Raw genomic sequence first — 41,879 nt, forward strand, 5'->3', positions numbered from 1 at the left:
CCAACTTCTGCCGACGAATTTCTGACGCAGGACACTAGCTCGGCAGCGCTGCCAGCCGTCGCGGGATCCAGGATGCGACTTTCGCCGGAAGCGCAGGCGGTTTCCCGTCCCTATACTGCGATCCTCCGTGCACTGGGAGGGAACCGGAATGAAAAGACTGCTCGTGTCCGTGCTGACCGCGTTGTCGCTGGTCGCCGTCGCTGCACCGGCTTCGGCGGCGTCGGCGCCGCCGAAGGTCACCTCGGGGCCGTGCCAGTACACCTCGACTCCGGACGATCCCGCGGTGCGCCCGGTTTCTCTGCCGCGCGACCCGAAGCACACGCCGGACCACGGCAGTGTCGACGTTGCCGTGTTCTCCAACCAGGGCCTGCTCTCGCTGCGGCTCGACCGCGCGCAGGCACCGTGCACCGTGCAGAGCTTCCTGCACCTGGCCGCCCACGGCTTCTACAACCAGACGACCTGCCACCGGCTCACCGCGTACCCGACGCTGAAGGTCCTGCAGTGCGGCGACCCGTCCGGCACCGGCGAGGGCGGCCCGGGCTACAAGTTCCGCGACGAACTCCCGACGACGCTCCCGCCCGCCCCGTCCGACCCGACCGGCAAGCGCCGCACGTACGCGCGCGGCCTGCTGGCCATGGCGAACGCCGGCCCGGACACGAACGGATCGCAGTTCTTCGTGGTGTACGGGGATTCCAGCCTGCTGCCGAACTACACGGTCTTCGGCACGGTCGGCTCGGCCGGTTTGCGCACCCTGGACCGCGTCGCGGCGGGCGGCATCCAGCCGGACGCGGACACCCCGCCGGGGAAGACGCCGGTGGACGGGAAACCGGTGCGGAAGACGGACCTGGAGCTGGTTCTGCCGTTGTGCCTGTTCTGCGGCCGCTGACGCCGGGCCTGGCCGTCGCGGCGGTCGCCCGGCGGCCGCAACCCTGCGTCTGAACGCTCGACGCGGACCGCTGCCCGGCATTGCCCGCGGGCGATGCCGTAGACCGGGTCCATGCCGTCGAATACCGCTGGCTGGACGCTCTCTGTGCGGTGAAAGCGTTCGCCTATCGGCTTCTTGCGGCCAGGTTTCGGCCGTTCGGCGAGCCCCTCTCGAGCGGCTGCGTCGTCACGGATCCGCTCGGGCCGCCTAATTCGTGGGCGATCGCCTGCAACGCGCGACCGCGACCCTGACTGGCCCACGCCACCCACGTCGAACTGGACCACCCAGCTAGGCCAATCCCCATTAGCGTGGGCGGCATGACGAAGCGAATCGCGCTCGCCACCGGCGAGTTGTATCGAGCGATGTCCCAGCTGCAAGGCGAGGTGAAGAAGGCCAGCGCGAACGCGGGGCTCGACGTGAAGCTCATCGAGCTCGTCAAGATGCGCGCGTCACAGATCAACGGATGCGCCTACTGCCTCGACATGCACGCGGCGGAGGCAGTCGCGGCTGGGGAATCGCCGCGGCGGCTTTACGTGCTCGAGGGGTGGCGCGAGACCGACCTGTTCACCGAGCAGGAACGCGCCGCGCTCGCGTACACCGAGGCGATGACCCGGATCTCGGACCACAAGGACGTCCCCGAAGACGTCTACGCCGAGGCTGTCCGCGTCTTCACCGAGGACCAGCACCGCGCGCTCGCGTGGTGTGTCGTCGCTATCAACACTTGGAACCGGCTCATGGTCGCGAGCCATGCTGAGTTGCCGGAGCGTGCGGAGTGAGTGCCGAGGAGTTGCGGGCGCTGCATGTGCCCGGGAAGCCGTTGATTCTGCCGAACGCCTGGGACGCGGATACCGCGAAAGCGGTGGAAGCCGCGGGATTCCCGGTGGTGGCAACGAGTTCCGCGGCGGTCGCGGCGGCGCTCGGGCAGGCGGACCACGAAGGCGCGTCGGCGGACGAGATGCTCGCGGCGGCCAAGCGGATCGTGGATGCGGTGTCCGTGCCGGTGACGGTGGACGCCGAGGCCGGTTATGACTTGAGCCCGGCGGATCTCGCGGCCCGGTTGAAGGAAATCGGTGCGGTCGGCTGCAATATCGAGGACACCGACCACGGCAAGGGCGCGTTGCGACCGGCGGCCGAGCAAGCGGGACGGATTGCCGAGCTGCGTCGGACGGCTGGCGACGGGCTGGTGGTCAACGCGCGAGTGGATTCGTTCCTCGGTGCACCGGACGAGCAGGCGGTGCTCGACGATGCCGTGGCTCGCGGGCGCGCGTATCTCGAGGCGGGGGCCGACTGTGTGTACCCGATTCTCGTGCGTTCGCCGGAAGTGCTGGCCGAATTCGTCCGGCAGGTGGGCGGTCCGGTCAACGCTTCGGCGCTTCCCGGCGGTCCGGGGCTGGCCGGGCTTGCCGAACTGGGGGTAGCCCGGATTTCGCTGGGGGCCGGGTTGTGGCGGTATCTCCGCCGGGTGCTGGAAGGCACGCTCGACGGGATGGCGCAGGGGAAGCTGCCGTATTGAAAAAACCGCTGGGCGCCGCGGCGAAAGCGGCACCCAGCGGTTTCAGCGGGACGAAAACTCAGTGCTGCACGGCCTTTTCCGCGCCGGCACCGGTCAGTGCCCGTACTTCCATTTCGGCGAACTTCGCCTTGTCGTTTTCCTTCGACAGGATCGTGCCGAGCCAGCCGAGGATGAACGCGATCGGGATCGAGATCAGGCCCGGGTTGTCGAGCGGGAACCAGTGGAAGTCCACGCCCTGCAGCATCGACGCGCTCTTGCCCGTCTTCGGGTCGACCGGCTTCCCGGAAACGGCGGGCGAGAACACGATGAGCACGATCGTCACGATCAGCCCGCCGTAAATGCTCCACAGCGCGCCCTGGGTGTTGAACCGTTTCCAGAACAGCGAGTACAGAATCGTCGGCAGGTTCGCCGAAGCCGCCACCGCGAACGCCAGCGCCACCAGGAACGCGACGTTCTGCCCGTTCGCCAGAATGCCGCCGAGAATCGCGACGATGCCGATCACCACGGCGGTGATCCGCGCGACGCGGACTTCCGAGCCGGTGTTCGCCTTGCCCTTCTTCAGCACGTTCGCGTAGACGTCGTGCGCGAACGAGGCGGACGCGGTGATCGTCAATCCGGCGACCACGGCGAGGATCGTGGCGAACGCGATCGCCGAGATCAGCCCGAGCAGGATCGGGCCGCCGAGGTTCAGCGCCAGCAACGGAGCCGCGGAGTTGACGCCGCCCGGGGCCTTCTTGATCGCGTCCGGTCCGACCAGCGCGCCCGCGCCGTAGCCGAGCACCAGGGTGAACAGGTAGAACACGCCGATCAGCACGATCGCCCACACCACCGAACGACGCGCCTCGCGCGCGGTCGGCACCGTGTAGAAGCGCATCAGCACGTGCGGCAGGCCCGCGGTGCCCAGCACCAGCGCGATGCCGAGGGAGAAGAAGTCCAGCTTCGTCGTGCCGTTCTTGCCGTACTGCTTGCCCGGCCCGAGCAGCGCTTCGCCGGCCTCGCCCGCCTTGTCGACCGCGCCCTGCAGCAGCGAGGAGAAGTTGAAGCCGTACTTGCCGAGCACCCACAGCGTCATCGCCAGCGCGCCGACGATCAGCAGCGCCGCCTTGATGATCTGCACCCAGGTGGTGCCCTTCATGCCGCCGATCAGGACGTAGGCGATCATGATCACGCCGACCACCGCGATCACCAGCGCCTGCGCGGCCTTGCCGTCGATGCCCAGCAGCAGCGCGACCAGTCCGCCCGCGCCCGCCATCTGCGCCAGCAGGTAGAAGAACGACACCACGAGCGTCGAAATCGCCGCTGCCGCGCGCACCGGACGCTGTTTCATCCGGAACGCCAGCACGTCGCCCATGGTGAACTTGCCGGTGTTGCGCAGCAGTTCCGCCACCAGCAGCAGTGCGACCAGCCACGCCACCAGGAAGCCGATCGAGTACAGGAACCCGTCGTAGCCGTACACCGCGATGGCGCCGGCGATGCCGAGGAACGACGCCGCCGACAGGTAGTCGCCGGAGATCGCGATGCCGTTCTGCGGGCCGGTGAACGCACGGCCTGCCGCGTAGTAGTCCGACGCGGTCTTCGTGTTGCGGCTCGCGCGGAACACGATCACCAGGGTGATGACCACGAACAGCGCGAAGATCGTGATGTTGAGCGTTGGGTTGCTGCCCTCGACGCTCGCCGCGAGAGTCTTCACGCCTCCTCCTTCGCCGGGTTCTCGATGTCGTCCTTGATCCGCTCGGCGAGCGGGTCGAGGTTCTTGTTGGCGTAGCGCACGTACAGCCACGTGATGAGGAACGTGGACACGAACTGCAGGAGCCCGAAGAGGAGGCCGACGGTGAAGTTGCCCGTGATCTTCGTGCTCATGAAGCCGTGCGCGTAGTCGGCGAGCAGGACGTAGAGCAGGTACCAGGCGAGGAACAGTCCGGCCATCGGGAACACGAACCGGCGGAGCCTGCCGCGGAGTTGGCGGAACTCGGCGCTGTCGTGCACCTGCTCCCAGGTCGAGTCCGGCGGGGCGCCGGACGGGTCGCCTGCGCTCATGGGATCTCCCTTGTGCGACGCTGCGGATGTGGTCCGCGACACAGTAGGGAGGACTCCGGGCCAGGGAAACCGTCAGCGGCTCAAACGCCTCGCCGCACGACGAACGGTTGACGAACGGTCACCGGGCGCGGACGAAGGGCGCTCGTCGAGGTGCAGCCGCAGCATCGCGGCCCCGGCCCAGGACGGTGGGCGCCCGCGCAGTGACACCGTGATCATCACGCCGAACGCGAGCGGTACCGACCAGGGTGCCGGTTGCGAGACCAAGATCGCCACCCAACCTTGCATCGAGGGTCCGGCCAGCGCGAACAGGATCGACCCCGACGAAGCCGCCAGACCCGTCAGCACTCCGGCGATCGCGCCCGCGGCGGTGAGTCGCTGCCACCAGATGCCGAGCACGAGCAGCGGGCAGAACGTCGACGCGGCGACGGTGAACCCCCACGTCACCAGCACCCCGGCGTCGAGCCGCGCGGACGGCAGCGCGAGCAGCACCATCGCGATCGCGGCGAACACGACCGTCACGCGAAGACGGCGCAGACCGCCGGGCATCAGGTCGTAGGCGAGCGCGCCGGACATCACCAGCAGCAATCCCAGCGACGTCGCCAGAAACGCCGCGAACGCGCCCGCGGTGAGCAACGCGGTGAACAACTGCCCGGCCCAGCTGTGGTCGACCTGCGACGGAAGCGCGACGACCACCGTGTCGGTGTTGCCGGACAGATACAGCTGCGGCACGAGAACCCGGCCGAGGACGCCGTAAATGCCGGGGAAAAGGTAGAAAACTCCTAGCAGTGCCACGGTAATCGCAGCGGTGCGGCGTGCGGCGCGGCCGTCCGGGCTGGTGTGGAAGCGCATCAGGACGTGGGGGAGGCCCATCGTGCCGAGGACGGTCGCGATGAGGACCGCCCAGGTGCCGAGCAGCGGGTAGCCCTTGTCGATTTCCAGCAGCGGACGCTGCCAGTCCGGCCCGCCGAGCGCGACTTCTCCGCTGACGCCGGGGACCTGTGCACCGGCGGCGAAGGTGAGCTGTTCTCCCTTGCGCACCACCAGTTGTCCGGGCGGCAACGTACCGCGGTCCTCGATCGCGGTGGGTTCGCGGAAGGTGAGGGTGACGTCGTGGTCGAACTGCACCGGGGTGGCGTGCGAAAAGCGGGTGAACTCGACCGGCGTGAGGCTCGCGTCGCGGGTTTCGGCGCCGACCTGGAGCACCAGCCACAGCGCGGGGACGAGGAATAGCAGGAGTTTCAGGAAGAACTGGAACGCCTGGACGTACGTCGCCGCACGCATCCCGCCGAGCGCGAGCGTGACGCTGACCGCGGTGCCCGCGATGACGACGCCGACCCAGTACGGAGTCCCGCCGACCGCGGTGAGCACCAGCCCGGCGGTGCGGAATTGCGGGACTACGTAGATGGTTCCGATCACCAGCACGACCACCGCGGCCAGCCGGCGCAGCGCCGGAGAGGCGAGGCGCGCTTCGGCGAAGTCGGGGACGGTGAGTGCGCCGGATCTGCGCATCGGCGCGGCGACGAGGACCAGCATCGCCACGTATCCCGCGGTGAAGCCGACCGGGTACCAGAGCGCGCCGACGCCGTCCTTCACCATCAGCCCGGCGACGCCGAGGAATGAGGCCGCGGAGAGGTATTCGCCGGAGACCGCGGCGGAGTTGACGAAGGGCGAGATCCGCCGGGACGCCACCAGGAAGTCGGAGGTGGTGCGCATGGCGGCGACCCCGCGCACGCCGATGAGCAGCGTGACGAGGACGACCGGGGCTACCGCGAGCGCGATGTCCATCTATCCGCTCCCGCCCGCCTGGCCCGCCCCGGCTATGGCCCCAATGTGGCGTTGGGTGCGTGAGATGCACCGAATGCCACATTGAGGTTTTCTCCGTAGCGCGGTGCGCGGTGGCTTCGCGGCAGCGGTGCTTGTCAGGGTGCTGCGGGCGCCGGCCGACGAGGCGGACCCTCGCCACCGCGCGCCCGGCCGCTGCTGGAGGAGGGAAACTCCTCGCGAGCACGGTGCGTAAAGCTGCCTTCGGTCGACGGGCGCGGTTGGGCTTGCGCGGATGTCGTGAGGGGGACCCTGAGGGAATCTGATTCCCTCAGGGTGGCCCTCACGGACGTCAACCGGAGCGAGGGAGCAACGCGGCCCGGTCGACGCTGCACATCGCCGTATCGACACCGCACGCCCGCTACTGAGAAAACCCCATTGGGTGCGTGTGATGCACCGAATGCCGCATTGGGTGCGTGCGACGCACCCAATGCCACATTGGGGCGCGGCGGGCACTCGGCTCACTGATCGTCCTCGATCTTCTCCGCGCGGCGCAGCTGCCACCACGAGAGCCCGGCGAGCACCGGGTACGGCAGGACCGCGATCAGCAGCCAGGACAGCGGAATCCCCCACAACCGCACGCTGTCGAGCGACGGGGCGAGCGAGAACAGCACCGGCAAACCCAGCACCAGCACGAACATCCCCACCAGCGCGGGGATCCCGCGCCGCCGCTGGATCCGGTAGAGGACAGCCGCGCGTTCCGCTTCCGGCGCGCGCAGACGGGGCATCCGCCACCGGCCGCGTTCGAGCCGCCGCGACCGGGCGAGCCTCGTCTGCGGACTGGTGACGGCGACCCGCTTGGTGCGGCTCATCGGACGGCCCGCGCAATCCTCGTGCGCGGCGTCGCTTGCCGCTCACCAGGCACCGGTTGGCGAGCGGTTGCCGGGTGCAGCCGGGTTGTCGTGCGCGGCGTTGCCGGTTCTAACCGGCCTAGCCGCTCACGAGCCCCCAAGCACCACCGCCCCCTCACCGAGCACTCCCGAGTTGTCCGCGCTGCGCCGCCTCCAGCAGCCGGTCCCGGAGATCCCGCGCATGCCGTCGGCTCACCGGCACATCGCCAGCCTCCGTGTGCGCCAGCAATCCGCCCGTCGTGTCGCTTCGCAGTTCCAGCACCGCACTCACCGCGAGCAGGAATCCGCGGTGTACCCGGGTAAACCCAGTCCCTTCCCAATATTCTTCGAGCCGCGAGATCGGCATCCGCACCGGATGGACGCCGCCGCGGGTGTGGAGGCGGACGTAGTCGCCGTTGGCTTCGGCGAACAGCACGTCGTCGCGCCGGACGTACCGCGTGCGGCCTCCGGAATCGACCGGCAGCGCGGCCATCGCGTCCGGCGAGGACTGGCGACGGCCGCTCGGCACCAAGCGCGTCACCTTCGCCAGCGCGGCGGAAAGCCGTTCCGCGCGCACCGGTTTCAGCAGATAGTCGACCGCGCCGATGCCGTACGCGGTCACCGCGTGCCCGTCGTGCGCGGTGACGAACACGATCACCGGCGGTTCGGACAGTTTCGCCAGCAGCGACGCGAGCTCCAGCCCGTCCAAGCCGGGCATGGAAATGTCGAGGAAGACCGCGTCGAAATGGTCTGCCTGCAACAGTTTCAGCGCCTTCAACGCATCGCTCGCGCCGACGACCTCGCCGACCTCCGGCGCCTCGCGCAGCATCCGGCACAGTTCGTCCAACGCCGGCGCGAGATCGTCGACCGCCAGCACCCGCAGCCCGCTCACGGCAGCACCCCCGGCTGGAATCGCGGCACGCGCAGCACGACCCGGGTGCCTTCGCCGACCGCCGTTTCCACGGTCAGCCCGTACCAGGCCCCGTACACCGTGCGCAATCGTCTGTCCACATTGGCCAGTCCGAGCCCGGTGCCGTCGCCGCTGCCCGCGAGGATGGCCGCGGCGCGCTCGGGCTCCATGCCGACCCCGTCGTCCTCGACGCTGATCACGCAGTCGTTCCCTTCCGCCTGTCCGTGCACCTGGACGAGCCCGGTGCCCGACCGCGGCTCGATGCCGTGCCGGATCGCGTTCTCCACGAGGGGTTCGAGTACCAGGTACGGCACCGCCACCGCAAGCACCTCCGGCGCGACCCGCACCTGCACCTTGAGCCGTTCGCCCAGCACCGCGCGCTGCAGCGCGAGATACGTCTCCACCGCGCGGAACTCCTCGGCGACGACGGTGTACTCGCCGTGCCGCGACAGGCTGTAACGGGTGTAGTCGGCGAAATCGAGCATCAGGTCGCGGGCGCGGTCCGGTTCCGATCGGACGAACGAGGCGATCACGGTGAGCGCGTTGTACACGAAATGCGGCGACATCTCCGCGCGCAATGCCCGGAGTTCGGCTTGCGCGGCCTGGTCCGCCGAAGCTTCGAGCCGACCCCGCTCCAAAGACTGCACGACCAAGTCCGTCGCCTGCCGCGTCACCGCGCCGGGCACCTCGCCGACCAGCAGCAACGCGCCCGCCAGTTCGTCGTGGACGTGCAATGGGACCGCCGTCACGCCCCGCGAGGTGATCGGCTCCTCCTGGTGCAGCACGTCGTCCAGGATTTGGGACACCGCGTCGTCGGCTCCGGGGCGGCCGGACCACATCAACGTGCCGGAGAGATCGGAGAGCCCTAGTCCGGCGACGTCGAAAAGCCGTCGCAGACCGTGTACGGCGCGCCGGGCGCGGACTCCGGACAGGCCGTCTTTCAGGTCGTCGGCGACCTTCCGCGCCGCGCCGAGCACGCCGACGGCGTCCGGGCGGGAGCGCCACGGCAGCCGGGCACTCTCGGTCATCGACGGCCTCCCCTCGGGTACCTCGGGAAAAATGTGCAGTCTAGCGAAGCTTGTCCGTTGAGGGTGGTGGTGGGGAAGAAGGTTGGGGCTAGCCCGTAACAAGGCGAAGGGGACTTTCCGTGCGGAAAGTCCCCTTCGGTCGAGCCTGAGATCAGCAGCTCTGCTTGTAGAAGTACTGCGAATTCGCGTCCATATCGTCCTTGGTGATCGAGTGCAGCTGCGCGGTCAGGTTCCGCTCAGTCGGCTTGCCCTCGATCGCGGCCACCGCCTGGTCGACGCCCTTCGTGCCGATCTGCGCCGGGTCCTGGGCGATGAGCGCCTGGTACTCGCCCTTCTTCAGACCGTCCACTTCGGACGGGCTGGCGTCGAAGCCGACCAGGTTGACCTTGCCGATCTTGCCCGCGTTGCGCAGGCCGGTCGCCGCGCCCTCGCCGGTGTTGAGGTTGGTGGCGAAGATGCCGACGAGATCCGGGGTCGAGACCAGCGCCGCGGTGACCTTCGAGGCGGCCTGGTCCGGTTCGTTCTTGGTGAACTGGATGCCGGCCGACTTGAGGTTCGGGTGGTTCTTCAGCTCGTCCTCGAAGCCCTTCGCGCGGGCGGCGGTGGTGGACGTGCCCGCGATAGTGTCCAGGATCAGCACCGAACCCGGCTTGTCGCCGACCAGCTTCGCCATGGTCTGCGCGGCGAGCTTGCCGCCCTCGGCGTTGTCCGACGAAACCGACGACACCGCGACGCTCTTGTCCGCGAGCGAGGTGTCGACCTCGACGATCTTCGCGCCGCGGTTCTTCACCAGCTGGATCGGCGCGAGCATCGCCTGGTCGTCAGTCGGCGCGACGAGCAGCGCGGCGGGCGGGTTGGAGCCCATCGCGTTGACGATCGGAGTCTGCATGGCCGCGTCGAACTTCTGCGGCGCTTGGGTGGTCAGCTCGTAGCCGAGTTTCTTCGCTTCGGCCTGCGCACCGCACTGCATCGAGATGTAGAACGGTTCCGCCTGCACGCCCGGCACCAGCGCCAGCTTCTTGCTGTTCGCGGAGTTGCCGCCGGGCTTGTCCCCGGACCCGCTCTGCCCCACCTGCCCGGAGCCGCACGCGGCCACCAGCATCGCCGCGGACGCGAGAGTCCCCGCGGCGAGGACGGTCTTGCTGAATTTCATCGTAAGCACCTCTTTGTACTCGGGGACCGATTCAGCGGGAGTTGCGCTTGCGGCGGCGGCGCTGGTCGAACCACACCGCCGCGATCAGGACCGCGCCGATCGCGATGTACTGCCAGTAGTCCTGCACGTGCGTGATGTTCAAGCCCTTGTTCAGCACCGCCGGGATGAACACTCCGATCACCGTGCCGAGCATCGAGCCGACGCCGCCGAAGAGGCTGGTGCCGCCCATCACCGTCGCGGAGATGGCGTTCAGGTTGTCGTTGGTGTGCGCCGAGATCGTGGTCGAGTTCTGGTACGCCAGCGACATGAAACCCGCGATTCCGGCCAGGAAACCGGTCAGCAGGTACACCTTCAGCAGATGCGCGGTCACGCCGATGCCCGCCCGCCGCGCCGCCTCGGCGTTCGAACCGACCGCGAAGGTGTAGCGGCCGAACCGCGTGGTGTGCAGCAGCCACGCGCCGATCAGCGTGATCACCACGGCCACCAGCACGAGGTTCGGGATCCCGCCGAACGACGTGCCGTAACCGAGGGTCTGGTTCAGTTCGGTGGGCACGCCGCGCACGTCCGACCCGTTGTTGAGCAGGAGCGACACGCCGAGCGCGGCGCCCATGGTGCCGAGCGTGACGATCAGCGGCGGGATGCCCGCCACCGCGATGAGGAATCCGTTGATCAGGCCCCAGGCCGTGCCCGCGAGCACCGCCGCGACGAGCCCGACGGTGATGACGCCCCAGCCGGCGTGCGTGGCGTTGCCGCCGCTGAGCGCCTCGATGGTCTTGCCCGCGACCATCCCGGCGAAGATCAGCACCGACCCGACGGACAGGTCGATGCCGGAGGTGACGATCACGAACGTCATGCCGACCGAAAGCACCAGCAGCACGGACGTTTCGATCAGCAGCGTCTGGAAGGTGAACAGGCTCGCGAACTCCGCGGGCGCGATGGCGGTGAAGACCGCGATCAGCGCGATCAGCACCAGCGCGATCCAGAACGTGTTGGCCCCGACGAGCCGTTTTCCCAGCGGCGGCTTGACGAACTCGCCGTCCACCGTGGTCTGGATGTCCTTCGTGGGAGCGCTCATGCCGCGTCCTCCTGCACGAGAGCCCCGGTCATCGCCGCGACCAGGTCCTCGAGTTTCGTGTCCGCACCGGCGAACCGGGCGACGCGCCTGCCCTGCAGCAGCACCTCGATCCGGTCCGAGACCGACAGCACCTCGGGCATGTTGTGGCTGATCAGCACCACCGCGATGCCCTTGTCCCGGACTTTCCTGATCACGTCCAGCACGCGTTCGCGCTGCCGCACGCCCAGCGCAGCGGTCGGTTCGTCCATGAACACGACCTTCGACGCCCAGGCCACCGACCGGGCCACCGCGACGCTTTGCCGCTGCCCGCCGGACAACGAGCCGATCGACACCTCGGTGCTCTGCAGCTTGACGCCGAGCTTCTCGAACTCGACGACCGCCTGGCGGCGCATCTCCGCCTTGTCCAGCATGCCGAGCTTGCCGAGGATGCCCTTGCGCGGGATTTCCCGGCCCAGGAACAGGTTCGCCGCCGGGTCCAGTTCCGGCGCGACGGCGAGATCCTGGTACACCGTCTCGATCCCGGCCCGGCGCGCGGCCACCGGCGAGTCGAGATGGACCTCTTTCCCGTCGAGCAAGATCCGGCCCGACGTCGGCTGTTCGGCTCCGGACAGGCACTTCACGAGCGTGGACTTGCCCGCGCCGTTGTCGCCGATCAATGCGGTCACCTCACCCGCACGCGCCTGGAAAGACGCGCCGCGCAAAGCTTCCACCGATCCGTAGTGCTTGGTCAGGTCCACCGCGTCGAGCAGGATCTCGCTCATCGGCGCTAACTCCTTTCCGGGGCGGGCGGACGGCAGCGGATGACAGTGAGCGAGCCGGACAGCTCGGTCTGGCCCGCGGCGAACGGCACCGCGTAGGTGTCGCCCTTGGTCATCGGGAACTCGCCGCCGTGCTCGGTGCGCAGGGTGCCTTCGCCGTCGAGCGCGACGAGCACGCTGAACGACGGGTCGAGCGAGAACGCGTTGCCGGACAACTGAATGCGGTCGGCGCGGAAGAACTCCGCCGAGCCCTGCGCGAGCAAGTCCACTGTGGTCGCTTCGTCGCCGGAGGTGTGCTTCACGATCGTCTTGAGCCGGTCGTCGTCCCAGCCCGAGGTGTCGAGCGTTTCGATCGCGGTGTCGAAACCGATCCCGAGGTGGCCCTTTTCCGGCGAGGCAAGGAAATCACGCCACTCCAGGGTCAGTGAGAAGTCCGTCGGCTGCTGCAACTCGACCACGAAGACGCCTTCGCCGATCGCGTGCGGCAGCCCGGCCGGGATGTAGACCGTGTCGCCTGCTTGCACCGGGATGCTGTTGAGCGCGCCCAGCATGCTCGGCGCGTCCTGTTCGCGGGTCCATTCGGCGACGGTTTCCTTGCTCAGCGTCTCCCGGAAACCCGGGTAGACGCGCGGGTCGTCGCCGTAGGTGCCGACCACGATCCACGCCTCGGTCTTGCCGAAGTGCGAGTCGAAGTGCTTGCGGGCAAACGAATCCGACGGGTGGAAGTGCACCGGAAGCCGCTGTCCGGCGTCGAGCAGCTTGACCAGCAGGCCGGTCGAATCGCCGAGCTTGGCGACGTGCGCCGCGCCCAGCCACGCGTCCGGGTCGGCGCCGACCGCGTCGCGCAGCCAGATCCCGCTGGGCAGCTTGGTGAGACCGTTGGTCTCCTGGCCGAACATGGTGGTGACGGAACCGACCCAGTCCTCCGGCCCGAACTTCGAGTCGGTGCCGGTGGCGCCGCGCAGGGCGGCGATGGCGTCGCCGCCCCGGTAGAACTGCGGCGGCTGGTTGGCCGGGAGCGCGACCGGCTCGAGGTGCTGGGTCACAGGGCGGCCTCACCGGAACCGCGGGCGACTAGGTGCACGGGCAGAACTACCTTTCTCGGGGCGGACTGATCGCCCTGGATGCGGGCGAACAGCAGCTCGGCCGCTGCGTGCCCGAGGGCGCTGACGTCGTGGGCGATCACGGTGACCGGCGGGTCGAGCAGGTCCGCCAGTTCGAAATCGTCGAAGCTCACCAGCGCGGGCCGGTGCTCGGCGTGCGCGAGCGCGCGCAGCAGGTGCACCGCGACCCGGTTGTTGCCCGCGATCACGGCGGTGGCCGGGTTCGGCCCGCCGGCCAGCTTGCGCACCGCGGTGCCGACGGTTTCCGGCGTCGGCGTCTGCATCGCCACGAGGCTCTCGTCGTAGGAGATCCCGTTGCGCACACAGCCTTCCCGGAAGCCGCGCAGCCGCTCGGCGGCGGTGAAGATGTCCGGGCTGTCGCCGAGGAACGCGATGCGCCGGTGGCCGTGCCGCACGAGATGGCTGACCGCCTCGATGGTGCCGCCGAGGTTGTCCACGAGCACGGTGTCGGCCACGATGTCGCCGGCCGGGCGGTCGAGGAACACCACCGGCGTGCCCGCGCGCATTTCCGGCACGAGATAGCCGTGCTGCAGCCCGGCGGGCACGATCAGCAGCCCGTCCACGCGCCGCGCGCAGAACTCCAGCGACAGCTCGCGCTCGCGGTCGGAATTCTCGCCGGACGACCCGGTCAGCACGTGTCTGCCGAAGGACGTCGCGATCCGTTCCACCGCGCGGTTCAGCTCGGAGTAGAAGGGGTTGCCGACGTCCTCGACGACCAGGCCGATGGTGCCGGTGGTCGAGCCGCGGCGCAGGTTGCGGGCGCCGAGGTTCCGGCGGAACCCCAGCTGTTCGATCGCGGCCACCACGCGTTCGGCGGTGTCCGGATGCACCGCGGGCTCGTCGTTGACGACCCGCGACACCGTTTTGATGCTGACGCCGGCCAGCCGCGCCACATCGCTCATCGTGGCCCGCCTGCTGGCGGGGCGGGGAAGCCCGTCCGCGTCCCGGCCCGAGTGAGACAACGTTGTCATAATGCGGGGGATTGGACACCATCCGGCCGCTTCGTGTCAATGGCCGCCGACCGGCTGTGCCCTGGGCGACGAATCCGCTGGTGCGGATGGTGGACATCGTTGTCTCGAATCGGACAGGCTCTCACCGCGGTCTTGACGATCCGGTGAGCCATTGCCGAAGGTAGCCCGCATCGACGGTGCGCGACAAGGTTGTCATCGATGCCTCGAGGTCGGTGACGGCGGGTTCGCGCCGGACAACTGGAGAGGCGATGGCGATGGCGCGAGCGCGCTGGAGAGCCGGACTGATCTTCCTGACTTCCGCGGTCGTGGCGACTGGGGCCTCCTTGGCCCCCGCTGCCCCCGCAATGGCCGACACCGAGGCGAACGCCGCGAAGACCGCTGACCTGGCGAAGTGGGTGAACCCGTTCGTCGGCACCCGGCCCGGCGGCGCGGACCACGGGACCGGGGGCGGCGCGGGCAACACCTTCCCCGGCGCGGTCGCGCCGTTCGGCATGGTGCAGTGGAGCCCGGACACGAAGAAATCCCAGCCGGGCGGCTATTTCTACGACGACAACACGATCACCGGCTTCAGCCTCACGCACCTTTCCGGCGCGGGCTGCACCACGTATCAGGACCTGCCGTTCATGCCGTACGTCGGCGAGATCAGCACGTCGCCCGCGACCGATCCGGGCCACTACACCTCGACCTTCGACCACAAGAACGAGCACGCGACGGCCGGCGCGTACGACGTCGCCCTCGACAACGGGGCGAAGGTCGAACTGAGCGCGACCCAGCGCACCGGTTCCGGCCGCTTCACCTACCCGGCGGGCGCGGCGTCGACGTTGCTGGTCAACACTTCCGGCTCAGTCAACGGCACCGACGACGCGTCGATCAGCATCGGCAAGGACACCATCAGCGGCTGGGCGACCAGCGGCCGGTTCTGCGGCGCGAAGAACTCCTACCGGGTCTACTTCTCGGCGAAGTTCGACACCCCGTTCGAGGCGAGCGGGACGTGGAAGAACGGCGCGGTGACGCCGGGCAAGACCGCGGAGACCGGCGGCGCCAGGGCGAAGGTCGCCCAGCCCAACGGCATCGGTTCCTCGATGGCGCGCCCGGCGAAGGCCAAGCCACAGGACACCACGGTCAGCGGACCGGGCAGCGGCGGGTACGTGACCTTCCCGAACCTCAACGGCGCGCAGGTCAACGTCCAGGTCGGACTGTCCTTTGTGTCCGTAGACGGGGCGAAGGCGAACCTGAAGGCGGAGAACAACGGCAAGAAGTCGTTCGACCAGGTGGCCGCGTCCGCGCGGCAGGCGTGGAACGACCAGCTCGGCAAGATCCAGGTCAGCGGCGGCAGCGACGCCGACACCACGACGTTCTACACCTCGCTGTACCACTCGCTGATCCAGCCGAACGTGTTCTCCGATGTGGACGGTCGCTACCCGGGCTTCGACGGCCGGATCCACCAGGCCGACCGCGGCCACGCGATGTACACCAACATCTCCGGCTGGGACATCTACCGTTCCGAAGTCCCGCTGCTGGCCACGATCGCGCCGAAGCAGACCTCGGACCTCGTGCGCTCGATGATGGCCTTCGCCGAACAAGGCGGTTCGTGGGACCGCTGGACGGTGGCGAACGACTACACCGGCGTGATGAACGGGGATCCGTACCACATCATCGTTTCCAGCGCCTACGCGTTCGGCGCGCGCGACTTCGACGCGCAGAAAGCGTTGCTGCTCATGATCAAGGGCGCGACGCAGCCGACGCAGGGCTACACCGAACGGCCGGGTCTGCAGGACTACCAGCGGCTCGGCTACGTGCCCGGCGCGGCGGCGGACACCCTGGAGTACACGAGCGCGGACTTCGCCATCGCCCAGTTCGCGAAGCGGCTCGGCGACAGCGCCACGTACACCACGTTCATGAAGCGCGCGCAGTACTGGCAGAACCTCTACAACCCGGGCAGCGGACACTTGCAGCCGCGCAACGCGGACGGCTCGTTCTCGGGGAACTACGACCCGGCTAGTTCGCAGGGCTGGGTCGAAGGCAACGGCGCGCAGTACGACTGGATGGTTCCGTACGACCTCGCCGGTCTCGTGACGGCGTTCGGCGGCACCACCGCCACGCAGTCGCGTTTGGACACTTTCTTCACGAAGCTGAACGCCGGAACCCATGAGCCGTACGCGTTCCTGGGCAACGAGCCGAACTCGAACGCACCGTACGTGTACTCGTTCGCCGGTGCTCCGGCGAAGACGCAGAACATCGTGCGCCGGGCGATGGACGAGCTGTACAACCCGCGTCCGGAAGGCTTGATCGGCAACGACGACCTCGGGCAGATGTCGTCCTGGTACGTCTGGTCCGCGCTCGGCGTCTACCCGGAGATCCCGGGCCGCGCCGAAACCGTGCTGACCACGCCGCGTTTCGCGCACGCCGAGGTGACCACCGGAGCGGGCAAGAAGATCACCGTCAACGCTCCCGGCACCGGCGAGTACACCAGCGGCCTGAAGGTGAACGGCGGCACGGCTACCAAGGCGTGGCTGTCGGAGGGGCTGATCTCGCAGGGCGGCAAGCTGGACTTCACTCGCTCGACGACGGCGACCGCGTGGGGTTCCGCTCCGGCTGACGCACCGCCGTCGTTCCGCGAACAGGAAAAGCCGAGCCTGTCCTTTGTGGACCCGGCGCGCGCGGTGGTGCCCGCTGGCACGACCTCGACCGCTTCGGTGGGCGTGCAGGATCTGTCCGGCGCCGCGAGGACCTGGACCTACTCCGCGGGCAGCGCGGACGGCATCACGCTGACCCCCGCGACCGGTTCCGTCCAGGTTCCCGCAGCGGGCAAGGGCCACGCCGACGTGACGGTGAGCGTTCCGGCGGGCACCTCCGACGGTCCGCGCCGGATCCCGGTCACGTTCTCCTCGCCGGGTCTCGCGGACGTCCAGGCGGTGCTGACGGTCCTGGTGGCGAAGCCGAACAGCTGGCTGGCCACGGTGAACAACACCGGTCTGTCGCCGGACTCCAACTCGGCGGCCGGGAACTTCGACGGCGGCGGCTGGAGCTATTCCGCGGACGCACTGGCCAAGGCCGGCGCCAAGCCAGGCAGCACGGTCTCGAGCGACGGGCTGAACTTCACCTGGCCGTCGTTCCCGGTCGGCGACCCGGACAACGTCGTGGCCTCGGGGCAGACGATCAACCTGTCCGGTTCGGGACGGCTCGCGCTGCTCGGCTCCGCCAGCAACGGCAACGCCCAAGGCACGCTCACCGTCACCTACACCGACGGCAGCAAATCCACCGCCACCATCGGGTTCTCCGACTGGACGCTCGGCGGCGGCGGAGCGCAGCCGGCGTTCGGCAACCGGATCGTCCTGTCCACGCCGTACCGCAATTCCGCGGGCGGCGACCCGCAGCAGATCCGCACGATGGTGTTCGCCACCGCGCCGATCATGCTGGACGCGGGCAAAACCGTCGCGAGCGTGACGCTGCCGAGCGGCGTCAGCGGCGGCTCCCTGCACGTGTTCGCCATCGCCGCGGGCTGACCTTCCGTGAGGGGAACCCTGAGGGAATCAGATTCCCTCAGGGTTCCCCTCACGTACTTTTCCCAGAGGAGTCTCATGAGGAGCAGAGTTGTGNTCCCAGAGGAGTCTCATGAGGAGCAGAGTTGTGGCGGGTGCGATGGCGCTCGCTGTGGTCGCGGCCGCGCTGACGCCGGTCGCGGCACAGGCGCGTCCGGCCGACCCGCTGGACGCGGTGAACACGTTCATCGGCACCCAAGACGAGGGCAACACCTTCCCGGGCGCGTCCGCGCCGTTCGGCATGGTCCAGTCCAGCCCGATCACCACGCACTACGCCGGATACCTCTACACCGACACCGCGATCCGCGGCTTCGGGCACTTCTTCCTGTCCGGCGCGGGTTGCTGGGAACAGGGAGGCCTGGTGTCCATGCTGCCCACCACCGGCGACATCGGCCCGGGCGCGGCGTTCGACACCAGCAAGCCGGCGACCTTCGACCAAGCCAAGTACGCCGCGCCGTACACGCACGAAGGCGAAGTCGGCAAACCCGGCTATTACAAGGTGCATCTCACCGGCTACGGCGGCATCGACGTCGAAACCACCGCCAGTACCCGCAGCGGCGTCGAACGGTATTCCTTCGACAAATCCGGCCCGGCCAACGTTTTCGTGAATGTCGGGCAGGCGAACGCGAAGGAACCGGTCAGCGGCAGCAGCGTCCGGATCGTCGACGATCACACCATCGCGGGCACCGTCGAATCGCAAGCTTTCTGCGGAGGCAAGCCCTACACCACTTACTTCACCACGAAATTCGACCAGCCGTTCTCCTCGTACGGCACGTGGTCGCCGGACGGCGGTACGCCCGGCAGTCGCTCGGCACAAGGCGGCGCGGGCCTGCGCGGCGCGTGGCTGACCTTCCCCAAGGGCGGCCAAGTCACTGCCACCACGTCGATTTCCCAAGTGGACGCTCGCGGTGCGGACACGAACCTCGCCGCCTCGCGCGTCCGTCCGTTCGACGCCGTGAAGAAGGACGTCCAGCGAGACTGGCGACGTGAACTGTCCAGTGTGGACATCACCGGCGGCACCCCGGACGACCGCACGGTCTTCTACACCTCGCTCTACCACGCCTTCCTGCAACCGCTGACCGCGAACGACGCCGACGGCCGGTACTACGGCTTCGACAAGAAGATCCACCGCGCGATCGGCTGGACGTACTACGACTTCTTCTCCCTCTGGGACACCTACCGCTCGCAGAACCAGTTGCTGGCGCTGCTGAAACCGGACCGTGCCCGCGACATCGCGAAGAGCATCCTCGCCATCCACGACCAAGGCGGCTGGCTCCCGCGCTGGGCGTACGCGAGCCAGGAAACGAACACGATGACCGGCGACCCGGTCACGCCGTTCCTGGTCGACCTGTGGCGGTTCGGCGCGCTGAGCGGCGAAGAAATGCACGCCTACCAAGCACTGCTGCAGAATTCGACCGAGATCCCGCCCGCGTCGTCGCCGTTCCAAGGCCGTTCCGGCAACGCGAGCTACCAGGCCGACGGATTCGTCCAATACGACCCGAATTTCCCGAAAAAGGGCCAGGACACCGATCCGGCACACGGCGCGTCCGCGACGCTGGAATACGCCCTCGCCGACTGCTCCCTCTCGGTGATGGCCTCCGCGCTCGGCCGCAAGCAAGACGCGAAGCAACTCGCCGCCAAGGGCCGGACGTACGCGACGCTGTGGGATCCGTCGGTGACCGACCGCGGCTTCACCGGCTACTTCCGCCCGAAGGTCACCGGCGGCAGCTGGTACACCCCGGCTGACGGCCCGTACAGCCCGCAGGGCCAGGACGGCTTCCACGAGGGCACGGCCTGGCAGTACCAGTGGCTGGTGCAGCAGGACGTGCCCGGACTGGTCGCGAAGATGGGCGGCGCGGCCAACGCGGGCAAGCGGCTCGACGACTTCTTCGCCTACGACGACCTGGTGAAGGACCCGGCGAAGACCGCGCACGAGAAGTGGGTCGTCGGTCCGTACGACTACTACAAGCAGTTCCGCTACAACCCCAACAACGAGCCCGATCTGCACTCGCCGTGGATGTACACGCTCACCGGACAGCCGTGGAAGACCTCCGCGGTGGTGCGGGCCGCGCACACCTTGTTCACGAACGCTCCCAACGGAGTCACCGGCAACGACGACCTCGGCACCATGTCCGCCTGGTACGTCTTCAGCGCGCTCGGCCTCTACCCGGCCGTTCCGGGCACCGGCAACTTCGTGCTGAACGCGCCGCGGTTCGCCAAGTCTGTAGTGCACCTGCCGAACGGCCGCGACTTCACCATCAACGCGCGCGGCGCGAACGGGGCGCAATTGCAGTACGTCTCCGGGTTGCGCGTCAACGGCACGGCGTCGGACAAAACGTTCGTCAGCCTCGAACAACTGCGCCGCGGGTCCACTCTGGACTTCGCGCTGACCGCCGACGCGCCGAAGGCCACGTGGGGAACGTCACCCTCCTCCGCGCCGCCTTCTCCTTGTGCCGGTTAGTGTTCGCACGTGGACGGTAAGTGAAGGCCGCCTCCCGGATCCTGGGATCGGGAGGCGGCCTTTCCCGTTAACCGGGCATTTCCCGCCTGTTTCCGGCTCTCGTCCGGAATTGGTTCGGACCTTTGCCGCGATCGCTCGTGACCAGAGTCACGGGCCCCGGTGTTCCGGTGAGGCCGGTCACGCCTCACACTGGTCTCATACCCGTTCGACAGTGCTGTTGACGCCAGGCGGTTTCCGTCCGCCTTGGACAGTCCGTCGGACGTGTTTTTTGTGTGTGCAGTCAGCACGCACCGGGTGACGCACAGGAGGATGTCGTGTCCAGCAAGGCCGCTCTCGTGTTCCGCGTGGCCGCAGTCGCCGAGGCTCTGTCCTGGCTCGGCTTGCTGATCGGGATGTTTCTCAAGTACGTCGTCGACGCGTCTAACGAGGGCGGCGTGCCCGTCCTCGGCATGGTGCACGGCGTCGTCTTCGCCCTGTACGTGATCGTCTCCCTGTCCGTGGCCAAGCCGCTGGGCTGGCGCGGCAAGACCCTGGTGCTGGCGCTGCTCGCGAGCATTCCGCCGCTGTTCACCTGGCTGTTCGAGAAGTGGGCCCTGCGCAACGGCAAGCTGGACGGCCCGCAGCGGCTGACCCACGGCGGCGTCGGCCTCTTCGTCCGCGCGCAGGAGCCGGTCGGCGTCTGATCTTCCGCTTTTCCCGAAGGGCCCGTGCGAACCGCGCGGGCCCTTCGTGCGTCACGAGGTGAAGTCGCCCGCGGACTTGCGGACCTTGGTGAGCAGGTCGGTCAGCTGCTCCACCTGCCGCTCGGTGAGCCCGGTGAGCCCGAAGTCGATGCCGGTGACCGCGGCGGTGGCGGTTTCCCGCAGCGCGCGCCCCTCGTCGGTGATCTCGACGAGCGTGGTGCGCCGGTCGGTGGGATGCGGCACGCGCTTCACGAGCCCGTCGCGCTCGAGCCGGTCCACTATGTTGGTGACGCTGGTGGGATGCAGCTGGAGCCGTTCGCCCATCACCCGCATCGGCAGCCGCGCGTTGCGGGAGAAGGTGAGCAGCACCAGCGCCTCGTAGCGGGCGAAGGTGAGGCCGTGCGGCTTGAGAGCGCCGTCGACCGCCGACTGGATGATCTGCTGCACCCGCATCACACCGGTGACCGCGGCCATGGTTCCGGCCGGGCCGATCCGGTCTTCCCACAGCTGCGCGGCACGGGCGATCGGATCGAACGGCAGCGGACGGTTCATGGCAACCGAAGCTACCAGCGGGTACCCCGGTCGTGGGGGTCGCCCTGCGAGAACAGCGAAAGGAATCCGGCATGATCGTCGCGTTCAGCGTGAGCCCCTCGGCGGGGGAACCGGACGGCGGAGTGAGCGAGGCCGTCTCGCGCGCGGTGAAGGTGGTGCGCGAATCGGGCCTGCCGAACTCGACCAGCTCGATGTTCACGGAGCTCGAAGGAGACTGGGACTCCGTAATGGCGGTGGTGAAGAAGGCGGTGGAAGCCGCGGGGGAGGGCTCGGCGCGCGTCGGGCTGGTGCTGAAGGCCGACATCCGCCCCGGCTACGACTCCGGCCAGCTCACCGCGAAGGTCGAGCGCGTGGAAGCGCACCTGCGCGAGGACTGAGCTACGGAATCGGCGGCGTGAACGCGACGGTCCAGCGTCCCTTGGCGCTGGTCACCGCGAGCCGGTAGCTGAACTGCTCGCCCGCCCCGGTCTTCCCCTGCACGACGGCCGCGGTCGGCGAGCGCTCGTCCGGCGCGAGCCGCACGGAGATGTCGTGCGCGTTGCCGTCCTTGAGGACGCTGACGTAGTCCTTGGCGAGGTCGCCGCCGCCGGAGCCGGGGACGTCGAAGAGCCCGGCGAGCGCGTCCGCGTCCCGCCCGCTCAGCGCCGCGGTCAGCTCCGTGCGCAGTTCCGGCGGGGACGCCGCGCCGGGCGGGTCCTGGTGCGCGACGGTCGCCGTGATGCTGGCGATCCACGCCACCGCGACCACGACGGCCGCGACCACCGTCACGTTGCGCCGGCTGAGCATCCTGCGGCCTCCTCGTTGTCCTCGCGCAGAGCATGCCTCAGCGGAGTGCGCATGCCAAAAGCGAACCTCGGGGCTGCTGCTGAACTCTCGCGGCGAGGCGTGCCAGGATGGAGGGCGTGACACACCCACGCGGATCTGCAGCGAACTCAGCGGCCATGTCCGCCGCGTTGTCCGGCGCGGTCGACCTGTCCGCGCTCAAAGCCAGGGCGGAGGCGTCCCGGAACCAGCCGCCTTCGGGGGCGGGACAGCCGGGCGGCACGTCCGCGCCTCCGTCGGACACGGTGCTCGAGGTCACCGAGGCGACCTTCCAGTCCGTCGTCGAACTCTCCCTCAACCAGCTCGTGGTCGTCGACCTGTGGGCCGGGTTCTCCGAACAGTGCCAGCAGCTGACCGCGGTGCTGGAGCGGCTGGCCGGCGAGAGCGGCGGCGCCTGGGTGCTCGCGAAGGTCGACGTCGAAGCGAACCCGCGCATCGCGCAGGCGTTCGGCGCGCAGTCGGTCCCGACCGTGGTCGCGATCGCGGGCGGCCAGCCGGTGGACGCCTTCTCCGGCGCGCTGCCGGAGCCGGAGATCCGCAAGTGGCTGAACTCCCTGCTCGACGCGCTGCGCGACCGCCTGCCCGGCATCCGCGCCGCCGAAGAGGCCCGCGGTCCGGTCGAGGAGCCGGAAGACCCGCGCTTCACCGAGGCGGAGGAAGCCTTCGAGCAGGGCGACTACGCCGCCGCGCAGGCCGCGTACGAGCGCATCCTGGACGCCGAACCGGCCAACGAGCTGGCGAAGAACGCACTGGCCCAGGTCAAGTTCACCGCCCGCGCCGAGGCCGCCGACCCGAGCGCCCGCGAGAAGGCCGAAGCCGACCCGAAGGACATCGACGCCCAGCTCGCGGCCGCCGACCTGGACATCGCGGAACAGGACGTGGAAGGCGCGTTCCGCCGCCTGGTCGACGTCGTCCGCCGCACCGCCGGGGACGACCGCAACCGCGTCCGCGAACACCTGGTCGCCCTGTTCGAACTCTTCGACCCGGCCGACGAGCGCGTCGCGAAGGCCCGCCGCGACCTGGCGAGCGCCCTGTTCTGAGCTGACGAAAAGGGCCGCACCGGAGCGTTCCGGTGCGGCCCTTTTTCTGTCTGGCTCAGGGGTACTGCTTCGAGCAGGAAGACGACCCCTCGAGATAGCCCCGCCGCAGCGCCTCGACCCGGTCGAACCCGCTGTCCGGCCGCTCCCCGTTCACGTTCGCCGACACCAGCCCGTCCGGCCGGAGCAGATCCGCGATCGCCTCGTCCAGGTCGCCGGACGACAGCTTCAGCCGCACCTCGCCGGTCGGGTGGTTCGAGAACGCCGCCCAGGCCCCCACGAGGCAAGCCGTGCGCAACCCGGCGTTAGGCGTGTCGATCGACGCCCCCACGCCCTTCTGGACCCCGATGGCGTACCGCGACGCCAGTTCGGCGAAGGCGGCGAAGTCGCCCAGCCCGCCCCCGGGCCGGCCGGCCATCTCGGCTTCCTGGTCCACCGGCTCGGCCAGCTTCTCCAGCGCCCGCTGGTCGAAAACCACCGTGTTGTCGTTGGGGCAATAAGACGCGGGCGGCGTGCTCGGCCCGCCGGGACAGCTGCCCGACCCGGCCCGGAACTGCGGCCCCTGCACGCCCGCTTCCCGGAACGCCTCGTCGAGGCTGCCCTTCAGCTTCGCCACCCGCTGCTCGTCGAACGGGGCGTCGCCCTTGCCCTTGTCGCCCGAGTCGAACGGCCGCTCGGTCAACCGCTTCTGCACGTTCTGCGCGTTCATCGCCGCGCATTCCTTCGGCCCCTTCTCGAACCCGGCCTGGAACGCGTACGTCCGGTCGAAGGCCGTGCCGTGCGCCTGCCGGTCCGTCGCGCTGGTCCCGGCCTGGTCGCGGATGAAGAACATCGCCGCCATGATCTGGTCGAGCCCCTCGGCGGTCGACACCCGGTAGAACTTGCTCTTGTCCTCGGCGACCCACCGGAAGTACCCGCCGGCGAAGCAGTCCGCCTGCTGTTCCTTCACCACCGTCGGCGTCGACTTCGAAATCCCCGCGGTCGCCCCGAGCCGGTACTGGATCGCGTGGCCGAACTCGTGCGCCAGCACGGTCACCACCGACATCGGCCCGAACCGCTTGCGCAGCATCGGCAGCAGCACGCCGCGGTCCCACGCCACCGAATCGTCGCCCGCGCAGTAGAACGCGTTCACCAGCTGCTTGACGCTGCCGCACGCGGTGTCCTCGGTATCGTGCTTCGAGTCGTAGGACAGCAGCGATTTGACCGGCTCGAACCGCTTGCCGCCGAACTCCGCGGGCAGCGCCTCGGTCCAGTACGCCTGCACGTCCGCGATCGCGGCGGTGGCGAGCTGGTCGTCCTCGCCGCCGCTGGCGTTGCGCACCCGCAGGTCCGGCCGCGGCGCGTCGGTCCGCAGCCCGCTCTCGAAGTGCGTGACCGGCAGGCCGGCGACGTTCCCGGCTCCCGGCGTCGCCGCCGGAGTCTTGTCCCCGCACGCGGCTGTCCCCAGCACGGTCGCCGCGACCAGCGCGACCAGCGCGTACCGGCGTCCCCCTCGGCTCATGTTCCCTCGTTCCCCATCCGCGTCCGACAACGAACCGGGACATTACTGACCCGGATGGCGGAACGTGGCGGCAATCCCCGAAGTGGGGTGCGAGCGCGGGCGAAGCGGGCCGGATATCGTCGCTGACCATGCGTGCAGTCCGCCGGTTCACCGTCCGTGCCAGCCTGCCCGAGCCGCTCGCCGGGCTCGGGGCACTCGCGACCAACCTTCGCTGGACCTGGCATCCGCCGACGCGCGACCTGTTCGCCTCGATGGACGCCGACCTGTTCAACAAGATCCGCGACCCGCTGCGCATGCTCACCGCGCTGCCGCCGGAGCGGCTCGAGGAACTGGCCAAGGACGAGGACTTCCTGGACCGCACCCGCGAGGCCGCGGCCGGGCTGGAGCGCTACCTCACCGAACCGCGCTGGTACCAGCGGCGCACCGACGACGGCCTTCCCCAGGCGGTCGCGTACTTCTCGATGGAATTCGGGGTCACCGAGGCGCTGCCGAACTACTCCGGCGGCCTCGGCGTGCTCGCCGGCGACCACCTCAAGGCGGCCTCGGACCTCGGCGTCCCGATGGTCGGCGTCGGCCTGCTGTACCGGTCCGGCTACTTCCGCCAGGGCCTGTCGCTGGACGGCTGGCAGGTCGAGCACTACCCGGTGATCGACCCGAACGCCTTCCCGCTGGAGCTGGTCACCGAGGACGGCCGCCCGGTGCTGGTCGAGGTCGCCATGCCCGGCGGACGCGACCTGCGCGCGCAGATGTGGCGGGCGCGCGTCGGCCGGATCCCGCTGCTGCTGCTCGACACCGACATCGAGGCCAACGACGAGGACCTCCGCTCGGTCACCGACCGGCTCTACGGCGGCGACGCCGACCACCGGATCCGGCAGGAGATCCTGGCCGGCATCGGCGGGTTCCGCGCGGTGCGGAAGTTCTGCGAGCTGACCGGGCATCCGCAGCCGAAGGTGTTCCACACCAACGAGGGCCACGCCGGATTCCTCGGGCTGGAGCGCGCCCGCGAGATCATCCAGTCCGACGGTCTCGCCTTCGACGAGGCGCTGCCCGCGGTCCGCGCCGGCACCGTGTTCACCACGCACACGCCGGTCAGCGCGGGCATCGACCGCTTCCCGGTCGACCTCGTGCAGCGGTATTTCTCCGACGGCAGGCTCGTCCCGGACGTCGACGTCCGCCGCGTGCTGCAACTCGGCGCGGAGGACAACCCAGGCCTGTTCAACATGGCGCACATGGGACTGCGGCTGGCGCAACGGGCGAACGGCGTCTCCAAGCTGCACGGCCGCGTCACGCGCCGGATGTTTTCCCGGCTGTGGCCCGGTTTCGACGACGCCGAGGTGCCGATCGCGTCCATCACCAACGGCGTGCACGGGCCGACCTGGGTGGCGCGCGAGCTGAGCGCGCTGCTCGGCGGCAACCACGAGGAGTTCGGCCACGAGGGCCGCACGCCGGACAGTTCGCTGCGCGACGGCGTCAGCGACCAGCAGCTGTGGGAACTGCGCCGGGAACTGCGGGGGAAGCTGGTCGGCGAGGTCCGGCGGCGGGTGCGGGCGGCGTGGATGCAGCGCGGCGCGTCAGCGCTGGAACTGGGCTGGACCGACCGCGTTTTCGACCCGGACGTGCTGACCGTCGGCTTCGCCCGCCGCGTGCCGACGTACAAACGGCTCACGCTGATGCTGCGCGACCCGGACCGGCTGCGCGCGCTGCTGCTGGACGAGAAGCGGCCGATCCAGATCGTGATCGGCGGCAAATCGCATCCCGCCGACGAGAACGGCAAACAGCTGATCCAGCAGATCGTGCGGTTCGTCGACGATCCCGCGGTGCGCCACCGCATCGTCTTCCTGCCGGACTACGACATGTCGATGGCCCGCTACCTCTACCGCGGCTGCGACGTGTGGCTGAACAACCCGGTGCGGACGCTGGAGGCGTGCGGCACGTCGGGGATGAAGTCGGCGCTCAACGGCGGCCTGAACCTGTCCATCAAGGACGGTTGGTGGGACGAGTGCTACGACGGCTCGAACGGCTGGGCCATCCCCACCGCGGACGGCGTCACCGACCCGCTCCGCCGCGACGACCTCGAAGCCGCGGCACTGTACGACCTGCTCGGCCAGCAGATCGCGCCGCTCTACTACGACACCGGCGAGGACGGCGTGCCGACCGGCTGGCTCGCGATGGTCTGGCACACGCTCGAAACGCTGGGCCCGCGCGTGCAGGCGTCGCGAATGGTGCGCGAGTACGTGGATTCCGGTTATCTGCCCGCATCGAGGATGGTCGCCGCCGCCACCGACAACGGCCACCAGGGCGCGCTTTCGCTGGCGGACTACCGCACCAAACTGGAAGTCGCGTGGCCGCGCGTGCGGATCTTCGACGCCGAACTCCAGTACGACCACACTGAACGCCTCGTGGTGGGCACCGAGGTCACCATCCGCGCCCGGATCGACCTGGCGGGCCTCGAACCGTCCGAAGTGGACATCCAAGCCGTAGTGGGCCAGGTCGGCGACGGGGACGAACTCGCGGACGCGGTGCAGGTCCCGATGACACCGGACGGAATCGGCGCGTTCGCCGCGACCCTGCGCCTGCCCCGAGCGGGTTCGGTCGGCTACACGGTGCGGGTGCTGCCGAAGCATCCGCTGCTGGCCAGCCCGGCGGAACTGGCGCGCGTCGTGCTCGCCTGAGCCCGCTCGCGCCCCAATGCCACATTGGGTGCATCTGACGCACCCAATGTGGCGTTCGGTGCGTGGGACGCACCCAATGCCACATTGGGGCGCTCGCGACCCAGCTCAATCGACCGCCGGGGTTCCGCCTTCCCGCACCGGCAACCCAGCCGCCGCCCAAGCCCGGAACCCGCCCACCAGATCCGTAGCCCGCACCAACCCCAGCCGCTGCAGATCCGCCGCGGCCAGGCTCGACGCGTACCCCTCGTTGCACACCACCACCGCGACCGTCTCCGCCGAAACCCCCGGCAGCCGCCACTCGCTTTCCGGGGCCAGCCGCCACTCCAGGTGGATCCGCTCGACCACCACCGACCCGGGGATCTCGCCCTCGGCGACCCGGTTGGCGTACGGCCGGATGTCGACGATCAGCGCGCCGTCGGCCTGCAGTTCGGCGGCGCGCGCCGGGTCCGCCCGGTCCAGCGTGGACCGGGCGGCGGCGAGGAAACCATCAAGTGCGCTCATGACCGCACAATGGCAGGAAGCGGCGGGATCTCGTTCGGCACGTCGGCGAGGCTCGTGTACTCGCGCGTCGACACCAGCGGCGGCGAGTAGGCGTGCACGCTGGCCGCCGGTTCGCTGCCGACGCCCAGCACCTGGTGCGCGCGTCCGGCGCCGAAGCCGATGCCCTGGCCCGCGAGGTGCGTGCGGCGGCGCACCGGGCCGCCGGGGTAGCGGTACTCCTCGCCGAGTTCGCCCTGCAGCACGGTGAACGAACCCGACGCGCCGCCGTGGTCGTGCGGCTTCGTGGCCTGGCCGGGCAGCCACGACAGCAGCCACAGTTCGACGCCGTCGGTCAGCGCGAGGCGCGCCCACCAGCGCCGGTCCTCGTCGAAGCGCAGGACGTCGCACAGGCTGGTGGTCAGTTCGGTGGTGACCGTGCGGGTCAGATCGACCAGTTCGCGCGGCGTCCACAGCAGCCGCGACGGGTGCAGCAGTTCGGGCAGCAGCGGATCGGTCAGCTGGGGGTGGATTTCGATTTCCGGACGGACGATGGACGTGGTCAACGCGGGTGCTCCTGAAATGAGTCGGTGCCGGGACGCGAGGCAGCGCGGCACGCCGACGGAAGATCAGCGTGCGTGCCGCGCCCGGCTACATCCGCTGGAAGCCACCAGGAGCAGGTCGATCGCGCGACGGCGCCACAACACGGGGCGCGCGGACCTGGACATGCCGGGGATGCTGCCACAGCCACGCGATCACGGCCGCTCGTCCCAGCGGCTGGACGCCCGGCGCGCCGTTAGCCCCGGGCGGGTGCGAGTCCGTGCCCGGGCGACCGCCACAATGGGCTCGTGAGCGAGCCGATCCTGCCCAGCGATCCTGACGACCTCGTCGTGCGGATGTCCGGTGTCGGCGTCCGCCGTACCGGAAACGACCTCCTCGCGGCCCTCGACTGGGCGGTCGAGCTGGACGAGCGATGGGTGGTGCTCGGGCCGAACGGGGCCGGCAAGACCACCCTGCTGCGCCTGGCCGCCGCCGAACTGCACCCCACCTCCGGCACCGTCGACCTGCTCGGCGACCGGATCGGCAAGGTGAACATCTTCGACCTGCGCCCGCGCATCGGCTTCACCTCCGCCGCGATCGCCCAGCGCGTGCCCGGCGACGAGCGCGTCGCCGACGTCGTGGTCAGCGCCGGGTACGCGGTGATGGGCCGCTGGCGCGAGCAGTACGACCGGATGGACCTCGACCGGGCGACCGAACTGCTCGGCACGCTCGGCATCGCGCACCTGGCCGAGCGCACGTTCGGCACGCTGAGCGAGGGCGAGCGCAAGCGCGTGCTGATCGCCCGCTCGCTGATGACCGACCCGGAGCTGCTGCTGCTCGACGAGCCCGCCGCGGGCCTCGACCTCGGCGGCCGCGAGGACCTCGTGGCCCGGCTGTCGGTGCTCGCGATGGACCCGGACGCGCCGGCGATGGTGCTGGTCACCCACCACGTCGAGGAGATCCCGCCGGGCTTCACCCACGCGCTGCTGCTGCGCGAGGGCCGCGCGGTGGTGTCCGGGCTGGTGGACGACGTGATCACCAGCGAGAACCTGTCCAAGACGTTCGACCAGGACCTGGTGCTGCAGCGTTCGGGCGAGCGGTTCTTCGCCCGCCGCAGGTAGGTCGGCTAGGTTGGCCTTACCGGCCGGTAGCCTGCTGGCGCTGCGTCAACGCCGTTAACGAGGAGGAGTTCGCGTGGGAGAGTTCGTAACCCTGGAGGTCGAGGGCGGGGTCGGCACGATCCGGCTGGACCGGCCGCCGGTCAACGCGCTGAACAACCAGGTGCAGGCCGAGCTCGCCGAGGCCGCGCGCGAGGCGTCCGACCGCGACGACGTGCGCGCGGTGATCCTCTACGGCGGCGAGAAGACCTTCGCCGGCGGCGCGGACATCAAGGAGATGGCGTCCCGCACGTACCCGGAGATCGCGAAGTTCGGCGCCGAGCTGACTGCGTCGCTCGCCCGGGTCGCGAACATCCCGAAGCCGGTCGTCTGCGCGATCACCGGCTACGCCCTCGGCGGCGGCCTCGAACTGGCGCTGACCGCGGACTGGCGGATCGCCGGCGACAACGTGAAGGTCGGCCAGCCGGAGATCCAGCTCGGCATCATCCCCGGCGCGGGCGGCACGCAGCGGCTGACCCGGCTGATCGGCCCGAGCAAGGCCAAGGACCTGATCTTCACCGGCCGGTTCGTGAAGGCCGAAGAGGCGCTCAAGCTCGGCATCGTCGACGAGGTCGTGGCCCCGGACGACGTGTACGCGGCGGCGCGCAAGTGGGCCTCGCAGTTCGCGAACGGCCCGGCGGTGGCGCTGCGCGCGGCCAAGACCGCGATCGACTCCGGCCTCGACGTCGACCTGGCGACCGGCCTCAAGATCGAAACGCAGCTGTTCACCGCGCTGTGGGCGACCGAGGACCAGCGCAACGGCATGCAGTCGTTCATCGACAACGGCCCCGGCAAGGCCAGTTTCGAGGGGAAGTGACTTCCGTGTCCGACCCGGCGCCGAACCCGCACGCCACCGAAGACGAGGTCAAGGCGGCCTACGCCGACCCGAAGCTCGCGAACGTCCTCTACCACGACTGGGAAGCCGGGACGTACGACGAGAAGTGGTCGATTTCCTACGACGAGCGCTGCATCTCCTACGCCACCGACGTGTTCAACGCGGTGGCGGGCGACGACGGCCAGCCGTACCAGCACGCGATGGAACTGGGCAGCGGCACCGGCTTCTTCCTGCTGAACCTGATGCAGGGCGGCGTCGCGAAGAAGGGTTCGGTCACCGACCTGTCGCCGGGCATGGTGCAGGTCGCGCTGCGCAACGCCGAGGGCCTCGGCGTTGACGTCGACGGCCGGGTCGCCGACGCGGAGCGGATCCCGTACGACGACAACACGTTCGACCTCGTGGTCGGGCACGCGGTGCTGCACCACATCCCGGACGTGCGCCAGGCGTTCGGCGAGGTGCTGCGCGTGCTCAAGCCGGGCGGGCGGTTCGTGTTCGCCGGCGAGCCGACGAAAATCGGCGACCGCTACGCGCGCCGCCTCGGCCAGCTCACCTGGTACCTGACCACGAACATCACCAAGCTGCCCGCGCTGAGCGGCTGGCGGCGTCCGCAGTCCGAATTGGACGAATCCTCGCGCGCGGCGGCGCTGGAGGCCGTGGTCGACATCCACACCTTCGACCCGTCGGAGCTGGAAGCGATGGCGCGCGGCGCCGGCGCCCAGGACGTCCGCGCGGTCACCGAGGAGTTCTCGGCGGCGCTGGCCGGATGGCCGATCCGCACCTTCGAGGCCGCGGTGCCGCAGGAGAAGCTCACCGTGCGCTGGCGGCTGTTCGCCTACCACCTGTGGCTGCGGCTGTCCGCTTTGGACAAGAAGCTGCTGTCGAAGGTGCTGCCGCGCGAGCTGTTCTACAACGTGATGATCACCGGGACCAAGCGGCCGTCCTGAATTGCCCTACGGTTTCACGCTCGACGACGTCGCCTTCCTGCGCTCCGGCGCGGGACGGGCGGCGCTCGCCGAGTGCTCCGCTTTGGACGGTTCGCGGATCGCGGACGTCACGACCGCTCGTCGCCTGGTCGGGGAGCACGCTTCCCCGGTGCTGGAAACCGTTGCGCTGCGGCGTAAATCGGTTCTGAAACTGGCTTCGTCCGAAGATTGGCTGTTCACTGGCGACGCCTTGCAGCAGGCGAGCGCTTCGCCAGTGGCCCGGCATCGCGCTTCCCGGCTCGCGGGGTTGCCGGTGCACGACGTCACCTGCTCGGTCGGCGCGGACCTGGTTGAACTGTCTCGCGTCGCCTCGGTGGCGGTCGGGTCCGATGTGGACCCCGTACGGCTGGAAATGGCTCAGCACAACGCTTCCGCTGCCGGAGTCTCCCCGCTCATCGCCCGGGCCGACGCCTTGCGGCCGATTTCCCGGGCCACCGCAGTGGTCGCCGATCCCGCCCGCCGCGACTCCGCGGGTCGCCGGGTGTGGCGTCCGGCCGACTTCCTGCCGCCGCTCGACGAACTCGTGGCCGCGTATCCCGGCCGGATCCTGTCGGTGAAATGCGCGCCCGGCATGGATTTCTCCATCGCGCCGTGGGCGGACGAGGTCGAACTCGTGTCGCTCGACGGCCAAGTCCGCGAAGCCTGCCTGTGGCGAGGGCTCTCGTCCGGGGTCACCCGCCGCGCGACAGTGTTGCGTTCGGACGGTACACAGTGGACTCTCACTGACGCGGAGCCGGACGACATCCCCGTGCGGGCGGCGGGGGAGTGGCTCGTCGATCCGGACGGCGCGGTCGTCCGAGCCGGGCTCGTGCGGCATTACGCGGCGCGGCACGGCTTGTGGCAGCTGGACGAACGCATCGCCTACCTCACCGGCGACACGCCGCCGCCCGGAGTGCGTGCCTTCCGGGTGCTCGAACAGTTGCCGTACCGGGAAAAGACGCTCGGGCAGGCGTTGAAGAAGCTCGACGTCGGACGGCTGGAGATCCTCGTCCGCGGCCTCGACGTAGACCCGGACGCCTTGCGTCGCAAGCTGAAACCGCGCGGTCGCGAAGAGTCCACTGTGGTGCTGACGCGGATCGGCCGGTCGCCGGTGGCGTTCGTGTGCCGTGCCGAGCGCATCCCGATGGAGGGTTCCCAAGCCGGGGAACGCGGCGTAAGTTCTGCGGGTTGACGCATCATCACTGGAGGGTCGCTGTGTCTCGTTTTCCCGCTCTCGTCAAATTGGCCGCCGCCGCGGCCATCGGAGCCACCGTCGCAGGCGGCGCGACCGCGCTGGCCGGGTCCGACGCCGTCACTGCCGCGCACGGCCGCGAACCGGCCAACATCGGCCAGGTGAAGAACGACGTCAAGGCGTACTACGGCGACTGGCTCGACGCGTCCGGCAAGCACCACTACTCCGAAACCAGCCGGTTCGTCACCGACACCAAGCGCGTGGTCGCCGACGCGAAGCGGTACCTGCAGCAGAAGCTCGGGAAGGTGAAGAACCCGGCGATCGTGCTCGACGTGGACGACACGTCCGAGGTCACCTACGGCTGGGAAGCCGACAACGACTTCGGCTTCGACCCGGTGAAGCAGCAGAAAGCCATCGACGACGGCACGTTCGAGGCCAACAAGCCGGTCCTGGAGCTGGCGAAGTGGGCCGCCGACCGCGGGGTGCGGATCTACTTCCTGACCGGCCGCAACGACAAGCAGGGCCCGCAGTCGCTCAAGAACCTCGCCAACGAGGGCTACCCGACCCCGGCCGGCGCGTACTTCAAGCCGAAGACCACCCCGCCGGACTACCTGCCGTGCGGGCTGACCTGCACCACCGTCCAGTACAAGTCGGGCACCCGCGCACACATCCAGTCGACTGGCGCGCATATCGTGCTCAACCTCGGCGACCAGTTCAGCGACCTCGAAGGCGGCTACGCGGACCGCCCGGTGAAGCTGCCGAACCCGATGTACTACCTGCCCTGAGTTCCTTGCCGGAAGCAGCCCGGGTCCCGCGCCGGGCCCGGGCTGCTCCGTTTCTCCTCAGCCGGAGTACCCGGCGAAGATCTTCGAGAATTCGTACGGCTGCTGGGAAATGTTCGTGCACCGGTACAGCGGCCCGCTGCACGCGTTCGCGTCCCGGCCGAGTTCCCAGAACGACAGCATTCCCAGGTGGACACTCTGCGCGAAGCTGACCACGGCGCTGGCGTCCTTTGGGTAGAAGATCTCGTTCTGCGAATCGTTGACGCCGAGCATCGGCGTGAGCCCGACCTTCTGCCAAGCGTCCGCATCGGACAGTCCGAGCGCCGATTTCAGTTGCGCCTGCGTGGATCGCGCGGCCTGGATCGCCTTGGCGCCCTGGTCGCCGGAGCCCTGGTAGTAGTCCATCGCCATGACGTTCACCAGGTCGAGGTTGACGCCCGCGTCCCGCGCCGAGGTCACGACGTTCAGCCCGTCCGAGGTGAGCCCGGTCGGCAGCACCGGCAGCGTCAGGGAAATCTTGAGCCCGGGATTGTCGTCCTGCACCTTTTTCAGTGCCTGCGAACGAAGTTTGATCGAGCCCGGATCGGCGACCGCCGCGCCCTCGATGTCCACGTCGATGTACTTGAGGTCGTAGGCTTTGATCACCGCCTCGTACTCGCCGACCAGCGAATTGACGTCCCCGCACGCCTGCGCGAGCTCGACGCCGGACGCACCGCCGAACGAGACCTTGACGTCTCCGCCAGCCGCGCGGATCTTCGCGATTTCGTCGGACTGCCAGCCCTGGCGCGGGTCGTAAGCGGCGAACCAGCTGGCCTTGCAAGCGGCTCCGGTGACGAAGCCGAGGGTGAAACTCTTGATGCCGCTCTGCTGGGACATCGAAGACAGCACAGGCGACGGCCACGCGCCCATGTCCACATAGGGCGCGAGCGCGATCGACGAGCCGCTCGCCGCGGCCGCGGTGCTCGGCGGCGCCGCGAGTCCGGCTACGGCCAGCAACCCGCCGAGCGCGGCCGCCAGTTTCCGGGGGGAGGGGAGACGCATAGGTGGAACCTCCACGGTGAGGACCGAGGGGCGGTAAACCCCTGTCCAAATGGTATAGACCAATAACCTTGTGGAGGCCATACGCCATTAGTAGGCCGATCCGTCCCGCTGACCGGGATTCAGCGTCGCGCGGCGAGCCGGTACCGCAGGTCGACCGCCAGCGCCGGATCCCCGTCGTGCACCCGGTCCCACCGGACCGGTTTCCCGCCCGGATTGTCGAACAGCCGCACCCCGGAGCCCAGCATCACCGGCATGAGATGCACCTGGAACTCGTCGAGAATCCCCAGCTCAACGCATTGCCGCGCGATGTCCTGGCTGTGCAGCTCAAGATCCTTCCCGCCGGCCGCCGCGAGCCCGATCTCGACCGCCTCCCGGACGTCGCAGCCGAGAAACGTGACCCCGTCCTCGGCCGGAGCGTCCTCCGGATGATGGGTGAGCACGAAAACGGGCCCGCTCCACGCTCCGCCATACGGCTGCCTGGCGACCTCCCCGGGCACGCGGGCGACGAGCGCGTCAAACCCGCGCCGCCCGCCCAGAATCGCCCCGATCCGCGCGATGGATTCCTCGTGCACCCCCGGCGTGACACGCACGCCCGACATCCAGTCCATCGCATGCCCGTCCGCGGCGACGAACCCGTCCAGCGACATCGCGACGTGCCACAACACCTTGCCCATGGGTCCTCCTCGTGTGCTCAATAACGAGGTAGACCGGCGGGGCAGCGAAAACTCATCGGTCTCCTGGCGTCAGGTTCTCCGAACAGATGCTCAGCAGCTCAGCCAGCCGATGCCGCTCGTCCTCCGGCATCCCGGCGAGCATCCGCTCCTCGACCTGGTCGACCACCCGGTGCGCCTCGTTCAGCCGATCTTCGCCGGACGCCGTGAGCCGCACCGGCCGCGCCCGCCCGGTCGACGCTTCCGCGGCAACCGCGACCAGCCCGGCCGTCTTCAGTCCGGCCAGGACGTCCCGCAACGACTGCCGCGTCACGAAACAATGCCGCGCGAGTTCAGCCGACGACGCTCCCGGGTTCTCCGCCAGTGCCGCCAGCACCGCGTACTGCGCCATCGACAGCCCGATCGGCCGCAAGAGCTCGTCGGACGCCTGCCGGAACGCCTGCTGCACTCGCTTTACGAGGTAGCCCGGCCGCCGCGTCGTCTCTTGACCCATGACAGGAACCTTACACATAATGGCCCTTGTCAGGAACCTGTCACAGGGAGAGTCCGATGCCGCTCACCACCATCAGCACCGACGCCGACGTCGCCACCCTGGTGAACGTCTTCACCGTCGCCCCGGAGAAGCAGCGAGCCCTCGTCGAGGTCCTGACGACGGCGACGGAGGAGGTCATCCGCCACCGGCCCGGTTTCGTGTCCGCGAACATCCACGCGAGCACCGACGGCACCCGCGTGGTGAACTACGCCCAGTGGGCGAGCGCCGAGGATTTCCAGGCCATGCTCGCCGCCCCGGAATGCCGCGACCACCTGTCCGCGGCCCTGGCCCTGGCCGAGAGCGATCCGCACCTGTGCACCGTGGAATCCGTGCACCACGCCTGATTCATGCTGGGTCAACGGGTGACCCCGGCGTCTGCCGATGCGGACGCGCGAGCCCTGCCGACCTCGCCCCGGCATGACGGCGCTGCCTCACGCCACCCCTCAGCAACCCAGCTGCGGCCGACCCCCCGGTCTGGCAGGGTTGCCCGTAGCCAGACCGGGGGAGCCGTCACCTCTTCCGAGCCACCAGCACGGTGTCCCGAACCACCATCTCCGCCCCGACCGCAGGCCTTTCACGATTGTCCGCGGCCACCGACGCCCACGACTGATCCAACGTCTCCGCCACTTCCTCCGCCGTGAACATCATGTCCGGCATGTGCGGCCGCCCAGCGTGATGATCCGCGGGGTCGTGCCCCACCACCAGCAGCGTGCCGCCCGGAGCCACCGCGTCCGCGAGCCGCGCGAACGCGGCGGTACGGGCCGTCGACGGAATGTGCAGGAAATGCGACGTCACCAGGTCGTACTTCGACTCGGGCACCCACTCGCCCAAGTCCGCCGCAACCCACGTGATCCGGTCCGCCACCCCGAGTTTCGCCGCTTGCACGCGTCCACGTTCGATGGCTGTCGTGGAGAAGTCGACCGCCGTCACGCGCCAGCCCTGCTGCGCGAGCCACAGCGCGTCGCCACCCTCACCGCAACCAGCGTCCAGCGCGTGCCCCGGTTCGAGACCGCGAGCCTCGGTCACGAGCTGATCGTTCGGCCGTCCGCTCCACATTCCGTCCTGTGAGCGATACCGCTCCTCCCAAGAAGCCCGGTCGAACGGCGGTGCCTCCGCGTGGTGCGCGTCGGCTCGCGCGACCTCTCGCTCATCGGCTTGGCGCTCGTCGGCTCGCGCGCCCTCCCGGTCCTCGGCGAGGCGCTCGTTAGCCCGCGCAACCTCCCGCTCCATCTCATGCGAGAACGGCATTTCCCGCAGCCGCACGGCTTCCGCGGCCTCCTCCTCGACCAGTTCGCCATTGATCGCCGCCCCGGCCATCAGCCCCGCCGCCGCTGACACGACGACCTGCGCCCGCATGTCCGTGACATTCCCCGCCACCCACAAACCGGGCACCGACGTCCGCCCGGCCGCGTCCGCGGGAACCCGCGTGCCGATCACGAAACCGTTGAACTCCACCGGTTCCGGCTCGATCCCGAGCGGCGCGAGAAAGTCCGCCCGCGTCCTGGCCGGCGCCGCGACCGCCAACGCCTCGCGCGCCACGACCTCGCCCGATTCGAGCCGCACCCCGGTCAGCTGGTCGCCTTCGGCCTCGACCGCGGCGACCGCCCCGTCCACGATCCGGATCCCGCGAGCCAGCAGCGGGGCCTCGTCGAAATCCCCGTGCGTGTGCCGGAAAACGACCACGTCATCGGTCAGCTGCCGCCACATCAACGCCTGGTGCACGGTCATCGGACCGGTCGACAGCACGCCGACCGCCCGGTCGCGGACCTCCCAGCCGTGGCAGTACGGGCAATGCAGCACGTCGCGCCCCCACCGCGCCGCCAGCCCGGCGACGTCGGGAAGCTCGTCGACGAGACCGGTCGCGACCAGCACCCGCCGCGCGCGCCTGCGCCGCCCGTCGGCCAGCGAGATCTCGAACCCGTTGTCCCCCTTGGTAACCGAGGTCACCGTCGCTGCGACGACCTCGCCGCCGTACCCGGCCAGCTCCGCGCGCCCGAGCGAGAGCAACTCGGCGGGCGGTGTGCTCTCGCGGCCAAGATAGTTGTGCACGTGTCCCGCTGGCGCGTTGCGCGGTTCGCCGGAATCCACGACCAGCACCGACCGCCGCGACCGAGCGAGCGCCACCGCTCCGCTGAGCCCGGCCGCACCGCCGCCGACCACCACCACGTCGTACTTTTCGTCCACTGGATCCTCCTGTCAGTCCCCGTGCCACGGACTATCCGGAGAACGCGCCGACTTGACAAAGTTCTTTGCCGAAGTGGCAAATTGAACGGCATGAGCGAAGACGACCAGGACCTGGGCGACGTCCTGCACGCGGTCGGCCCGAGGCTGCGCGCCCTGCGCAAACAACGCAACGCGACGCTGACCGGCCTCTCGGAAACGACCGGCATCTCGGTGAGCACCCTGTCCCGCCTCGAGGCCGGCCAGCGCAAACCGACCCTGGAGCTGCTGCTGGCCCTGGCCCGCGCGTACCAGGTCCCGCTGGACGAACTGGTCGGCGCACCCCCGACCGGCGACCCGCGCCTGCACCCGAAACCCTTCGTCCGGCACGGCAGGACCTACCTGCCGCTCACCCGTCGCCCAGGCGGCCTGCGCGCCTACAAGATGATCCTCCCGCCAGAACGTTCGCCCGAACCCCCGGACCAGCGGGTCCACGAGGGATACGAGTGGATGTACGTCCTGTCCGGACAGCTGCGCCTGATGCTCGGCGAACACGACGTGATCCTCCGACCAGGCGAGGTCGCCGAGTTCGACACCCACGTCCCGCACTGGTTCGGCAACGCGGGGGAGGAGGTCTGCGAGGTGCTGGCCCTGTTCGGCCCGCAAGGAGAACGCTTCCACGTCCGCGCCCGCCCAGCCTCTTGACGCATACCCATATCGGCATATGATTGCCGCATGGCACGGGCAGCAACCACCGCGGACGTCTTCAACGCCGTCGCCGAACCACGGCGCCGGGAAATCCTGGACGTCCTAGCCGAGGGCGAACGCCCAGTGAACGACCTGGTCCGCGTGCTGGGCTTAGGCCAACCGCAAGTGTCGAAGCACCTGCGAGTTCTGCGCGAGGTAGGCGCGGTCGAGGTACGAGACGAGGGCAGGCAACGCCTCTACAGCCTGAACGGCCGCGCCCTCAAACCGATCCACGACTGGGTACGCCGCTACGAACGCTCCTGGGAGGAACGGTTCGCCTCGCTGGACGCCGTGCTGGAAGAAATGGACACGACCGAGGAGGAAACCCCATGACCGACACGACGACCGGCACCGCGAAGGTGACGCTGCCCGCTGACGACCAGATCCTGATCACCCGCGACTTCGCCGCCCCGCGACAGCACGTCTACCGCGCCTGGACCACGCCGGAGCTGGTGAAACGCTGGTGGGCAGGCAAAGGAGGCACCGTGACGTCCGTAGACATCGACCTGCGCATCGGCGGCCAATGGTGCTACGTGATGCTGGCGAACGGCAATTTCGAGGTCGCTTTTCACGGCGAGTACCGAGAGATAACGCCCAACGAACGCCTGGTCCACACCGAGGTCTACGAAACCCCCGGTGCCGAGGATGTGGAAGCTCCCGTGGTCACCGTGACGTTCGCCGAATCGGGCGGCCGCACCACAGTGACCATGCTGACCGAAACGCACACCAAGGAACTCCGCGACGCCATCCTGGAATCCGGTATGGAGGGCGGAATGCAGACGTCGATGGACGCACTGGAAGAAGTCGCGGTTTCGCTGAATTGAGCCGGCGGGTTTTTCTCGTTGACTCTCCTCCCTGGAGCCTGGCCCGGCTGAGCGCACGCACAACCTGAACCCGTGCTCAGCCAGCCATGCTCAGCGTCGTCGCTCTTCCGTGTCAGCACGACGGTCGCGCTACGCCTGGCTGAGCTCCCCAGCGATCGGCCTCGGCGGCGTTCATGCACGCACCGCTGGGCCCTCCGCCTACTCCCTTCCGTCCCACCCTTCACCTGCTCCCTTCCGCCCCAACTGTGCGGCCGCTGCTTGTCTTCGCACCTCCTTTTCCCGCGCTGCTTGTCGCAGGTTTCGTTGTCTGGCTGCGGTTTGTTGCCGGTTCGGCTGTCCGCGCGCTGCTCGCCGTGGCGCGGGTCGTCGAGCATTTCGCGTGCCGCGCGCACGCTGGTTTCGCCGTCTGGCTGCCGCTTACTACCGGTGCGACTGTCCGCACGTCTACTACCGGTGCGACTGTCCACACGTCGCTTGCCGCTGGCCCTCCTGCCCGGCTGCCGCCCATTATCGGCCTTGCTGCCCAGCTGCCGCCCATTGTCAGTCAAGCTGCCCGGCCGCTGTCCATCGCTGGCCTAGCTGCCCGTGCGCCGCTCACCGCCGACCCTGCTGCCCGTGCGCCGCTCGCTGCTGCCCTCCCGTCGTCTGCCCTCGATCTTGCAGCCTGCGCACCGTCCGTCGCTGGCTTGACTGTCCGCTCGCCGCTTGTCGCCGATCCACCTCCCTGCACACTGCTCGTCGCCCGCCTTGCAATCCGCCCGCCGCTCGCCGCCGCCCCATCCGCCCGCTCGCGGCCCGACCGGCACCGCCTCAGCACTGTCGATCACCGCCACGGCAGGCCGCGGTGCAGTAACCGCAACACGGTCACGATCCTTGAACGCCACACTCAAACCGGCACACAGACGCGCACGAATGGCAAGAAATCCGTTGATGGGTAAAGAAGAACCTTCGAAGGTTGATGCCACCACTCTACCAGCCCCGGCATCACCCAACCGTGCGAACTTCCCGCGCACAGTCAGCACGCCCACGACGACGGATGCCACCGCCAGCACCCCAAACCCCCATGGTGGCAACAAACTCTTGCCATCAGGATGAGTGCTGACCACCAACCACATGGACGCAGCGGCCGCAACGGCGACCCGAGAAGCAGGCCACGCAGCAGCACTTCCCAGAACCAACGGCCACGTGAAGTACCAGGGAAGCGCCACCGGAGCCAGCACAACAGTCGCAAACAGCGACACAGCAGCTCCGCGCACCGCACCCGCGCCGCCCGCTCGCGAACGCCACCACAACCAGGCGACCACAACCACGAGCACAACACAGCCCGAAACCCGGCTCACCGCAACAACTTCCGCCGGCTCGCCTGCGAGTAAGCCCACGATCTTCCCGACCGAAGTCGACGCCGACAACCACGGTTCGAGCTCCGAATTTCCGCTCAGCGCACGAATCCACCCGAGGCTGACCCCGGCGAAGACACTGCAGAGACCCATCGTAACGACCACAATGGACACCGCGGCGATGAGTGTGAACCCATAGCCACGAAAGGAAAACCGTCCACCCGATCGACGCCGCACCCACTCCCACCAGAGAAACGGCAACACCACCGCAGCCGGAACTTTCACCGCCGCAGCAAGTGCTACCAAGACGAACCCGAACCCTGGTACAGTGGTGATCACCAACGCCGCACCCGCACTCAAGAGCCCGATCATCAGCAAATCGTTGTGCCCGCCTGAAACCACGCACAGCACCGTCAACGGGTTCGCAGCCGCCATCCAAAGTGCGCATTCCGGCCGCGCGCCCAGCCGTCGGCACAAGATCGGCACAGCGACGCACATCAGCGCCAAACCCGCCGTCATGGCAAGGCGGGTCAGCAGCGCCCCGAGAATCACGTTGTCACCAGTTATCGAGAGGACGCTTTTCACGATTAAGATATGCAACGGCCCATAAGGCGACGGAATACGCAGCCAGCCGCCAGCCGCATTGTCAGTGATCGGACCCGGAAAGTCCGCCGCAACGCGGGTGTAGGGATCGAACCCGGACTGTGCCACCACCCCCTGTGCGAGGTACGTGTACAGGTCCGTGCTGAACAACGGCGGCGCGCAAAGCAGCGGTGCACACCACATCCAGGTGGCCCGCACGATCTTCCGCGCGTCCGCCTGTCCCGCACGCGCGGAGTGTCCTAATCGGACCCAAGCTGATACCAGGAGGAAAATACCGAGATAGACAACAGCAGTCGCCAGCAGGCGGCCATGGCCGAAGCGCGCGGCGCTCAACACGGTCCTGGACAGCACGGGATCATGCCGCACCGTCGCGCCCGCGCCGAACGCGCCGAGCGAAACCAGTACCGATCCAGCGAGCCCGACGGCAGACGCTCCGCACCCGGGAAACCGCGCAGCCAAGGCGCGTTTCCCGGAGTGCGCCGAGACGGAAGCGCCTCTTCCGGCGAACGCTGGTGTGGAGACGCGTTTACCGACGAGACCGGCGGCAGACGTGCTCGCTCGGGAAGACCTAGTGTCCTGCGTCGTAAATTCGTCGCTAGTTAGA

Annotated in this window: 40 protein-coding genes; 19 read left to right on the forward strand and 21 right to left on the reverse strand. The window is 69.1% G+C overall.

The features are described 5' to 3' along the window. The first annotated feature begins 148 nt into the window (after positions 1-148). The 4 genes from EIZ45_RS43850 (at position 149) to EIZ45_RS43860 (ending at position 2,438) form a co-directional block, all read left to right on the forward strand. Positions 149-886, forward strand: a complete 738-nt coding sequence (locus EIZ45_RS43850) for a peptidylprolyl isomerase (RefSeq protein ID WP_134669960.1) — start codon at positions 149-151, stop codon at positions 884-886. A gap of 80 nt (positions 887-966) precedes the next feature. Beyond that, positions 967-1,176 (forward strand): DUF6886 family protein, encoded by a 210-nt coding sequence (locus EIZ45_RS47785; protein ID WP_370318248.1) that lies wholly within the window; start codon positions 967-969, stop codon positions 1,174-1,176. A gap of 66 nt (positions 1,177-1,242) precedes the next feature. Next, positions 1,243-1,701 carry a carboxymuconolactone decarboxylase family protein gene (locus EIZ45_RS43855; RefSeq protein WP_037812138.1) on the forward strand — a complete coding sequence of 153 codons (459 nt, stop codon included), beginning with the start codon at positions 1,243-1,245 and terminating at the stop codon, positions 1,699-1,701. Then, positions 1,698-2,438 (forward strand): isocitrate lyase/phosphoenolpyruvate mutase family protein, encoded by a 741-nt coding sequence (locus tag EIZ45_RS43860; RefSeq protein WP_134669958.1) that lies wholly within the window; start codon positions 1,698-1,700, stop codon positions 2,436-2,438. Before EIZ45_RS43855 ends, EIZ45_RS43860 begins: the two co-directional genes overlap by 4 nt. Before the next feature lie 58 nt (positions 2,439-2,496). Here EIZ45_RS43860 and EIZ45_RS43865 read toward each other — a convergent pair whose 3' ends face one another. From EIZ45_RS43865 to EIZ45_RS43915, 11 genes are all read right to left on the reverse strand, one after another. Further along, a complete protein-coding gene (locus tag EIZ45_RS43865; protein WP_134669956.1) occupies positions 2,497-4,128 on the reverse strand; it encodes a cation acetate symporter in 1,632 nt (543 codons plus the stop codon). Continuing rightward, a complete protein-coding gene (locus EIZ45_RS43870; RefSeq protein WP_037811903.1) occupies positions 4,125-4,475 on the reverse strand; it encodes a DUF485 domain-containing protein in 351 nt (116 codons plus the stop codon). Before EIZ45_RS43870 ends, EIZ45_RS43865 begins: the two co-directional genes overlap by 4 nt. 72 nt (positions 4,476-4,547) lie before the next feature. Beyond that, positions 4,548-6,260, reverse strand: coding sequence for a cation acetate symporter (locus EIZ45_RS43875; RefSeq protein WP_134669954.1), 1,713 nt, complete (start codon positions 6,258-6,260; stop codon positions 4,548-4,550). A 497-nt stretch (positions 6,261-6,757) separates the two neighbouring features. Continuing rightward, entirely contained in the window at positions 6,758-7,108 is a 351-nt protein-coding gene (locus EIZ45_RS43880) for a membrane protein (protein WP_043839204.1), read from the reverse strand. 154 nt (positions 7,109-7,262) lie between these two features. Beyond that, positions 7,263-8,018, reverse strand: coding sequence for a LytTR family DNA-binding domain-containing protein (locus tag EIZ45_RS43885; RefSeq protein WP_134669952.1), 756 nt, complete (start codon positions 8,016-8,018; stop codon positions 7,263-7,265). After that, entirely contained in the window at positions 8,015-9,064 is a 1,050-nt protein-coding gene (locus tag EIZ45_RS43890; RefSeq protein ID WP_037811896.1) for a sensor histidine kinase, read from the reverse strand. Before EIZ45_RS43890 ends, EIZ45_RS43885 begins: the two co-directional genes overlap by 4 nt. Positions 9,065-9,215: 151 nt before the next feature. Next, entirely contained in the window at positions 9,216-10,217 is a 1,002-nt protein-coding gene (locus EIZ45_RS43895; RefSeq protein WP_134669949.1) for an ABC transporter substrate-binding protein, read from the reverse strand. Between the two features lie 31 nt (positions 10,218-10,248). Then, on the reverse strand, positions 10,249-11,292 hold the full coding sequence (locus EIZ45_RS43900; RefSeq protein ID WP_134669947.1) for an ABC transporter permease: 1,044 nt from the start codon (positions 11,290-11,292) through the stop codon (positions 10,249-10,251). Beyond that, positions 11,289-12,053, reverse strand: coding sequence for an ATP-binding cassette domain-containing protein (locus EIZ45_RS43905; protein ID WP_134669944.1), 765 nt, complete (start codon positions 12,051-12,053; stop codon positions 11,289-11,291). Before EIZ45_RS43905 ends, EIZ45_RS43900 begins: the two co-directional genes overlap by 4 nt. 5 nt (positions 12,054-12,058) lie before the next feature. After that, a complete protein-coding gene (locus tag EIZ45_RS43910) occupies positions 12,059-13,096 on the reverse strand; it encodes a class I mannose-6-phosphate isomerase (protein WP_134669942.1) in 1,038 nt (345 codons plus the stop codon). Beyond that, positions 13,093-14,076, reverse strand: a complete 984-nt coding sequence (locus EIZ45_RS43915; RefSeq protein ID WP_134669939.1) for a LacI family DNA-binding transcriptional regulator — start codon at positions 14,074-14,076, stop codon at positions 13,093-13,095. The genes EIZ45_RS43910 and EIZ45_RS43915 overlap by 4 nt, the downstream gene beginning before the upstream one ends. A gap of 413 nt (positions 14,077-14,489) precedes the next feature. Here EIZ45_RS43915 and EIZ45_RS43920 point away from each other — a divergent pair, with 413 nt between their 5' ends. The 3 genes from EIZ45_RS43920 to EIZ45_RS43930 all read left to right on the forward strand — a co-directional run bounded on the left by EIZ45_RS43920 (position 14,490) and on the right by EIZ45_RS43930 (position 20,831). Continuing rightward, on the forward strand, positions 14,490-17,651 hold the full coding sequence (locus EIZ45_RS43920) for a GH92 family glycosyl hydrolase (RefSeq protein WP_134669962.1): 3,162 nt from the start codon (positions 14,490-14,492) through the stop codon (positions 17,649-17,651). 109 nt (positions 17,652-17,760) lie between these two features. Beyond that, positions 17,761-20,148, forward strand: a complete 2,388-nt coding sequence (locus EIZ45_RS43925; protein ID WP_134669936.1) for a GH92 family glycosyl hydrolase — start codon at positions 17,761-17,763, stop codon at positions 20,146-20,148. 314 nt (positions 20,149-20,462) lie between these two features. Next, the gene (locus tag EIZ45_RS43930; RefSeq protein WP_037811885.1) at positions 20,463-20,831 is read left to right on the forward strand and encodes a DUF3817 domain-containing protein; all 369 of its coding nucleotides are present in this window, start codon (positions 20,463-20,465) and stop codon (positions 20,829-20,831) included. A 51-nt stretch (positions 20,832-20,882) separates the two neighbouring features. Here EIZ45_RS43930 and EIZ45_RS43935 read toward each other — a convergent pair whose 3' ends face one another. Beyond that, entirely contained in the window at positions 20,883-21,383 is a 501-nt protein-coding gene (locus EIZ45_RS43935; protein WP_037811883.1) for a MarR family winged helix-turn-helix transcriptional regulator, read from the reverse strand. Positions 21,384-21,454: 71 nt separating this feature from the next. On the opposite strand from EIZ45_RS43935, the gene EIZ45_RS43940 reads away from it, so the two are divergent. Further along, the gene (locus EIZ45_RS43940) at positions 21,455-21,760 is read left to right on the forward strand and encodes a thiamine-binding protein (RefSeq protein WP_134669934.1); all 306 of its coding nucleotides are present in this window, start codon (positions 21,455-21,457) and stop codon (positions 21,758-21,760) included. A 1-nt stretch (position 21,761) separates the two neighbouring features. Here EIZ45_RS43940 and EIZ45_RS43945 read toward each other — a convergent pair whose 3' ends face one another. Then, entirely contained in the window at positions 21,762-22,169 is a 408-nt protein-coding gene (locus tag EIZ45_RS43945) for a hypothetical protein (protein WP_205670316.1), read from the reverse strand. A 155-nt stretch (positions 22,170-22,324) separates the two neighbouring features. Between EIZ45_RS43945 and EIZ45_RS43950 the strand changes: the two genes are divergently transcribed. Next, positions 22,325-23,245, forward strand: a complete 921-nt coding sequence (locus EIZ45_RS43950; RefSeq protein WP_199817577.1) for a tetratricopeptide repeat protein — start codon at positions 22,325-22,327, stop codon at positions 23,243-23,245. A gap of 55 nt (positions 23,246-23,300) precedes the next feature. Here EIZ45_RS43950 and EIZ45_RS43955 read toward each other — a convergent pair whose 3' ends face one another. Then, positions 23,301-24,743, reverse strand: a complete 1,443-nt coding sequence (locus tag EIZ45_RS43955) for a neutral zinc metallopeptidase (protein WP_037811879.1) — start codon at positions 24,741-24,743, stop codon at positions 23,301-23,303. Positions 24,744-24,871: 128 nt separating this feature from the next. On the opposite strand from EIZ45_RS43955, the gene glgP reads away from it, so the two are divergent. Further along, on the forward strand, positions 24,872-27,415 hold the full coding sequence (gene glgP / locus EIZ45_RS43960; protein ID WP_043839182.1) for an alpha-glucan family phosphorylase: 2,544 nt from the start codon (positions 24,872-24,874) through the stop codon (positions 27,413-27,415). Positions 27,416-27,520: 105 nt separating this feature from the next. Here the strand turns inward: glgP and EIZ45_RS43965 are convergent, their stop codons facing one another. Together EIZ45_RS43965 and EIZ45_RS43970 are read right to left on the reverse strand one after the other, a co-directional pair. Beyond that, entirely contained in the window at positions 27,521-27,916 is a 396-nt protein-coding gene (locus EIZ45_RS43965; RefSeq protein ID WP_134669929.1) for a rhodanese-like domain-containing protein, read from the reverse strand. Further along, entirely contained in the window at positions 27,913-28,458 is a 546-nt protein-coding gene (locus EIZ45_RS43970) for a cysteine dioxygenase family protein (RefSeq protein ID WP_134669926.1), read from the reverse strand. The genes EIZ45_RS43965 and EIZ45_RS43970 overlap by 4 nt, the downstream gene beginning before the upstream one ends. Before the next feature lie 282 nt (positions 28,459-28,740). Here EIZ45_RS43970 and EIZ45_RS43975 point away from each other — a divergent pair, with 282 nt between their 5' ends. From EIZ45_RS43975 to EIZ45_RS43995, 5 genes are all read left to right on the forward strand, one after another. Then, on the forward strand, positions 28,741-29,553 hold the full coding sequence (locus EIZ45_RS43975; protein WP_134669924.1) for an ABC transporter ATP-binding protein: 813 nt from the start codon (positions 28,741-28,743) through the stop codon (positions 29,551-29,553). Positions 29,554-29,626: 73 nt separating this feature from the next. Further along, complete coding sequence (locus EIZ45_RS43980; RefSeq protein ID WP_101435362.1) at positions 29,627-30,406, forward strand: enoyl-CoA hydratase/isomerase family protein; 780 nt, start codon at positions 29,627-29,629, stop codon at positions 30,404-30,406. Then, a complete protein-coding gene (locus tag EIZ45_RS43985; protein WP_134669922.1) occupies positions 30,403-31,368 on the forward strand; it encodes a class I SAM-dependent methyltransferase in 966 nt (321 codons plus the stop codon). Before EIZ45_RS43980 ends, EIZ45_RS43985 begins: the two co-directional genes overlap by 4 nt. A gap of 1 nt (position 31,369) precedes the next feature. Further along, positions 31,370-32,578 carry a class I SAM-dependent methyltransferase gene (locus EIZ45_RS43990; protein ID WP_134669920.1) on the forward strand — a complete coding sequence of 403 codons (1,209 nt, stop codon included), beginning with the start codon at positions 31,370-31,372 and terminating at the stop codon, positions 32,576-32,578. A gap of 23 nt (positions 32,579-32,601) precedes the next feature. Then, positions 32,602-33,363, forward strand: coding sequence for an HAD family acid phosphatase (locus tag EIZ45_RS43995; RefSeq protein ID WP_043839175.1), 762 nt, complete (start codon positions 32,602-32,604; stop codon positions 33,361-33,363). A gap of 57 nt (positions 33,364-33,420) precedes the next feature. Here EIZ45_RS43995 and EIZ45_RS44000 read toward each other — a convergent pair whose 3' ends face one another. From EIZ45_RS44000 to EIZ45_RS44010, 3 genes are all read right to left on the reverse strand, one after another. After that, complete coding sequence (locus EIZ45_RS44000) at positions 33,421-34,401, reverse strand: chitinase (protein ID WP_205670315.1); 981 nt, start codon at positions 34,399-34,401, stop codon at positions 33,421-33,423. Between the two features lie 119 nt (positions 34,402-34,520). Then, positions 34,521-35,075 (reverse strand): dihydrofolate reductase family protein, encoded by a 555-nt coding sequence (locus EIZ45_RS44005; RefSeq protein ID WP_134669916.1) that lies wholly within the window; start codon positions 35,073-35,075, stop codon positions 34,521-34,523. 52 nt (positions 35,076-35,127) lie between these two features. Beyond that, on the reverse strand, positions 35,128-35,565 hold the full coding sequence (locus EIZ45_RS44010) for a MarR family winged helix-turn-helix transcriptional regulator (RefSeq protein WP_134669915.1): 438 nt from the start codon (positions 35,563-35,565) through the stop codon (positions 35,128-35,130). A gap of 56 nt (positions 35,566-35,621) precedes the next feature. Between EIZ45_RS44010 and EIZ45_RS44015 the strand changes: the two genes are divergently transcribed. Further along, positions 35,622-35,948 carry a putative quinol monooxygenase gene (locus tag EIZ45_RS44015; protein WP_134669914.1) on the forward strand — a complete coding sequence of 109 codons (327 nt, stop codon included), beginning with the start codon at positions 35,622-35,624 and terminating at the stop codon, positions 35,946-35,948. 166 nt (positions 35,949-36,114) lie between these two features. Here the strand turns inward: EIZ45_RS44015 and EIZ45_RS44020 are convergent, their stop codons facing one another. Further along, complete coding sequence (locus tag EIZ45_RS44020; RefSeq protein WP_134669913.1) at positions 36,115-37,788, reverse strand: bifunctional NAD(P)/FAD-dependent oxidoreductase/class I SAM-dependent methyltransferase; 1,674 nt, start codon at positions 37,786-37,788, stop codon at positions 36,115-36,117. A gap of 90 nt (positions 37,789-37,878) precedes the next feature. Here EIZ45_RS44020 and EIZ45_RS44025 point away from each other — a divergent pair, with 90 nt between their 5' ends. Genes EIZ45_RS44025 through EIZ45_RS44035 form a run of 3 tightly spaced genes read left to right on the forward strand, consistent with a single transcriptional unit; the run spans position 37,879 to position 39,335 of the window. Next, entirely contained in the window at positions 37,879-38,469 is a 591-nt protein-coding gene (locus EIZ45_RS44025) for a helix-turn-helix domain-containing protein (protein ID WP_063697878.1), read from the forward strand. A 30-nt stretch (positions 38,470-38,499) separates the two neighbouring features. Further along, positions 38,500-38,844, forward strand: coding sequence for a helix-turn-helix transcriptional regulator (locus EIZ45_RS44030; RefSeq protein WP_134669912.1), 345 nt, complete (start codon positions 38,500-38,502; stop codon positions 38,842-38,844). Beyond that, positions 38,841-39,335 carry an SRPBCC family protein gene (locus tag EIZ45_RS44035; protein ID WP_134669911.1) on the forward strand — a complete coding sequence of 165 codons (495 nt, stop codon included), beginning with the start codon at positions 38,841-38,843 and terminating at the stop codon, positions 39,333-39,335. The genes EIZ45_RS44030 and EIZ45_RS44035 overlap by 4 nt, the downstream gene beginning before the upstream one ends. Before the next feature lie 575 nt (positions 39,336-39,910). On the opposite strand, the gene mptB is transcribed toward EIZ45_RS44035, so the two are convergent. After that, the coding region (gene mptB / locus EIZ45_RS44040; protein ID WP_205671787.1) for a polyprenol phosphomannose-dependent alpha 1,6 mannosyltransferase MptB at positions 39,911-41,879 on the reverse strand (1,969 nt) is incomplete at its 5' end.

It is taken from the genome of Amycolatopsis sp. CFH S0740 (genome assembly GCF_004522315.1).
In the GTDB taxonomy this organism is placed as follows: domain Bacteria; phylum Actinomycetota; class Actinomycetes; order Mycobacteriales; family Pseudonocardiaceae; genus Amycolatopsis; species Amycolatopsis nivea.

What these genes read in the sequence shown, in the direction of transcription:
- EIZ45_RS43935 (WP_037811883.1), bottom strand. Translation starts at nt 21,383, where the DNA reads ATGAACCGTCCGCTGCCGTTCGATCCGATCGCCCGTGCCGCGCAGCTG.
- EIZ45_RS44035 (WP_134669911.1), top strand. Translation starts at nt 38,841, where the DNA reads ATGACCGACACGACGACCGGCACCGCGAAGGTGACGCTGCCCGCTGAC.
- EIZ45_RS43940 (WP_134669934.1), top strand. Translation starts at nt 21,455, where the DNA reads ATGATCGTCGCGTTCAGCGTGAGCCCCTCGGCGGGGGAACCGGACGGC.
- EIZ45_RS44030 (WP_134669912.1), top strand. Translation starts at nt 38,500, where the DNA reads ATGGCACGGGCAGCAACCACCGCGGACGTCTTCAACGCCGTCGCCGAA.
- EIZ45_RS43900 (WP_134669947.1), bottom strand. Translation starts at nt 11,292, where the DNA reads ATGAGCGCTCCCACGAAGGACATCCAGACCACGGTGGACGGCGAGTTC.
- EIZ45_RS43880 (WP_043839204.1), bottom strand. Translation starts at nt 7,108, where the DNA reads ATGAGCCGCACCAAGCGGGTCGCCGTCACCAGTCCGCAGACGAGGCTC.
- EIZ45_RS43870 (WP_037811903.1), bottom strand. Translation starts at nt 4,475, where the DNA reads ATGAGCGCAGGCGACCCGTCCGGCGCCCCGCCGGACTCGACCTGGGAG.
- EIZ45_RS43895 (WP_134669949.1), bottom strand. Translation starts at nt 10,217, where the DNA reads ATGAAATTCAGCAAGACCGTCCTCGCCGCGGGGACTCTCGCGTCCGCG.
- EIZ45_RS43950 (WP_199817577.1), top strand. Translation starts at nt 22,325, where the DNA reads ATGTCCGCCGCGTTGTCCGGCGCGGTCGACCTGTCCGCGCTCAAAGCC.
- EIZ45_RS44010 (WP_134669915.1), bottom strand. Translation starts at nt 35,565, where the DNA reads ATGGGTCAAGAGACGACGCGGCGGCCGGGCTACCTCGTAAAGCGAGTG.
- EIZ45_RS43925 (WP_134669936.1), top strand. Translation starts at nt 17,761, where the DNA reads ATGAGGAGCAGAGTTGTGGCGGGTGCGATGGCGCTCGCTGTGGTCGCG.
- EIZ45_RS43875 (WP_134669954.1), bottom strand. Translation starts at nt 6,260, where the DNA reads ATGGACATCGCGCTCGCGGTAGCCCCGGTCGTCCTCGTCACGCTGCTC.
- EIZ45_RS44015 (WP_134669914.1), top strand. Translation starts at nt 35,622, where the DNA reads ATGCCGCTCACCACCATCAGCACCGACGCCGACGTCGCCACCCTGGTG.
- EIZ45_RS43905 (WP_134669944.1), bottom strand. Translation starts at nt 12,053, where the DNA reads ATGAGCGAGATCCTGCTCGACGCGGTGGACCTGACCAAGCACTACGGA.
- EIZ45_RS44025 (WP_063697878.1), top strand. Translation starts at nt 37,879, where the DNA reads ATGAGCGAAGACGACCAGGACCTGGGCGACGTCCTGCACGCGGTCGGC.
- glgP (WP_043839182.1), top strand. Translation starts at nt 24,872, where the DNA reads ATGCGTGCAGTCCGCCGGTTCACCGTCCGTGCCAGCCTGCCCGAGCCG.
- EIZ45_RS44005 (WP_134669916.1), bottom strand. Translation starts at nt 35,075, where the DNA reads ATGGGCAAGGTGTTGTGGCACGTCGCGATGTCGCTGGACGGGTTCGTC.
- EIZ45_RS43855 (WP_037812138.1), top strand. Translation starts at nt 1,243, where the DNA reads ATGACGAAGCGAATCGCGCTCGCCACCGGCGAGTTGTATCGAGCGATG.
- EIZ45_RS43920 (WP_134669962.1), top strand. Translation starts at nt 14,490, where the DNA reads ATGGCCGACACCGAGGCGAACGCCGCGAAGACCGCTGACCTGGCGAAG.
- EIZ45_RS43965 (WP_134669929.1), bottom strand. Translation starts at nt 27,916, where the DNA reads ATGAGCGCACTTGATGGTTTCCTCGCCGCCGCCCGGTCCACGCTGGAC.
- EIZ45_RS43890 (WP_037811896.1), bottom strand. Translation starts at nt 9,064, where the DNA reads ATGACCGAGAGTGCCCGGCTGCCGTGGCGCTCCCGCCCGGACGCCGTC.
- EIZ45_RS44000 (WP_205670315.1), bottom strand. Translation starts at nt 34,401, where the DNA reads ATGCGTCTCCCCTCCCCCCGGAAACTGGCGGCCGCGCTCGGCGGGTTG.
- EIZ45_RS43945 (WP_205670316.1), bottom strand. Translation starts at nt 22,169, where the DNA reads ATGCTCAGCCGGCGCAACGTGACGGTGGTCGCGGCCGTCGTGGTCGCG.
- EIZ45_RS43915 (WP_134669939.1), bottom strand. Translation starts at nt 14,076, where the DNA reads ATGAGCGATGTGGCGCGGCTGGCCGGCGTCAGCATCAAAACGGTGTCG.
- EIZ45_RS43850 (WP_134669960.1), top strand. Translation starts at nt 149, where the DNA reads ATGAAAAGACTGCTCGTGTCCGTGCTGACCGCGTTGTCGCTGGTCGCC.
- EIZ45_RS43955 (WP_037811879.1), bottom strand. Translation starts at nt 24,743, where the DNA reads ATGAGCCGAGGGGGACGCCGGTACGCGCTGGTCGCGCTGGTCGCGGCG.